Annotated in this window: 52 protein-coding genes (2 of these 52 cut by a window edge); 34 read left to right on the top strand and 18 right to left on the bottom strand. The window is 68.1% G+C overall.

Features of this window, described 5'->3' with window-relative positions; all coding sequences use genetic code 11:
• The 9 genes from ACWHYA_RS04460 to ACWHYA_RS04420 all read left to right on the top strand — a co-directional run.
• Positions 1 to 2,211, top strand: the 3' portion of a protein-coding gene (locus ACWHYA_RS04460; protein WP_425942900.1) for a hydantoinase/oxoprolinase family protein. It extends 24 nt beyond the left edge of the window; the window shows 2,211 of its 2,235 coding nt (coding positions 25–2,235); its start codon lies beyond the left edge, outside the window; the stop codon is at positions 2,209 to 2,211.
• Positions 2,208 to 4,136, top strand: coding sequence for a hydantoinase B/oxoprolinase family protein (locus ACWHYA_RS04455; protein WP_425942901.1), 1,929 nt, complete (start codon positions 2,208 to 2,210; stop codon positions 4,134 to 4,136). The genes ACWHYA_RS04460 and ACWHYA_RS04455 overlap by 4 nt, the downstream gene beginning before the upstream one ends.
• A gap of 8 nt (positions 4,137 to 4,144) precedes the next feature.
• Entirely contained in the window at positions 4,145 to 5,032 is an 888-nt protein-coding gene (locus tag ACWHYA_RS04450; protein ID WP_425942902.1) for an SDR family oxidoreductase, read from the top strand.
• A 40-nt stretch (positions 5,033 to 5,072) separates the two neighbouring features.
• Entirely contained in the window at positions 5,073 to 6,011 is a 939-nt protein-coding gene (locus ACWHYA_RS04445; protein WP_425942903.1) for a carbamate kinase, read from the top strand.
• Positions 6,012 to 6,038: 27 nt separating this feature from the next.
• Positions 6,039 to 6,779, top strand: coding sequence for a maleylpyruvate isomerase family mycothiol-dependent enzyme (locus ACWHYA_RS04440; RefSeq protein WP_425942904.1), 741 nt, complete (start codon positions 6,039 to 6,041; stop codon positions 6,777 to 6,779).
• A gap of 123 nt (positions 6,780 to 6,902) precedes the next feature.
• Positions 6,903 to 7,262: a hypothetical protein gene (locus tag ACWHYA_RS04435; protein WP_425942905.1), complete on the top strand. Its 360-nt coding sequence runs from the start codon at positions 6,903 to 6,905 to the stop codon at positions 7,260 to 7,262.
• Positions 7,263 to 7,308: 46 nt separating this feature from the next.
• The gene (locus ACWHYA_RS04430) at positions 7,309 to 8,820 is read left to right on the top strand and encodes a long-chain-fatty-acid--CoA ligase (protein ID WP_425942906.1); all 1,512 of its coding nucleotides are present in this window, start codon (positions 7,309 to 7,311) and stop codon (positions 8,818 to 8,820) included.
• Complete coding sequence (locus ACWHYA_RS04425; protein ID WP_425942907.1) at positions 8,817 to 9,314, top strand: hypothetical protein; 498 nt, start codon at positions 8,817 to 8,819, stop codon at positions 9,312 to 9,314. Before ACWHYA_RS04430 ends, ACWHYA_RS04425 begins: the two co-directional genes overlap by 4 nt.
• Before the next feature lie 145 nt (positions 9,315 to 9,459).
• Positions 9,460 to 10,917: a sodium/glutamate symporter gene (locus tag ACWHYA_RS04420; protein WP_425942908.1), complete on the top strand. Its 1,458-nt coding sequence runs from the start codon at positions 9,460 to 9,462 to the stop codon at positions 10,915 to 10,917.
• A gap of 29 nt (positions 10,918 to 10,946) precedes the next feature.
• Here ACWHYA_RS04420 and ACWHYA_RS04415 read toward each other — a convergent pair whose 3' ends face one another.
• From ACWHYA_RS04415 to ACWHYA_RS04390, 6 genes are all read right to left on the bottom strand, one after another.
• Positions 10,947 to 11,372: a hypothetical protein gene (locus ACWHYA_RS04415; protein WP_425942909.1), complete on the bottom strand. Its 426-nt coding sequence runs from the start codon at positions 11,370 to 11,372 to the stop codon at positions 10,947 to 10,949.
• A gap of 52 nt (positions 11,373 to 11,424) precedes the next feature.
• Complete coding sequence (locus ACWHYA_RS04410) at positions 11,425 to 12,324, bottom strand: carbohydrate ABC transporter permease (protein WP_425942910.1); 900 nt, start codon at positions 12,322 to 12,324, stop codon at positions 11,425 to 11,427.
• Positions 12,324 to 13,259: a carbohydrate ABC transporter permease gene (locus tag ACWHYA_RS04405; protein WP_425942911.1), complete on the bottom strand. Its 936-nt coding sequence runs from the start codon at positions 13,257 to 13,259 to the stop codon at positions 12,324 to 12,326. Before ACWHYA_RS04405 ends, ACWHYA_RS04410 begins: the two co-directional genes overlap by 1 nt.
• On the bottom strand, positions 13,256 to 14,554 hold the full coding sequence (locus ACWHYA_RS04400; RefSeq protein ID WP_425942912.1) for an ABC transporter substrate-binding protein: 1,299 nt from the start codon (positions 14,552 to 14,554) through the stop codon (positions 13,256 to 13,258). Before ACWHYA_RS04400 ends, ACWHYA_RS04405 begins: the two co-directional genes overlap by 4 nt.
• A gap of 91 nt (positions 14,555 to 14,645) precedes the next feature.
• A complete protein-coding gene (locus tag ACWHYA_RS04395) occupies positions 14,646 to 15,605 on the bottom strand; it encodes an L-lactate dehydrogenase (RefSeq protein WP_425942913.1) in 960 nt (319 codons plus the stop codon).
• A 74-nt stretch (positions 15,606 to 15,679) separates the two neighbouring features.
• A complete protein-coding gene (locus ACWHYA_RS04390) occupies positions 15,680 to 16,057 on the bottom strand; it encodes a phosphomannose isomerase type II C-terminal cupin domain (RefSeq protein ID WP_425942914.1) in 378 nt (125 codons plus the stop codon).
• Between the two features lie 90 nt (positions 16,058 to 16,147).
• Here ACWHYA_RS04390 and ACWHYA_RS04385 point away from each other — a divergent pair, with 90 nt between their 5' ends.
• Entirely contained in the window at positions 16,148 to 17,350 is a 1,203-nt protein-coding gene (locus ACWHYA_RS04385; protein ID WP_425942915.1) for a dicarboxylate/amino acid:cation symporter, read from the top strand.
• 6 nt (positions 17,351 to 17,356) lie between these two features.
• Here the strand turns inward: ACWHYA_RS04385 and ACWHYA_RS04380 are convergent, their stop codons facing one another.
• On the bottom strand, positions 17,357 to 18,616 hold the full coding sequence (locus tag ACWHYA_RS04380; RefSeq protein ID WP_425942916.1) for an NAD(P)/FAD-dependent oxidoreductase: 1,260 nt from the start codon (positions 18,614 to 18,616) through the stop codon (positions 17,357 to 17,359).
• A 75-nt stretch (positions 18,617 to 18,691) separates the two neighbouring features.
• On the opposite strand from ACWHYA_RS04380, the gene ACWHYA_RS04375 reads away from it, so the two are divergent.
• A complete protein-coding gene (locus ACWHYA_RS04375) occupies positions 18,692 to 19,555 on the top strand; it encodes a nucleotidyltransferase family protein (protein ID WP_425942917.1) in 864 nt (287 codons plus the stop codon).
• Positions 19,556 to 19,596: 41 nt separating this feature from the next.
• On the top strand, positions 19,597 to 19,854 hold the full coding sequence (locus tag ACWHYA_RS04370; RefSeq protein ID WP_425942918.1) for a hypothetical protein: 258 nt from the start codon (positions 19,597 to 19,599) through the stop codon (positions 19,852 to 19,854).
• Here the strand turns inward: ACWHYA_RS04370 and ACWHYA_RS04365 are convergent.
• Both ACWHYA_RS04365 and ACWHYA_RS04360 read right to left on the bottom strand, forming a co-directional pair.
• Entirely contained in the window at positions 19,851 to 21,377 is a 1,527-nt protein-coding gene (locus tag ACWHYA_RS04365) for a polysaccharide biosynthesis tyrosine autokinase (RefSeq protein ID WP_425942919.1), read from the bottom strand. The two genes, ACWHYA_RS04370 and ACWHYA_RS04365, sit on opposite strands and share 4 nt — an antisense overlap.
• Positions 21,378 to 21,632: 255 nt before the next feature.
• Complete coding sequence (locus tag ACWHYA_RS04360; protein ID WP_425942920.1) at positions 21,633 to 22,112, bottom strand: hypothetical protein; 480 nt, start codon at positions 22,110 to 22,112, stop codon at positions 21,633 to 21,635.
• Between the two features lie 68 nt (positions 22,113 to 22,180).
• On the opposite strand from ACWHYA_RS04360, the gene ACWHYA_RS04355 reads away from it, so the two are divergent.
• Together ACWHYA_RS04355 and ACWHYA_RS04350 are read left to right on the top strand one after the other, a co-directional pair.
• Positions 22,181 to 22,522 carry a glycosyltransferase gene (locus tag ACWHYA_RS04355; protein ID WP_425942921.1) on the top strand — a complete coding sequence of 114 codons (342 nt, stop codon included), beginning with the start codon at positions 22,181 to 22,183 and terminating at the stop codon, positions 22,520 to 22,522.
• A gap of 59 nt (positions 22,523 to 22,581) precedes the next feature.
• Positions 22,582 to 22,716: a hypothetical protein gene (locus tag ACWHYA_RS04350; RefSeq protein WP_425942922.1), complete on the top strand. Its 135-nt coding sequence runs from the start codon at positions 22,582 to 22,584 to the stop codon at positions 22,714 to 22,716.
• Positions 22,717 to 22,748: 32 nt separating this feature from the next.
• On the opposite strand, the gene ACWHYA_RS04345 is transcribed toward ACWHYA_RS04350, so the two are convergent.
• Positions 22,749 to 23,465, bottom strand: coding sequence for a hypothetical protein (locus ACWHYA_RS04345; RefSeq protein ID WP_425942923.1), 717 nt, complete (start codon positions 23,463 to 23,465; stop codon positions 22,749 to 22,751).
• Positions 23,466 to 23,662: 197 nt separating this feature from the next.
• Between ACWHYA_RS04345 and ACWHYA_RS04340 the strand changes: the two genes are divergently transcribed.
• The 3 genes from ACWHYA_RS04340 to ACWHYA_RS04330 all read left to right on the top strand — a co-directional run bounded on the left by ACWHYA_RS04340 (position 23,663) and on the right by ACWHYA_RS04330 (position 28,774).
• Positions 23,663 to 25,297 carry an IS1634 family transposase gene (locus ACWHYA_RS04340; RefSeq protein ID WP_425942924.1) on the top strand — a complete coding sequence of 545 codons (1,635 nt, stop codon included), beginning with the start codon at positions 23,663 to 23,665 and terminating at the stop codon, positions 25,295 to 25,297.
• A 136-nt stretch (positions 25,298 to 25,433) separates the two neighbouring features.
• The gene (locus ACWHYA_RS04335) at positions 25,434 to 27,440 is read left to right on the top strand and encodes a glycosyltransferase (RefSeq protein ID WP_425942925.1); all 2,007 of its coding nucleotides are present in this window, start codon (positions 25,434 to 25,436) and stop codon (positions 27,438 to 27,440) included.
• Positions 27,437 to 28,774: an O-antigen ligase family protein gene (locus tag ACWHYA_RS04330; protein ID WP_448095540.1), complete on the top strand. Its 1,338-nt coding sequence runs from the start codon at positions 27,437 to 27,439 to the stop codon at positions 28,772 to 28,774. The genes ACWHYA_RS04335 and ACWHYA_RS04330 overlap by 4 nt, the downstream gene beginning before the upstream one ends.
• Before the next feature lie 760 nt (positions 28,775 to 29,534).
• Here the strand turns inward: ACWHYA_RS04330 and ACWHYA_RS04325 are convergent.
• Positions 29,535 to 29,777 (bottom strand): hypothetical protein, encoded by a 243-nt coding sequence (locus tag ACWHYA_RS04325; RefSeq protein ID WP_448095539.1) that lies wholly within the window; start codon positions 29,775 to 29,777, stop codon positions 29,535 to 29,537.
• A gap of 489 nt (positions 29,778 to 30,266) precedes the next feature.
• On the opposite strand from ACWHYA_RS04325, the gene ACWHYA_RS04320 reads away from it, so the two are divergent.
• Entirely contained in the window at positions 30,267 to 31,226 is a 960-nt protein-coding gene (locus ACWHYA_RS04320; protein ID WP_448095538.1) for a glycosyltransferase, read from the top strand.
• Complete coding sequence (locus ACWHYA_RS04315; protein ID WP_425942928.1) at positions 31,223 to 32,260, top strand: glycosyltransferase; 1,038 nt, start codon at positions 31,223 to 31,225, stop codon at positions 32,258 to 32,260. The genes ACWHYA_RS04320 and ACWHYA_RS04315 overlap by 4 nt, the downstream gene beginning before the upstream one ends.
• A 101-nt stretch (positions 32,261 to 32,361) precedes the next feature.
• Here the strand turns inward: ACWHYA_RS04315 and ACWHYA_RS04310 are convergent, their stop codons facing one another.
• Positions 32,362 to 32,802: a hypothetical protein gene (locus ACWHYA_RS04310; RefSeq protein WP_425942929.1), complete on the bottom strand. Its 441-nt coding sequence runs from the start codon at positions 32,800 to 32,802 to the stop codon at positions 32,362 to 32,364.
• A gap of 1,184 nt (positions 32,803 to 33,986) precedes the next feature.
• On the opposite strand from ACWHYA_RS04310, the gene ACWHYA_RS04305 reads away from it, so the two are divergent.
• The 3 genes from ACWHYA_RS04305 to ACWHYA_RS04295 all read left to right on the top strand — a co-directional run bounded on the left by ACWHYA_RS04305 (position 33,987) and on the right by ACWHYA_RS04295 (position 38,367).
• On the top strand, positions 33,987 to 34,634 hold the full coding sequence (locus tag ACWHYA_RS04305; RefSeq protein ID WP_448095537.1) for a glycosyltransferase family 2 protein: 648 nt from the start codon (positions 33,987 to 33,989) through the stop codon (positions 34,632 to 34,634).
• Positions 34,635 to 34,749: 115 nt separating this feature from the next.
• Complete coding sequence (locus ACWHYA_RS04300) at positions 34,750 to 36,351, top strand: oligosaccharide flippase family protein (protein WP_448095536.1); 1,602 nt, start codon at positions 34,750 to 34,752, stop codon at positions 36,349 to 36,351.
• Positions 36,352 to 37,254: 903 nt separating this feature from the next.
• Positions 37,255 to 38,367: an acyltransferase family protein gene (locus ACWHYA_RS04295; protein ID WP_425942931.1), complete on the top strand. Its 1,113-nt coding sequence runs from the start codon at positions 37,255 to 37,257 to the stop codon at positions 38,365 to 38,367.
• Here ACWHYA_RS04295 and ACWHYA_RS04290 read toward each other — a convergent pair.
• Positions 38,274 to 39,497 (bottom strand): glycosyltransferase family 4 protein, encoded by a 1,224-nt coding sequence (locus ACWHYA_RS04290; protein WP_425942932.1) that lies wholly within the window; start codon positions 39,495 to 39,497, stop codon positions 38,274 to 38,276. The two genes, ACWHYA_RS04295 and ACWHYA_RS04290, sit on opposite strands and share 94 nt — an antisense overlap.
• A gap of 123 nt (positions 39,498 to 39,620) precedes the next feature.
• On the opposite strand from ACWHYA_RS04290, the gene ACWHYA_RS04285 reads away from it, so the two are divergent.
• Positions 39,621 to 40,511, top strand: a complete 891-nt coding sequence (locus ACWHYA_RS04285; protein WP_448095535.1) for a hypothetical protein — start codon at positions 39,621 to 39,623, stop codon at positions 40,509 to 40,511.
• Here the strand turns inward: ACWHYA_RS04285 and ACWHYA_RS04280 are convergent.
• Complete coding sequence (locus ACWHYA_RS04280) at positions 40,443 to 41,672, bottom strand: glycosyltransferase family 4 protein (protein ID WP_425942934.1); 1,230 nt, start codon at positions 41,670 to 41,672, stop codon at positions 40,443 to 40,445. The genes ACWHYA_RS04285 and ACWHYA_RS04280 overlap by 69 nt on opposite strands.
• 343 nt (positions 41,673 to 42,015) lie before the next feature.
• On the opposite strand from ACWHYA_RS04280, the gene ACWHYA_RS04275 reads away from it, so the two are divergent.
• Positions 42,016 to 42,807 carry a glycosyltransferase family 4 protein gene (locus ACWHYA_RS04275; protein ID WP_425942935.1) on the top strand — a complete coding sequence of 264 codons (792 nt, stop codon included), beginning with the start codon at positions 42,016 to 42,018 and terminating at the stop codon, positions 42,805 to 42,807.
• A 95-nt stretch (positions 42,808 to 42,902) separates the two neighbouring features.
• Positions 42,903 to 43,808: a glycosyltransferase family A protein gene (locus tag ACWHYA_RS04270; protein ID WP_425942936.1), complete on the top strand. Its 906-nt coding sequence runs from the start codon at positions 42,903 to 42,905 to the stop codon at positions 43,806 to 43,808.
• Positions 43,809 to 43,999: 191 nt separating this feature from the next.
• Here the strand turns inward: ACWHYA_RS04270 and ACWHYA_RS04265 are convergent, their stop codons facing one another.
• Positions 44,000 to 45,037, bottom strand: coding sequence for a glycosyltransferase (locus ACWHYA_RS04265; RefSeq protein ID WP_448095639.1), 1,038 nt, complete (start codon positions 45,035 to 45,037; stop codon positions 44,000 to 44,002).
• Positions 45,038 to 45,298: 261 nt separating this feature from the next.
• Here ACWHYA_RS04265 and rfbB point away from each other — a divergent pair, with 261 nt between their 5' ends.
• The 6 genes from rfbB to ACWHYA_RS04235 all read left to right on the top strand — a co-directional run bounded on the left by rfbB (position 45,299) and on the right by ACWHYA_RS04235 (position 51,398).
• The gene (rfbB, locus tag ACWHYA_RS04260; RefSeq protein ID WP_425942938.1) at positions 45,299 to 46,309 is read left to right on the top strand and encodes a dTDP-glucose 4,6-dehydratase; all 1,011 of its coding nucleotides are present in this window, start codon (positions 45,299 to 45,301) and stop codon (positions 46,307 to 46,309) included.
• Positions 46,306 to 47,757: a sugar nucleotide-binding protein gene (locus ACWHYA_RS04255; RefSeq protein ID WP_425942939.1), complete on the top strand. Its 1,452-nt coding sequence runs from the start codon at positions 46,306 to 46,308 to the stop codon at positions 47,755 to 47,757. The genes rfbB and ACWHYA_RS04255 overlap by 4 nt, the downstream gene beginning before the upstream one ends.
• Entirely contained in the window at positions 47,754 to 48,626 is an 873-nt protein-coding gene (gene rfbA / locus ACWHYA_RS04250) for a glucose-1-phosphate thymidylyltransferase RfbA (protein ID WP_425942940.1), read from the top strand. The genes ACWHYA_RS04255 and rfbA overlap by 4 nt, the downstream gene beginning before the upstream one ends.
• Before the next feature lie 142 nt (positions 48,627 to 48,768).
• On the top strand, positions 48,769 to 49,869 hold the full coding sequence (locus ACWHYA_RS04245; protein WP_425942941.1) for a glycosyltransferase: 1,101 nt from the start codon (positions 48,769 to 48,771) through the stop codon (positions 49,867 to 49,869).
• Between the two features lie 105 nt (positions 49,870 to 49,974).
• A complete protein-coding gene (locus ACWHYA_RS04240) occupies positions 49,975 to 50,811 on the top strand; it encodes a YveK family protein (protein ID WP_425942942.1) in 837 nt (278 codons plus the stop codon).
• Positions 50,808 to 51,398, top strand: coding sequence for a CpsD/CapB family tyrosine-protein kinase (locus ACWHYA_RS04235; RefSeq protein WP_425942943.1), 591 nt, complete (start codon positions 50,808 to 50,810; stop codon positions 51,396 to 51,398). Before ACWHYA_RS04240 ends, ACWHYA_RS04235 begins: the two co-directional genes overlap by 4 nt.
• A gap of 83 nt (positions 51,399 to 51,481) precedes the next feature.
• On the opposite strand, the gene ACWHYA_RS04230 is transcribed toward ACWHYA_RS04235, so the two are convergent.
• The 3 genes from ACWHYA_RS04230 to ACWHYA_RS04220 form a co-directional block, all read right to left on the bottom strand.
• Positions 51,482 to 51,667 carry a hypothetical protein gene (locus ACWHYA_RS04230; RefSeq protein WP_425942944.1) on the bottom strand — a complete coding sequence of 62 codons (186 nt, stop codon included), beginning with the start codon at positions 51,665 to 51,667 and terminating at the stop codon, positions 51,482 to 51,484.
• A 312-nt stretch (positions 51,668 to 51,979) separates the two neighbouring features.
• Positions 51,980 to 53,410 (bottom strand): amidase, encoded by a 1,431-nt coding sequence (locus tag ACWHYA_RS04225; RefSeq protein ID WP_425942945.1) that lies wholly within the window; start codon positions 53,408 to 53,410, stop codon positions 51,980 to 51,982.
• Positions 53,407 to 54,081 carry a response regulator transcription factor gene (locus tag ACWHYA_RS04220; protein ID WP_425942946.1) on the bottom strand — a complete coding sequence of 225 codons (675 nt, stop codon included), beginning with the start codon at positions 54,079 to 54,081 and terminating at the stop codon, positions 53,407 to 53,409. Before ACWHYA_RS04220 ends, ACWHYA_RS04225 begins: the two co-directional genes overlap by 4 nt.
• Before the next feature lie 50 nt (positions 54,082 to 54,131).
• Between ACWHYA_RS04220 and ACWHYA_RS04215 the strand changes: the two genes are divergently transcribed.
• The 3 genes from ACWHYA_RS04215 to ACWHYA_RS04205 all read left to right on the top strand — a co-directional run.
• A complete protein-coding gene (locus ACWHYA_RS04215; RefSeq protein WP_425942947.1) occupies positions 54,132 to 54,971 on the top strand; it encodes a glycosyltransferase family 2 protein in 840 nt (279 codons plus the stop codon).
• A gap of 340 nt (positions 54,972 to 55,311) precedes the next feature.
• Complete coding sequence (locus ACWHYA_RS04210) at positions 55,312 to 56,691, top strand: SLC13 family permease (RefSeq protein WP_425942948.1); 1,380 nt, start codon at positions 55,312 to 55,314, stop codon at positions 56,689 to 56,691.
• Between the two features lie 4 nt (positions 56,692 to 56,695).
• Positions 56,696 to 57,305 carry the start of a sensor histidine kinase gene (locus tag ACWHYA_RS04205; protein ID WP_425942949.1) on the top strand. The gene runs 1,322 nt beyond the window's last position, so only the first 610 of its 1,932 coding nucleotides appear in the window; its start codon is at positions 56,696 to 56,698; its stop codon lies off the right edge, out of view.

The raw sequence follows: 57,305 nt of genomic DNA, 5'->3' as shown, positions 1-57,305 counted from the left end.
ATCAGGATCGGCATCGACACCGGAGGGACGTTCACCGACGTCGTCGCCTTCGACGAGGACGCCGGCACGATCACCTCGACGAAGACCCCGTCCACGCCGAGCAACCCGGCCGACGGCTTCATCAACGGCGTCGACAAGGTGCTCGAGATGCTCGGGGCGAGCGGTGCGGACGTCACGGCCGTCTCCCACGGCACCACCGTGGCCACCAACCAGCTGCTCGAGGGCAAGCTCGACCGGCTGGGCTTCATCACCACCGAGGGCTACGAGTTCGTCCTGGAGATCGCCCGTCAGGCGGTGCCGGACGGCTACGGCAACTCCTACTTCTGGGTCAAGCCGGAGCGCATCGTCCCGGCGGACCTGGTCAAGACCGTCGGCGGCCGGATGGACTTCGAGGGCAACGAGGTGCGCCCCTTCGACGAGGACGGCGCCCGCGCGGTCGCCCGGTGGTTCAAGGAGCAGGGCGTCAACACCCTCGGCGTGAACTTCCTGCACGCCTACGCCAACTCCTCGCACGAGGAGCGCATGCGCGAGATCCTGCTCGAGGAGCACCCCGACGTCGTCGTCTCCATCTCCAGCGAGGTGCTGCGCGAGTACCGCGAGTACGAACGCTCGATGACCACCCTCGTCGACGCCGCCGTCAAGCCCAAGGTCAGCGCCTACGTCTCTAACATCTCCGAACGGCTGCGCGCCTACACCGGGGCGCCCGCTGAGGGTTCCGGGGAATCCGCGGGGGGCGGAGCTCCCCGGGCGATGCCCTTCTACATCATGAAGTCCAACGGCGGGGTGCTGTCGGCCGAGGAGGTCGTCCACCAGCCGATCACGACCGTGCTCTCCGGTCCCGCGGCCGGCGCCCTGGGCGCGGCCATGGTCTCCGGGCTGGCCGGCTTCGACAAGGTCCTCACCTGCGACGGTGGCGGCACCTCCACCGACGTCTCGGTGGTGCTCTCCGGCGAGCCGACCCTCACCACCGAGGGGTCCGTGGGCGCCTACCCCTCCAAGATCCCGATGATCGACGTCGTCACCGTCGGCGCCGGCGGTGGCTCCATCGCCTGGATCTCCCCGGAGGGGTCGTTGAAGGTCGGCCCGCAGTCGGCCGGTGCCGACCCGGGTCCGCTCTGCTACGGCAACGGCGGCGCCGACGGTGCACCCACGATCACGGACGCGCACCTGCTGCTCGGCCGCATACCCCCGCACCTCCTCGGCGGTGAGATCCCCCTGGACGCCGACGCGGCGCGCACCGGCCTGGAGGAGATCGCCGGCACGCTCGGCCTGGACGTCGAGCACGCGGCCAGCGGGATCCTGGAGATCAGCGCCTGGAACCAGGCCAACGCCCTGCGCCAGATCTCGGTCAAGCGCGGTCTGGACGTGCGCGACTTCATGCTCGCCACCTTCGGCGGGTCCGGGTCGCTGCTGGCCTGCCGGCTCGTGGACATCCTCGACCTGGCCGGCGTCATCGTCCCGCTCAACCCGGGCAACGTCTCGGCGTTCGGCCTGCTCACCGTGGACGTCAAGAACGACTACGTGCAGACGATGGTCGCCAAGCACGACCACCTCGACCTGGGCCAGCTGAACCGGACCTACGGAGAGCTTACCGACCGCGCGACCCGCGCCCTGGACGCCGAGGGCTTCGAGCGCGCGGACCACCAGTTCCAGCGGACGGCCGACCTGCGCTACGTGGGCCAGGCGTTCGAGGTGCGGGTGCCGGTGCCGGTCGAGGACCTCGACGCGGCGACGGCGGACCAGGTCGCGGCCGCGTTCCACGACGCCCACCGGGCGCTGTACGGCTACGACTTCCGGGGCGACGCCCGCCAGGAGGTCGAGTGGGTCAACCTGCGCGTCACCGGCGTCGGCCCGATCACGCGGCCGTCCATCCCGGAGATCGGCACCGGTGAGGGCACCGACGCCGAGCGCGCCCGCACCTCGACCCGGCCGGTCTGCTTCGAGGCGGCCGACGGCTACGTCGACACCCCCGTCTACTGGCGACCCGACCTGCGCGACGGCGACGAGGTCCAGGGGCCGGCCATCATCGAGGAGTTCGGCTCCACCGTCCCCGTCCACCCGGGCTTCGTCGTCCGGGTCGACGCCTGGGGCAACCTCGTCATCACCAAGCCGGGCGGCGACGACGCCGGCACCCGCGCGGCCGCGCAGCCGGCGGTGGCCAGCGCCACCGCCTACGTGACCGCCGTGCAGAGCAAGGAGGAGCAGGCATGAGCACCCCCACCACCACGACCCCCGCCACCGCGGCCACCGGCGCGGCCGGGACCGCCCCGGCCGTCGACCCCATCGTCGTCGAGATCGTCCAGGGCACCCTGGCCTCGGTCGAGATGGAGGTCGAGACCGCGATCGCCCGCACCTCGCGCAGCCCGATGATCCGGGACGCGCACGACTTCCGCGCCGGGATCCACGACCGTCAGCTGCGCAAGCTGACCGGACGCTCCTACAGCGCGCTCGTGCACCCCGTCGCCCGCGACTTCCCGCTGGAGACGATGAGGCCCGGCGACGTCTTCTTCCACAACGACGTCTACGAGTCCGAGGGCGGCATCGGCCACCTGCCCGACCTGTGCGTCACCGTGCCGGTCTTCCACGAGGGCGAGGTCGTCTGCTTCGTCCAGGCGTTCGGCCACCACGACGACATCGGCGGAGCCACCCCGGGCTCCATGCCCTCGGCCGCGACCAGCGTCTTCGAGGAGGGCCTCATGGTCCCCCCGATCAAGCTGTGGGACCAGGGGGTGCCCAACGAGGCCGCGCTGCGGATCATGACCCGCAACTCACGGATGCCCGAGTCGCTGGCCGCCGACCTGGACGCCGAGTGCTCGGCCTGCCTCATGGGTGCGGCCCGGCTCACCGAGCTGTTCGAGCGCTACGGCCGCGAGACGGTGGAGGGCGCCTTCCAGGCGATCCTCGACAAGACGACCGACACCTACCGGCGCGAGATCCTCTCCAAGATCCCCGACGGGGAGTACGTCTGGGAGGACTACGCCGAGCACGACGGCGTCGACGAGCCCAGGCTGCACACCCAGCGGATCACGCTGACCAAGTCCAGCACCGGCGGTCCCGGCACGGAGCCGGGCGGCGGGCCGAAGATCACCATCGACTTCACCGGCACCGCCCCGCAGGCCAAGGGCCCGATCAACCACTGCGGCGACTACGCCGACGGCAACTTCCTCAAGAAGTGGCTGGCCCCGATCCTGCGCAACCTGGCCGACACCCCCGAGCGGATGGGCGAGCTGGACGTCAACGAGGGCGTGGTGCCGCTCATCGAGATGAAGTTCCCGGAGAAGGGCACCCTGCTCACGCCGATCTTCCCGGCGCCGACCAACGCCCGGACGTTCGTCATCCTGCGTCTGCTCGGCGTGCTCGCCGGCGTGCTGGCCAAGGCGGTCGACGGCCGGATGCCGGCCGACCAGGAGACGATCCGCTACACCGGCGTCTACGGCAAGGACCGCGACGGCAAGGACTACCTCATGCGCGAGGTGCTCGGCGGCGGCGCCGGCGGGCGCTACTACGCCGACGGCGAGGACACCATCCACGTCGTGCCGGACTCGCGCAACCTGCCGACGGAGTTCACCGAGTCGCGCTTCCCGTTCCTCGTCGAGCGCCTCGGCCTGGCCGTCGACTCCGGCGGCGCCGGCCGCTACCGCGGTGGTCTGGGCTACGAGAAACACATCCGGATGCTCAAGGACGCGCACTTCATGTCCATCGCCGACCGTTCGATCCTGGCCTGCTGGGGCGTCAAGGGCGGCAAGGCGGGCAACCCCTTCGAGGTGTGCATCGACCCCGGCGGCCCCGACGAGCGGTATGTGGACGCCCTCGCCGACGCGGAGCCCGTCAAGGCCGGCCAGGTGATCCGGATCCGGACCACGGGCGGCGGCGGCTGGGGCGACCCGCTGGAGCGCCCGGTCGAGGAGGTCGAGCGCGACCTGCGCTGGGGCAAGGTCTCCTTCGAGGGCGCCCGCGAGGACTACGGCGTGGTCGCCTCCGGCACCAAGGAGGAGCCCGTCGTCGACGTGGAGGCCACCGAGGAGCTGCGGGAGCGGCTGCGGTCCGGGCGCGGCGAGGAGCCGTTCTTCGACCGCGGCCCGGGTTACGCCCAGCTGGCCGGCGGCGCCACCTCGGCGGACGTCGACTGGCTCTGAGGCCGGCCGTGGGTGCAGCGACCGTCACGGTGCTCGGCGCGACCGGCAAGACCGGCCGCGCCGTGGCCCTGGCGGCGCTGCGCCGCGGGCTGGTCGTCCGGGGGGTCTCGCGGCACGGGCCGCCGTCGCCCCGCGGTGACGACGGTCCCGCGGCCGGGAGCGACCGCGGGACCGACGACCTTCCCGCCGGCGTCGACCGGTTCCTCGCCGACCCCCTGACCGGCGAGGGACTGGTCGACGCGCTCACCGGCGCGGACGCGGCATACCTCGTGGCGCCCAACGTGCACCCCGCGGAGGTGGACCTGGTCGCCCGGGCCGCGCGGGTGGCCACCGAGGTGGGCGTGGCACGGGTGGTCCACCACTCCGTCGCCGACCCCGACGACGCGCGGATGCCGCACCACGTGCGCAAGGGACGGGCCGAGCGCCTGCTCCGTGAGCTGCGACCGGACGCCGTCGTGCTGCGGCCGTGCGCCTACCAGCAGAACCTCCTGCCGGCGGCGCTCGCGGGGCGGATCGAGGTGCCGTACCGCCTCGACGCGCCGTTCAGCCTCGTCGACCTGGACGACGTCGCCGAGGTGGCCGCGAGCGCGCTCGCCGGCGGTCTTGAGCCGGGGTCGACGCACGTGCTCGCCGGGCCGGAGGAGCTCACGGTCGCCGACCTGGCCGAGACCGCCGCCCGTGTCCTGGGCCGGCCGGTCGCCGCCACCGCGACGACCGTCGAGCGGTGGCGGGCGGGGCCGGGGTCCGGGCTCGGCCCGGGCGCGGCGGAGGAGCTGGCAGCGATGTTCCGGGCCTACGACGAGAGCGGCTTCCCCGCCGACCCCGGGCCGCTGGCCCGGCTGCTCGGCCGCCCGCCCATCTCCTGGGCCGAGCTGCTGCGCAGGCACACCCGATGACACTCCGGCACCGTCGCCGGACCGACCGAAGGACACCCGCATGAGGATCGTCGTCGCCCTCGGGGGCAACGCCATGACCGCCACGGACGGCAGCTCCACGCCGGACGACCAGCGCGCCGCCATCGAGGAGGCCGCCGGGCACATCGCCACGCTCGTCGCCGCCGGGCACGAGGTCGTGGTCACGCACGGCAACGGCCCGCAGGTGGGCAACATCCTGCTCAAGAACGAGCTGTCCGCCCATCAGCTGACGCCGGTGAGCCTGGACTGGTGCGGAGCGCAGACGCAGGGGACGATCGGCTTCACGCTGATGAACGCCCTGGAGCGCCAGCTCGCCGCGGCCGGCTCGCCCCGGCCGGTGGCCGCCCTCGTCTCGCGCACGCTCGTGGACCCCGACGACCCGGCGTTCGCGGAGCCGACGAAGGCGGTGGGCCCCTACCGCGACGCCGAGCACGCCGCCGCGATGTCGGAGCAGGGCCAGTCGTGGCGCGACGAGGGGGACAAGGGGTGGCGCCGGACCGTGCCCTCGCCCGAGCCGCGGGAGATCGTCGACGCCCCGGCGGTCGAGGCGCTGGTGGCGCGAGGGTTCCTCGTCGTGTCCTCCGGGGGCGGAGGGATCCCGGTCGTGGCGTCGCCGGCGGGGGGCTACGAGGGGATCGAGGCCGTCATCGACAAGGACCTCACCGCCACCCTGCTCAGCCGCCAGGTGGACGCCGACCTGCTGGTCATCGCCACCGACGTGGAGAACGCGGTGCTGCGGTGGGGCACGCCGCAGGCCCGGCCGATCGGGGAGGTCGACGTGGTCACCATGCGCCGCCACATCGAGGAGGGCGAGTTCGGCGTCGGCTCGATGCTGCCGAAGGTGGACGCGGTGACCCGGTTCGTCGAGGGTGGCGGGCCGCGCGCGGTGGTGACCTCGCTGCCCTCGATCGCCGAGGCGGTCGCGGGCAGGACGGGGACGATCGTCGTACCGTCGGACTGAGACCCGTCCTTCCCCGAGGAGCCAGCGATGACCAACCGCGCCGCCGAGAACCTCGCGCTGCTCGACGTCGAGACCGGGAGGCTGCTGACCACCTGCCGCGGCCTGGTCGCGGCCGGGGCCGGGGCCGCCGCCCGGCCGACGCTCTGCGAGGGCTGGGACGCGGCCCGCCTGCTCACCCACCTGGCCCGCAACGCCGACGCGCTGGGCAACCTCGTGCGCTGGGCCGGCGACGGCGTCGAACGGCAGGCCTACGCCTCGGTCGCCCAGCGGGACCGGGACATCGAGACCGGTGCGCGCCGGCCCCTGGCGGAGATCGCCGCCGACGTGGAGGTGACGGCCTCCCGGTTCCGAGAGCTGGCCGGGACGCTCACGGGCCCGGCCGGGGAGGCGCAGGTGCGCACCCGCACCGGGACCCCGGTCCAGGGCCACCAGGTGGTCGCGATGCGGGTGCTCGAGGTGGTCTTCCACCACGTCGACCTGCAGGCCGGCTACACCTTCGACGACGCCGACCCCGCCTGGGTCGCGCGCACGCTCCGCCGCGGCGTGGCCCGGTGGGACGCGACCGGCGGGGCGCCGGGGCTCACCCTCATGCCGGTCGCCCCGGCGGGGGAGGGGATCGACACCTCCGGTATGCCGCCGCTCCAGCTCTCCGGCGGCGGCACCGAGGTCTCGGGGACCCCGGGGCAGCTGCTGCTCTGGCTGGCGCGCGGCCGCACGGACGGGTTGTCGACCGACGTCGGCCTCCCGACCCCGCCGCCCTGGGCCTAAGACCGGTCCCGACGCGCAGTCGTGACACGACGGTCGCCGTCGCAACCGGTGTTGCACGGCTGCGCAGCGTCTGAGGACCCGCTCGACCTGCCAGGACGGCTGAACGGTGCCACGATCGGGGCCATGACCCATCCGCGCCCCGGTCCTAGCGACGACGTTCCCGACGGGTCCTTCCCCGGGCCTCCCAGCCCCGGAACCGGCTCCGGGCCAGGCCCCGGCCCCGGCCAGCCCTTCCCCGACCAGCCGCCCGGCGACGAGCCCGCCGACCCCTGGGCCGAGGACGAGGCGCGGCGCCGTGCCCAGCAGCCCGAGGGCTGGACCTCCGAGCCGGGTGGCCTCGGCCCGATCCCCGGCCGCACCTGGCGTCGCGGCAACACGCGGGTCACCGTCGGCGGCTGCTGCCTGCCGCTGCCCATCGGCTGCCTGACCACCCTCGTGGCCGCCGGTGTCGTGGCCGCCACGGTCGTCCGTCGCGGTCTCTGACCCACCCTCCCGCCCCGGCCCTCCCTCGAGCACCCAGGAGTCGCGCATGAGCAGCAACCTCGCCGCCAACCTCACCCGCACCGCCGAGCAGCACGGCGACCGTCCGGCGGTCGTCCTGGACGACCTCCGCCTCACCTACACCGAGCTGGAGCACTCCGCCCGCCAGCTCGCCGGGTGGTTGCGCAGCCAGGGCATCGGGGTCGGCGACCGGGTCGCGCTCATGCTCCCCAACGTGCCGGCCTTCCCCGTCCTCTACTACGCCACGCTGCGCCTCGGCGGGATCGTCGTGCCGATGAACCCGCTGTTCAAGCGGCGCGAGATCCAGTACTACCTGCAGGACTCCGGCGCGAGCCTCCTCGTCGCGATGCCGGGCGAGGAGGTCACCGCCGCCGCGGAGGCCGCCGGCGTCCCCGTGCTGGCGGTCGGCCCGCAGGGCCTGAGCTCCTACGTGCACGGCGAGGAGGCCACCGACCCGGTCGAGGAGATCGTCGAGCGTGCCGGCGACGACACCTCCGTCATCCTCTACACCTCCGGCACCACCGGCCGACCCAAGGGCGCCGAGCTGACGCACGACAACCTGCAGACCAACCAGGCCACCACGACCGAGACCCTGCTGCACCTCGGCCCGGAGGACGTGGTCATGGGCTGCCTGCCGCTGTTCCACGTCTTCGGGATGACCTGCGCGCTCAACACCGCGGTCGGGGCCGGCGCCGCGCTGACGATGATCCCGCGGTTCGAGCCGGGCAAGGCCCTGGAGGTGATGGAGCGCGACCGGGTCACCGTCTTCGAGGGCGTCCCCACGATGTACGGCGCCATGCTCGCCCACGCCACCGGTGTCGCCGGCCAGGTCCCCGACCTGTCCACCCTGCGCACGGCCGTCTCCGGCGGTGCCAGCCTCCCGGTCGAGCTGATGCGCCGGTTCGAGGAGACCTTCGGCTGCTCGATCCTCGAGGGCTACGGCCTGTCCGAGACCAGCCCGGTCGCCTCCTTCAACCACCCCGACCGGGAGCGCAAGGCGGGCTCGATCGGCATACCCGTGCGGGGGGTGGAGATGAAGCTGGCCGCCGCCGCGGGCGGGGACGCGGAGGACCCCGAGGGCGGGATCGGCGAGATCTGCATCCGCGGCGAGAACATCATGAAGGGGTACTGGAACAACCCCGACGCGACCGCCGAGGCCGTCGACGCCGACGGCTGGTTCCACTCCGGCGACCTGGCCCGCGTCGACGAGGACGGCTACTACTTCATCGTCGACCGCAAGAAGGACATGATCAACCGCGGAGGGCTCAACGTCTACCCGCGCGAGATCGAGGAGCTGCTCTACGAGCACCCGGCCGTCGCCGAGGCCGCGGTCGTCGGCGTGCCCCACCCCGAGCTGGGCGAGGAGATCAGCGCGTACGTCGTGCTCGCCCCGGGTGCGCAGGCGACCGCGGAGGAGCTGGTCGAGCACGTGCGCTCGCAGGTGGCCCCGTACAAGTACCCGCGGACGGTGCACCTCATCGAGGAGCTGCCGAAGGGTGCGACCGGGAAGATCCTCAAGCGGGAGCTGCGGTCCCGGTGACCGGTCGGCGACCGCTCGTCGCGGGCCTCCTGGTGGTCGCCGGGCTGGGAGCGGCAGGATGCGCCGCCCAGGAGACCGAGGAGGCCGTGCCGTCACCGGTCGTGGACACCGTGCCCGACGGGGCGGGTGCGACCACGGAGGGGCCGACGGTCCAGGTCCGGTCGGTCGAGGACGGAGGCATCGTGCTGGTCACCACCGCGACGGTCCTGGAGGACGGTTCAGCCCCGGTCGACGGACAGCTCATCACGGGCCCCGGCGGGTGCCTCGCCCTCGACCGCCAGGGGCCGCCGGTGCTGCTGGTGCTGCCGGACGGCAGCGAGCTGAGGACCGGGGAGAGACCCTCGGTCACCTGGGGGGAGGTGACGGTCGAGGTGGGCGGTCCGCTGCGGCTGGACGCCGTGAGCGTCCCGGTCGAGCGTCTCGACGGCCTGCCGGACGGCTGCGGGGAGGGGACGGCGCAGCAGGCCCTAGTCGTCGGGGTGGGCGACGGCTGACCCTCGGGTGCCCTGCCGAACGCACCCTCGTCAGGGCGGCGACGGCTGACCGAGAGGCCCCCTGACCGACGCTCTCCGCCGACGGGCGTGGAGGCCGCTCCTGTGTCAGACTCCCCGGACAGACCTCCGGACAAAGGTGATCGGCATGTCTCCCAACCAGATCGGTTTCGCGCTCCTCATCCTCGGGCTCTTCCTGCTCATCGGGAAGGTCATCAGGGTCAAGGTCGGCTGGGTGCAGAAGCTGTTCCTGCCCAGCTCGATCATCGGCGGCTTCCTCCTGCTGATCCTCGGCCCCCAGGTGCTCGGCCAGCTGGTCCCGGGGATGTCCGAGGGGGGTGTGTTCACCGAGGAGATGCTCGCGGTCTGGCGCACCCTGCCGAGCCTGCTCATCAGCGTCGTCTTCGCCACGATGTTCCTCGGCCAGGACCTGCCCAGCCCGAAGCGGGCCGCCCGGCTGGTCGGCCCGCAGCTCTCCCTCGGCGTCGCGCTCGGCTCGAGCCAGTACGTCGTGGGCCTCCTGCTCGCCGCCCTCGTCCTCGTCCCCGTCTTCAGCGCCAGCCCGATGACCGGCGCCCTCATCGAGATCGGCTTCGAGGGCGGCCACGGCACCGCCGCCGGCATGCGCGGGGTGATGGAGGACCTCGGCTTCACCGAGGGCGCCGACCTGGCCGTCGGCCTGGCCACCGTCGGGATCGTCGGCGGCATCGTCATCGGCATCGCCCTCATCAACTGGGGCGTGCGCACCGGCCGCACCGAGCTGCTCAAGGGTGACGTCAAGGCGTCCGTCGAGGAGCAGAAGGGCCTGTTCAGCAAGGACGAGTACTACCCCGCCGCCACGATGACCTCCCGCCCCGCCTCGGTCGAGCCGCTGTCGCTGCACATGGCCCTGGTCGCCGTGGCCATCCTCATCGGCTGGGCCATCCTGGAGTCGCTGCGCTGGATCGAGGCGCAGACCTACTCCTCGGTCCTGCTCAACGACTCCACCCCGCTGGAGATCTTCGCCTACGTCCCGCTCTTCCCCCTCGCCCTCATCGGCGGCGTCATCCTCCAGGCGATCGCCGCCGCGCTCAAGGTCGACCACCTCATCGACCACCAGATGATGCTGCGCATCCAGGGCTGGGCGCTGGACTTCCTCATCATCGCCGCGATCGGCACGCTCTCGCTCATGGCGATCGGCGCCAACATCTGGGCGTTCAGCCTGCTGGCGGTCGCCGGCGTCGGCGTCAACGTCGCCCTCTTCCTGTGGCTGGCACCGCGCATCATCGGCCGCTTCTGGTTCGAGCGCGGCATCGGCGACTTCGGCCAGTCGATGGGCGTCACGGCCACCGGCCTGATCCTCATGCGGATCACCGACCCGGACGCCGAGAGCCCGGCCTTCGAGGCCTTCGGCTACAAGCAGCTCATCTTCGAGCCGTTCTTCGGCGGCGGGATGATCACCGCCCTGGCGGTGCCGATCATCTTCCTCACCGGCATCTGGCCGCTGTTCTTCGCGATGCTGCTCATCTTCGCGATCGCCGTCGGCGCGGGCCTGATCTACTACGCGCCCAAGGCGAAGGCGGAGCGGGCCGAGGCGCGCGAGGGGACCTCGGCGGTCACCACCTGAAGGGGGCCGCTCCGTCGGACGGGCGGGGGTCAGCTCTCGGGCACGTTGCGCATCCCGCTGAGGTCGGCCGTGCCGGCGTCCAGCGAGCGCTCGTGCTCCTCCCAGGGGGCCAGGAAGGCGAAGCCCGCCACGTCACCCGGCTCGAGACCGTGCCGCTGGAGCGCCTCGAGCACCGCCTCCCGGCACACGTCGTACCGGACCGGCTCCTCGGCGAGACCGTAGGCGCGGATGGCGGGCCCGGCGGTGGCCCAGCCGTCGTCGGTGGGCTGCAGGCGGTCACCCGTGACCGTGACCCGCACCCGGACCGTGCGCTCGTTGCCCGCCTCGGAGACGTGGTCGGTGTACACCGTGACCCGCGTCGCCCGGATAGGGGGGTGGTCGTTCACCGCCTCGAAGAGCACGTCCGTCTGGTAGACGTCGGTGTAGGCGGCCTCGAAGTGCTGGAGCGTGGTCACCACCCCATCCTGGCACCCGGCCGTCGTCGGGGGGTCCCAGGGGCGCTCCCCACTACTTGGCGCTGCCCCGCATGACCCCGGAGATGATCCACCGCTGGGCCACGATGTAGACGAGCACCATGGGCAGCAGCGCCATCAGGTAGGAGGCGAAGGCCACGCCGTAGTTGGTCGTGAACTGCCCCTGCAGCACGTACTGCACGAGCGGCAGGGTCTGGTGCTCGGGCTCGCTGAGGATGACCAGCGGCAGCATGAAGTCGTTCCAGGCCCACATGGCCGTGAGGATGGCCACGGTGGCGTTCATCGGCGCCAGGATCGGGAAGATGATCCGCCAGAAGGTCGTCCAGGTGCTGGCGCCGTCCGTCTTGGCGGCCTCCTCCAGCTCGATCGGGATCGAGCGGACGTAGGCGACGTAGATGAACACGTTGAGGCTGAGGGCATACACCGTGTAGAGCAGGATCAGCCCGATCGGGTTGTCCAGACCCAGGAGCGCGGTCTGCTTGACGACCGGCAGCATGATGATCGGGAACGGCACGAACAGCGCGGCGATGAAGTAGAAGTACAGGAAGGTGAAGGTGCGCGAACGGTCCATGTAGCGCGCGATCGCGTAGGCCACCATCGAGTTGGTGAGCACGGTGAGGACCACCGAGCCGACCGTCACCACGAGCGAGTTGCGCAGCGCCCGCGGGAAGTTCGTCAGCTCCCAGGCCGTGGAGAAGTTCTCCCACGCCAGTCCCTGGGGCAGCTCGAAACCGGTGCCCCCCAGCTGGTCGGGCGTCTTGAACGCCGTGACCACCGTGAAGTAGAGCGGGATCAGCACCGACAGCGAGCAGATCGCGATGAAGATGGTCGCCGGCCAGTTGGTGCCGTCGCGTCGTGACGTCCGTCGCCGCCGCGGCTCGGCACGCGTCGAGGTGTCCTGGGTGTCGGGGGTCTCCCGGGTCTCGGTGCTCATCAGAAATCAGCCTCCCTGCGCTGCAGGAAGCGGAACTGCAGCAGCGACAGCACGACGATGACGACGAGGTAGACCACGGCGTTGGCGGTCTGGTAGGCGTACTCCCCGCCCTGCAGGCCGCCTCGGTAGATGAGCAGGGAGATGGACTCGGTCGCCGTGCCGGGTCCGCCGTTGGTCAGCGCGATGATGTGGTCGAAGACCTGGAGGAAGTTCTTCAGCGACAGCACCATGTTGATGGTGAAGAACGCCCCGATGAGGGGGAAGGTGATCCGGAAGAACTGCTGGGTCGGGGTGGCCCCGTCCAGGTCGGACGCCTCGTAGACCTCGGTCGGGATCGTCTGCAGCCCGGCGAGGTAGAGGATGATGTTGAACGCCGCGGCCTGCCACACCGCCAGGATCACCACGCCGACCCAGGCCAGGTCCTCGTTGGCCAGGATCGAGGTCGACAGCGCCGTGATCCCCATCCGGTCGGCGATGAAGGGGAGGGAGTTGGCGAACATGTAGTTGAAGACGTATCCGATGATGAGGATCGCCAGCACGTGGGGCATGAAGAAGATCGCCCGGAACGTCGTCTTCAACTTGATCCGGGCGTTCAGCCCCACGGCGATGACCAGGGCGATGACGTTGACCAGGACCGTGGACACCAGCGCGAACAGGAACGTGAACCGGTAGGCGCCGAACACCCGCTCGTCCCGGAAGAGGTTGACGTAGTTGTCCAGCCCGACGAAGCCCCACTCCCCGTAGCCGGCGTAGTCGGTGAAGGAGTAGAAGATCCCCGTCAGCACCGGGATGGTGTGGAAGACGAAGAACAGGACGAACGCCGGCACGACCATCCACCAGATCGTGCGGGGCACGCCGATCCCCTGGCGGGCCTTCCTCTCCGTCGGTTCGGGCATGGTGCCCCGCGGCTCGTGGGCCGCCTTCTGGACGGTCATCGCCCCTCCTCGAACCCGGTGGTGCGCCGGGCGTACTTGCGCCACTCGTTGTCCATCGCCTCCAGGAAGGCGTCGGGATCCTTGTTCAGCACCAGGGTCTGCACGTGAGCCTCCAGGTTCATCGCGGCGGGGATCTGGTGGTCGGCGTAGCCGGCCAGGCGGCCCTCCTCGTAGAGCGGCACCACCAGCTCCAGGGCCGGGTCGTCGTTCTGGGGGGCGTCCACCAGGGGCGAGAGGGCGCTCTGCTCGCTGGCGTAGGAGCTGACGATCTCCTCGGAGAACATGAACTCCACGAAGCGCCGGGCCTCCTCGGGGTATGCCGTGTCCTTGCCGATCGCGACCGCCACGTCGACGCCGGAGACGAGGACGTTCTCCGACTCGTCCTCGCCGACCGGCATGACGAACATCGCGACCGGGGCCTCCTCGTCGATGGCCCGGATGGCGGGCAGGGTGAACGACCCCTGGGCGACCATGGCCGCCTCACCCTCCGCCATCGCCCGGTTGCCGTCGTCGTAGCCCCGGCCCGCGGCGTTGTCCTGGGCGTAGCCGAAGAACTCCACGAACCGCTCCGCGACGGGGGCGTAGCCTTCGGTGAAGGACGCCGGCCCGTCCGGTCCGGCGTCGGCGCCCGCGGCGCGCATCTCCTGCCAGAACTCGCGCGGCACGAGGGCCCCGGAGAGGTTGTTGAAGGTCGGCAGCAGGGTCCAGCGGTCGGCGTAGGTGGCGTAGAGGGGGACCACGTCGGTGTCCTGCAGGTCCTCGACCACCTGCTGGAACTCCGGCCAGGTGGTCGGGACCTCCAGGCCGTGCTCCTCGAAGACCTCGGTGTTGTAGATGACCCCGCTGGCGTTGGAGGCGAACGGGAGCCCGTTGACCTGGTCCTCGCAGGTGCCGAGGTCGTCGAGGACCTGCTGCACCTCGGGGTTGACCGTCTCGGTCACCGACGTCAGGTCGGACAGGTCGGCGAAGACGCAGGCCCGGGCGAGCTGGCCGAAGTTGCCGCTGCCGTTCAGGGTGATGACGTCCGGCGTCTTGTTCTTCACCAGCAGCGTGCGCAGCGCGGTGTCCGCGTCGGGGACGTGGTTCTGGGTGACCCGGACGTCGGGGTTCTCGGCCTCGAAGGCCTCGATGATGTCGTCGAACGCCTGCACCGCCTCGGGCTTGAACTGGAAGAACTCCAGCTCCACCCGCTCGTCCCCGCCGGCCGCGCTGCAGGCGCCCAGCCCGAGCGTCGCCAGGGCGATGGCCCCGGCCGACGTCCGTCGTCCTGTCCTCCCCACCGATCTGCCCGCCATGGTCTCTCCTTCGAGTGCCCGTGTGGTCCTCGGGCAGCGTAGGGCGGGCCGTCGTGAGGTGTCCTGCTGAAGCGACTCCTTACCGGGACGGTCAGAACCCGAAGCACCGGGCCGTCGCCCTGATCGAGTCCGCGCTGCGTCGCAGCAGCGCGATCTCCTCGTCGGTCATCGGCACGAGCAGGCGCTCTCCCGCGCCACGGTGGTCGACGATCGTGGGGACGGAGAGGCTCACGTCGCTGATGCCCCGGTAGTCATCCAGCCAGGTCGAGACCGGCAGGACGGCGTGCTCGTCCCGCAGGACCGACTCGACGATCCGGCAGACGGCCAGGCCGACGGCGTAGTTGGTGGCGCCCTTGCCGGCGATGATCCGGTAGGCCGAGCGCATGACGTCCTCGGCGATCTCCTCGCGGGTGGCCTCGTCCAGGCCGCCGTGCAGGGCGTCCCACTCGAGCAGCGGGACGCCCCCGACGCTGGCCGAGCTCCACAGCGGGAACTCGGTGTCCCCGTGCTCGCCGACGACGTTGGCGTGCACGCTCGTCACCGCGACCCCGAGCCGGGTGGCGATCGCGTGCCGCAGGCGGGAGGAGTCGAGCACGGTGCCGGAGCCGAAGAGCTGGTTGGCCGGCAGCCCGGTGACCTTGAGCGCGGCGGTGGTGACCACGTCGACCGGGTTTGTCACCATGACGTAGGTCGCGTCCGGGGCGACCTCGACGAGGCGGGGCATGAGCGTGCGGGTCAGGTTGAGGGTGGATTCGGCCAGCTCCATCCGGCTCTGACCGGGCTGCTGCTTGGCGCCGGCGGTGACCACGACGACCCGGGCCCCACGGCATACCTCGACGTCGTCGCTGCCCTCGACCTGCCCCATGGGGGTGAACGCCAGCCCGTGGTTGAGGTCCAGGACCTCGGCCTCGACCTTGGCGGCGTTGACGTCGTGCAGCACGACGTGGCGGGCGGTGCCGCGGACGAGCGCCGCGTAGGCGATGGTCGCCCCGACCGATCCCGCGCCGATGACCGCGAGCGTGCTGGCCGAGGAGCGGCTGGTGTCCGTCATGCGCCCAGTCTTCCGCACCCCTGAGGTGACCCGCCGGTAGGCGAGGCGGCCCGGCGTCCTCGCGTCTCTGGGAGTCAGTCCCGGGTGTAGTCGTCCTCGAGCCGCTCGATGTCGGCCTCGTCGAAGTCGCCGAACGCCACCTCCAGCACCCGGGCCGGCATGCGGCCGGGGTTGCCCAGGCGGTGGGTCGACCCGCGGGGGACCCACACGTCCTGCCCCGTCTCGGCGGTCCAACGGTCACCGTCCACCCAGACCTCGACCGGGCCGTCGACCACGTGCCACAGCTCGGAGCGACGACGGTGCCGCTGCAACGAGAGACGGTGGCCCGGCTCGACCGTGATGATCTTCACCGTGACCGTCTCGTTGCCGACGAACTGGCGGAACTGCCCCCACGGCCGCTCCACCGCGAAGACGTCCTCGGTCAGGTCCCCCATGACTGGTCCCTCCTGCATCCACCCTGTCCTTTCGTGCCCCCAGATGATGCCAGCCCCGGTGAGGTATCCCATAGTTGCTCTCCCCTGGCGCGGTGGGACCATCGCAGTATGAGGAAGCTCGGGCTGCTGCCCCGGATCGGGATCGCCATCGTGCTGGGGATCGTCTTCGGCCTGTTCCTGCCGGAGGCGGTGGTGCGGGTCTTCGTCACCTTCAACGGGTTGTTCTCCAGCTTCCTGGGGTTCATCATCCCGCTGATCATCGTGGGGCTGATCACCCCGGCGATCGGTGAGCTGGGGCGCGGTGCCGGGAAGTGGCTGGGGGTGACCGCCGGGATCGCCTACGGGTCGACGGTTTTCGCCGGGCTGATGGCCTTCCTGATCAGCTGGGCGCTGCTGCCGCAGTTGCTGCAGGCAGGGGACTTCACCGAGCTGACCAACCCGGAGGAGGCGCTGCTCGGCCCTTACTTCACCGTCGAGATGGCACCGGTGTTCGGCGTGATGACCGCGCTCGTGCTGTCGTTCGTCGTGGGCCTGGGCCTGACGGTGCTGCCGACCGACGGGCTTCAGCGGGGGTTCAACGAGCTGCGGACGATCATCGAGACGGTCATCGCCAAGATCATCATCCCGCTGCTGCCGGTCTACATCTTCGGCATCTTCCTCAACATGACGGTCGTCGGGCAGGTCGCCGAGGTGATCGCGACCTTCCTGGGTGTCATCGTGCTCGTTTTCGCGATGACGGCCATGCTGCTGCTCCTGCAGTTCGTCGTCGCCGGGTCGCTGACCGGCCGCAACCCGCTCAAGGCGCTGAAGACGATGTCACCGGCCTACCTGACCGCGCTCGGCACCTCGTCCTCGGCGGCGACGATCCCGGTGACGCTGCGCCAGGCGATCGAGATCGGGGTGCGGCCGCAGGTGGCGTCGTTCACCGTGCCGCTGTGCGCGACCATCCACTTGGCCGGGTCGACGCTGAAGATCGTGTCGTTCTCCCTGGCCGTCATGGTGCTGGCCGGCATCGAGATCAACGCGCCGATCTTCATCGGCTTCATCCTCATGCTGGGCATCACGATGGTGGCCGCCCCGGGCGTGCCGGGTGGCGCGATCTTCGCCGCGTCGGGGTTGCTGTCTTCGATGCTGGGCTTCACCGAGCCGCAGGTGGGCCTGATGATCGCGACCTACATCGCCATCGACAGCTTCGGCACCGCGACGAACGTCACCGGTGACGGTGCGATCGCGATGGTGGTCGACAAGCTCAGTGGCGGCCGGGTCGACGAGCCGGCGCCGGAGGAGATGCCGAAGCCGCTGGTCGGCTGACCTCCGTCAGCCGGCCTGGTCGAGCAGGCCCCGTCGGTGCAGGTAGCCCTCGGCCGCCCGCTTCCCGCTCGTCATCGCCCCGTCGATCGAGGCCATGTCCATGTGGTCGCCGGCCACGATGAGGCCCTCGGCCACCTCCATTGCCGCGCGCTCCTCGAACGGTGCCGGCTCGGCCGGGAGGGCGTAGGGGATGTCGTCGCGGCGCAGCAGCTGCCAGTCGGTGGTGTCCACGCCGTAGAGCTCGCCAACGTGCCGCAGCACGTCCGCGTCCGAGGCAGGGTCCTCGCCGGCCCGCCAGAGGCTGCTTGCCTGGACCAGGGCACGGCCGTCGGGCGCGTACTCAGGGGCCACGTTGCTCACCACGGACGTGACGACCACCGGCCCGTGGTTCTCCCGCTGGTCGATGACGACGGCCTTGAGGTCGGTGGGCGCGTGGGTGACGGCATACCAGTGGGTGGTGTAGCCCTTGCCGGGCTTGACGGGCCGGTCGGTGAGACGGCCCGCGGTGGTCGGGTCGGTGGCGACGACGACGAGGTCGGCGGTGATCTCCTCGCCGTCGACCGTGCGGACCCTGCCGGACGAGACCTCGGCGACCTCCTTGCCCAGCTCCACCGGGGTGGTCAGCCTCGCGGCCAGCTGCTCGGGCAGCGCCTGCATGCCTGCCGCCGGCAGTCCGGGGGTGCCGAGGGCGAAGGTGCGGACGAGCAGCTGGGTGAAGACGGTCGAGGTGCTGCCGTCGTCCTCGAGCAGGACTCCGGCGAGGAAGCCGTCGACGATCTTGCGCAGCGGGCCGATGAACCCGGCGTCGTCCATCGACTGGCGGCGGGGCACGTCGTCCTCGGCGGTGGCCAGCAGGTTGCTGGTGCTCAGGGCCGGTGCCGCCCAGCGGGCGAGCGAGGCCATGCTGGCGGGGTGCAGCTTGCCCGAGCGAAGGGTCTGCGCCAGCAGCTGCGGCTCCCGGCGCGGGTCGGCGACGACGAGCAGCTCGGCCGTGCGGGCCGAGCGGATCGCGACCCCGGCGGTCATCTTCTGCAGGTCGAGCGCCTTGAGGTCGGCCAGCTCCTTGACCATCGGGTAGGCCGGGTTGAGCACCTGGAAGCCCCGGTCGAGGCGGAACCCGTCGACGACGTCGGTGCGCACGCGGCCACCGACCCCGTCGGAGGCCTCGAGGACGCGCACGGAGACCCCGTGCTCCTGGAGGGTGAGGGCGCAGGTGAGACCGGCGAGACCGGCCCCGACGACGACTACTTCGGTCTGGGCGGGCATGTTCGCCAGGGTATGCGGCCGGCGTCGTCCTCGCCTGTCGAGATCGAGCGCCGGGTCGGGTGGCACGATGGGGGCGTGCAGGACGTCCCGACCGCCGAGGTGCCGATGGAGGTGCGCATCGAGTTCGCGCACGCTGCGCTGCAGCACCTGGCCGACCGGGAGGGTGTCGACCTGCTGCACATCAAGGGGATCGCGTTCGAGCCGCGGTGGCGCTCGCGGGCGTCGGGTGGCAGCGACGCGGACGTGCTGGTCCGGCCCAGTCAGGTGGGCCGTTTCGTCGGGGCGGTCGAGGCCGCCGGGTGGCGTCGTCGCTCGCGCTTCCGGACCGGGTCGCCCTTCGGGCACGCCCAGACCTACTGGCACGACCACCTGGGGTATGCCGACGTGCACCGGTTCTTCCCCGGCACCAGGCCGGACGAGACCGCGTTCGACGTCCTCTGGGCCCGGCGCCAGAGGCGGGAGCTGGCGGCGGTCGCGTGCCCCGTGCCGGACGAGGCCGGGCAGGCCTTGATCTTCGCGCTCAACGAGGCCCGCAACGGGGCCACGGTTCGCACCCAGCCCAGGCTCGCCGAGCTGGTCGACGACCCTCGGCTGGGCGGCGAGGTCGTGGCGCTCGTCCCGCAGGTGGGTGCAGAGGTGGGCTGGGCCGCCGCCCTGGACGAGCTGGACCGGGTCCGGGGCCACCGAGAGCACGACCTGTGGCACGCGGTATCGCGGGACGGGAGCCGGTTGGCCGAGTGGCGGGCCCGGGTCAAGGCCGAGCCCACGGTCCTGGGCAAGGTCGGCCTCGTCGTGCGGGCACCGCTGGTCAACACCGAGCATTTGGCCAACACCCGTGGGCACGAGCCCACCGCATGGGAGGTCGCGGTGGAGTTCGTCGACCGTGGTCGGCGTGCCGCCGTCGAGCTGTGGCGAGCCCGGCCGGGCGGAGCACGGTGAGTCCCGGGCGGGCCCGGTGGGTCCTGTCTGACGGATGGGGGATGGTGGACCGCCCCGAGGACGGGGAGCACGGGGGAACGCTCTACCTGGCACCCGTGCGCACCGGTGAGATCCACGTCGTGACCGGGGCGGCAGCGGTCGTCGCCCGGGCGACGCTGGTGAGCACCGATCTGCCGGAGCTCCGCGACCGGACGGCCGACGCCCTGCAGGTCACCCCGGAGGAGGTCGACGACGAGGTCCTGGTCGAGGTGCTCGACGGCCTCCAGCGTCTGGGCGCCGTCGTCGGACGGCCGGCCTAGCTCTGGTCGGCCCGCTCGTCGATCCGCCGCCGGCTGCGGGCACGGAACTCCAGCCCCTCGCTGCTCTCCGTGAGCCGGGCCCGGTCGGCCCGGGCCCGTGCCGCCGCCTCAGCGTGCGGACGGGACGCCTGCATCCGCCGGTCGCGCCGGCTCGGCCGGCGGCGCCGGTTCCGGGCACCCTCGGGGCGGGTGGGGGCGTCGTCCCCGTTGTAGTAGTTGTAGTAGGCGCTCGGCTGCGGCGGCGACTTGGTCAGCACGAACCCGGCGATGTGGGTCTCGGTCGTCTCGAGGGTGCGCAGCGCCTCGGAGAGGTGCCGCTTGCGGGTCTCGCCCGAGGCGACGACCAGCAGCATGCCGCCGGTCAGCTTCTCGATGACCATCGCGTCGGTCACCGGCAGGACGGGCGGGGTGTCGACGAGGATGAAGTCGTAGTCCTCGCTGAGCCGGTCGAAAAGGTCCTGCATCTTCGTCGACCCGAGCAGCTCGCTGGGGTTGGGCGGGGTCTCGCCGGAGGCCAGCACGTGCAGGTTCGTGCCGCCCCACCGCTGGACGACGTCCTCCAGCTCGGCGTCGCCCAGGAGCACGGTGGTCAGGCCCACGGCCCCCTCCAGGCCCATGTTGGTCGCGACCGAGGGGTGGCGCAGGTCTGCGTCGATGAGCAGCACCCTGGTGCCGGCGTCGGACATCGCCAGGGCCAGGTTGATCGCCGTCGTCGTCTTGCCCTCCCCGGGCAGCGTCGAGCTGACGACGAAGGAGTGCTTGCCCGTCGTGACGTCGACGAACATCATGTTGGTCCGCAGGCGACGGACGGCCTCGGCCTGCGGCCCGAACGGGTCGATGTCGAGGTAGAGCGCGTGGGGGTCGTCGTCCTTGCGGTAGGGCACGCTGCTGAGGACCGGGCGCTCGGACAGCGCGTCGATGTCACGCACCTCCCGGACCCGCTGGTCGAGGGCCTGGCGGGCCACGGCGAAGGCGACCCCGAGGAGGAGGCCGGCGAGCGCGCCGAGGGCGAGGTTGCGCAGCGGGTCGGGCTCGATCGGGCGGTTCGGCACCGACGCCGGGACGATCGTCTCGGCGCTGACCGACTGTCCGCTGGTGGCGAGCATGGGCGAGAAGTTGCGCGCGACCGCCGCGAGCTGCTGCGGCACGGCGGTCGCGGCATCGGCGGCGACCTGCGCGTCGTGCGCGCGGACACGGACGTCGAGCAACGGGGTGTCGCCGGAGCGCTCGGCCGAGACGTTGAGCATCGTGCCGGGCGCGACCCCGAGCTGCTCGCGCACCGGATCCAGCACGATCGGGGATGTGGCCACCTGGATGACGGTGGCCAGCTCGGCCGCCGGCATGTTGTAGACGTTGGCCGAGTCGCTCTGGTTGTTCGCCAGCAGATAGACGCGGGTGGAGGACTCGTAGATCGGACGGGTCTGCAGGGTCGCCAGGGCCGTGGCCGCGACCACCACCAGCATCGTCGCCAGCACCAACCTCCACCGCTGGCGCAGCGTGGTGAGGAAGTCACGGACGGTCACGGGGCCCTCCTCCCGTCGACGAAATCACCCGTATCCTACCCGTATGCGCGTCCTCCGCCTCTTCCACAGCGGGGTGATGACAGCCTGGAGAGCCAGGGAGCGCGAGTTGCGTCGGCTGGGGCACGACGTCCGTTTGCTCTCCGCCCGTCGGTGGGACGAGGGGGGCGCCGTCGTCACCCTCCGAGCCGACCCCCGGGAGGCGGACGGGGACGTGGTCCCGGTCGCCACGGTCTGCCAGCATCCAGCAGGGTACGGTCAGGCACATGGAGCAGGCGGGGAGCCACCGCCTGCCCGGGGAAAGGGCTGGCTCGTTGCTGTTGGGGTCGGCCACCTCGTTGGCCACGACGGGCCCGACTCGTGGGCGACGCGAGAGACCGCGCGCGGCTCGACCCGGCAGGCGCTGATCATCTGCTCGACCAGCCTCGTCGTCACCCGGGCCCGGGCCGGCAGCTGCTCGGTCTCCTCGGTGAACGACCGCCGCGGGCACAGCGCCTCGGTGCAGGCGTAGCGGCGCGTGCGCACGAGAACGTCGAGCCGCTCACCCCCGCAGGACACGTTCTTGACGTGCTGGACCGGGCGGGCCTGGACCCGCGAGGACAGCATCCCGCAGGACGGACACGCGCCCTCGCACGCGAGGGTCTCGATCACCACCGGTCGCTGCTGCTCCTCGCCGACGGCAGGGCTGGCCGAGACGACTCGGGAGCCGGACAGGTTGAACAAGATCGACGCCTGCACCGACGTCGAACGTACGCTCGCTCGTGCACGCTCGCGGTCCTCGCTCATGAGATGCCTAGACAACACCCATGCTGGCGCAGGGCCGCGAGCCCTACGCCAGGGCCCCACCACGCTCAAAGTTGAAGAGTCACGTTGACGTCGTGATCGAGGCCTTCCGCGGCACCGACCAGCGGCTCGTGGTGGTCGGCAACGGCCCGGAGCGGGAGAGCCTTCTCGCGGCGGCCCCGCCGATCGTGCGCATCGTCTCCGACGTGCCCGACGGCGAGCTGCGCTGGATCTACTCCCACGCCAAGGGCCCGCTCGCCCCGAGCCACGAGAACTTCGGGGCCCCGCTGGAGGCCAACGCCCGCGGGTTGCCGGTGGTGGCGCTACGGCGGGTGGCTACCTCGACACGGTCGACGACGGCCTGAGCGGCATTTTCTTCAGGGAGGTCACTGCCGATGCAATCCGCGAGGCGGTGGGGAAGGCGGTGTCGTGCACCTGGGACGCCGAGGTGATCCAGGCGCACGCCGCGACCTTCGACGAGCCGAGCTTCATCGACAAGATCCGCTCCGAGGTGGACGGCCTGCTCGACAGCGGCAAGCCGCTGGGGTCCGCCCGCTGACGCCGGAGGGTGCGGTCGGGTGCTTCAGCCCTTCACAGTTCGGCCTTGGGTGCAACCGGTGACGAATTGCTTAATGAAAAGTGCAATAGCAGAGTTCGTATGACAAGGAACGTTCCGACCATCTCCAACGACTCTTCTGCAATTGTAGTCAACCGGTACGTCGATCCTGTGCCGATGGTGGTCACCACTTGGCCGCCGACGAGCTCCATGCCAGCCGCGCCTGTGACGAAAACGGCACCAGCGACGATGAGACGCACTGCAGTTACCCTCGGAAGCTGTCGCAGAAATGGAATCATAGCGAAAGCAAAAATTGCAGCAGCGATGACCCCCGGTATTACCCAGGCGAAGAAGAGTGGCCCGCTATTGATGTCGAAGGCGTTTTGTAGCGGCCCAATAAGCTCCTCGTGAAGCGAAATGAGTTCGTCTAAGGACATGACGATGAGGAGAGCTGCTAGGACACTCCAACCCCAGCGGAGTCCGGCTGCGTCGGACTTCCGCCAAGCCCATGATAGGAAGCCGGCGAAGGCTAGCTGCATACCCTGGAACCATGTCGGGAAGGAGTCCTCCACGTCAGCGTCGAAGAGGCTCAGAAGTTTCCCCCGCCGCACCATCCCGTCTGTGCTTAAGAGTGCGCGTGTAGCCTCCGCGGCTAGGGCACAGGCGATGAGCAAGAGGATCGCGGTGAGGAGGAACCGGAGGACCCTCTGCCGACTGCCCAGGTGAATCGCTCGCACCGTGTCTGCACCCACTGCCCCGTGCTCCTTACGTTCGTCAACCAGAGATTACTCCGCCCCGGACGCCTAGGCCCCACCAGACGAGTGCCGCGACTTGTCCTGACTTTGGACAGGTAGTACTCGATCTGGAGATGGCGGTCCGTTGACCTGCGGTGATCGGTCGCTGAGTGGGTGGTTTCACGCACTGACGGGGTGCGTCTAGCCTCCTTGTCGTGGCGTTCATCAGGCGGGTGCGGACGAAGTCGGGAGCGACGGCCGTGCAGATCGCCGAGTACGCCGCGGGGCGTCAGCGGATCCTCAAGCACGTCGGCTCTGCGCACACCGAGGCCGAGCTGGGGGTGCTGCTGGCCCGGGCTCGGGAGCTGCTGGAGGACCCGGGCCAGGGCGTCCTGGAGCTCGGTGTGGACCCCCAGCCGATGGCCACGGGGCTGGCCCGACCAGCACGGGAGGCGTCCTTGCTGGACCCGGTGCCCGTAGCGCCGCCGGCGGTGCGCAGCAGCCCAGGGCGGGTGGTCGGCAGGGACAGCCGGGTGCTGTTCGAGGCGCTGGCCGCGGTGTACGCCCAGCTGGGGTTCGACGCCCTCGAGGACGAGGTCTTCGCCTCCTTGGTGCTGGCCCGGGTCGTGGAGCCGACCTCGCTGCTGGATGCCGCCCGGGTGCTGGCCGACCTGGGCCAGGAGGCAGCCAGCTACAAGACGATGGGCCGGGTCCTGGCCCGTGCCAAGGAGCGCGGGTACCGGGACCAGATCGCCACGGCCTGCTTTGAGCACGCGGTGGCCAGCGGGGACGTCTCGCTGGTCATGTACGACGTCACCACCTTGTACTTCGAGGCCGAGAAGGAGGACGACCTGCGCAAGGTCGGCTACTCCAAGGAACGCCGCGTCGACCCCCAGATCGTCGTCGGGCTGCTGGTCGACCGCAACGGGTTCCCGTTGGAGATCGGCTGCTTCGAGGGCAACAAGGCCGAGACCTCCACGATCGTGCCGATCATCAAGGCCTTCCAGGCCCGGCACGAGGTGGCCGACATGGTCGTCGTGGCCGACGCCGGGATGCTCTCGGCGACCAACCTGCGCCAGCTGGACGAGGCCAACCTGCGGTTCATCGTCGGCTCCCGGGTGACCAAGGCCCCGATCGACCTGGCCTCCCACTTCCGCTGGCACGGGGAGGCGTTCACCGACGGGCAGGTCATCGACACGACCACCCCACGGACCGGCCGCAACAGCGACAACGACGTCCTGGTCCGCGCCGAACCGACCTGGGACCGGACCGAGCACCCCGGCTCGTGGCGGGCGGTGTGGGCCTACTCGGCCAAGCGCGCTGCGCGTGACCACAAGACCCTCACCCTGCAGGAGAACCGGGCCAAGGCCGTCGTCGCCGGGGAGAAGGCCGCCCGCACGCCCCGGTTCGTGAAGAAGAACGGCGGGGACACCGTGCTCGACGAGGCCTCCCTGGCCAGGGCCCGCCGGCTGGTCGGGCTCAAGGGTTACGTCACCAACATCCCCGCGACCGTGATGCCTGCTGGCGAGGTCATCTCCTCCTACCACGACCTGTGGCAGGTCGAGGCCTCTTTCCGCATGTCCAAGACCGACCTCAAGGCCCGGCCGCTGTTCGCCCGGAAGCGTGACGCGATCGAGGCTCACCTGACCATCGTCTTCACCGCACTGGCCATCTCCCGCGAGATCCAGAACCGCACCGGCCTGGCCATCCGCAACGTCGTCCGCCAGCTACGCCCGCTGCGCTCGGCCACCGTCGCGATCAACGCCACCAGCCAGACCTTCCCGCCCCAGATCCCCGCCGACAAGCAGGCCATCCTCGAAGCCATCCACCACGGCCGGCTCACGCACTAACGAAATGACCAAACTCAGGCCTTACGTTCGTCAACCAGAGATTACTCCGCCCCGGACGCCTAGGCCCCACCAAACGACTGCCGCGACTTGTGACCGAGCGCTATGCGGACTCAATCCGCGAAGTAGGCTGGTCGGTATGCGCGTCCTGCGGGTCTTCCACAGCGGGGTCGTGACCGCGTGGCGGGCTCGCGAGGGGGAGCTTCGCCGACAGGGGCACGACGTCACGCTGCTGTCCGCCGCGCGCTGGAACGAGGGCGGCTCGGTCGCCACCCTCACTCCCGACCCGTCCGAGCCCGGCGGTTCGGTCAAGCCGGTGGCGACCGTCGGCACCCACCCCGCCCTCTTCGCCTACGACCCGCGGCCGCTGTGGCGGGCGCTGGGTCGGCGCTGGGACGTGATCGATCTGCACGAGGAGCCCTTCGCGGTCGCGACCCTCGAAGCGCTGGTCCTGCGTGCCCTGCGCCGCAATCCCGCTCCCTACGCACTCTACTCCGCGCAGAACATCGACAAGCGCTACCCCGTCCCCTTCCGCTGGTGGGAGCGTTGGGCGCTGCGGCACGCGCGCGCCGTTATCGTCTGCAACACCGAGGCGGGGGAGATCTGCCGACGCAAGGGCTTCCCCGGCGTGCCCGACATCGTCCCCCTGGGGGTCGACGCCGAGCGGTTCTCCCCGGCCGACCGGCAGCCCCCGGCTGCAGACGCTCCGGTGCAGGTCGGGTATGTCGGGCGTCTCGCCTCCCACAAGGGGGTCGACGTGCTTCTCGATGCCGTGGCCGCCCACCCCGGGCTGGAGCTGACCGTGGTGGGCGCCGGTCCGCAGGAGCATGAGCTGCGGCAGTTCGCCGACGAGCCCGGGCTGCGTGAGCGGGTGCGCTTCGCCGGCACCGCGACCCAGGAGGAGCTCCCTCGGTTGCTGCAGGAGATGGATGTGCTGGCGGTGCCGTCGCTGACCACGCCGGGGTGGGTCGAGCAGTTCGGCCGGGTCGTCGTCGAGGCGATGGCCGCCGGGGTGCCGGTCGTGGCGAGCGACAGCGGGGCGTTGCCGGATGTCGTCGGGGAGGCCGGACTGCTGGTGCCCGAGGGTGATTCGGTCGCACTGGGAGAGGCGCTGCTGCGCGCAGCCCGTGAGCCCGGACTGTGGCAGCGCTTGCGTCAGGCGGGTCTGGAGCTGGCCCAGGAGTGCTCATGGGAGCAGGTGGCCCAGTGCTACGACGAGGTCTACCACCGGATGACGCACTCGGCCCGCAGCGAGGTCGCGGACACGACCGAGCCTGAGGTTGTCGTGGTCGCCTACGGCTCGCCCGCGCTGCTGCGCTCCGCGCTGGAGCCCGTCCGTGACCTGACGGTCACCGTCGTCGACAACTCCTCCCTGCCAGAGATCCGCGAACTGTCGGCCGAGCTGGGCGTGCGCTACCTCGCCCCAGGGTGGAACGGCGGCTTCGCCGCAGGAGTGAACCACGCCCTTGCCCACCGCCAGACACCCGGCGCCGACGTGCTCCTGCTCAACCCCGACGCGATCGTCGACGCCGACGGCGTTCGCCAGCTCCACCGAGCCCTGCGCGCGGACCCGGATATTGCCAGCGTCGCGCCTTCCCAGGTCGACGCTGACGGGCGACCGGCCCGCGTTGCCTGGCCCTTCCCCACCCCGGTGCGGTCCTGGATCGAGGCCAAGGGCCTGGGCCGACTCAACGACCGGCACGAGGACTACGTCATCGGGTCAGTGCTGCTGCTTCGGGCCGAGGCACTGGAGCAGGTCGGCGGATTCGACGACGACTTCTTCCTCTACGCCGAAGAGACCGACTGGGCCAAGCGCGCCTCCCTCATGGGCTGGCACCACCGACTCGTGCCCGAGGTGACCGCGGTGCATGTCGGCGCTGCCACCTCGACTGACCTGCAACGTCGGGAAGTTCACTTCCACGCCGGGCAGGAGCGGTACTTCCGAAAGCACTTCGGTGCCGCAGGCTGGCACTACGCGAGGGTGGGTCAGTTGATCGGGGCGGTGGCCCGTTCGGTGGTGCTGCGAGGAGTTCGTGGACAGCGCGCCCGATGGCGGGCAGAGTTGCTGATCCGCGGCCCGCGCACTGCCGAGTCCGCCCGTTTCTTGCGACCTCGAAACACCGACGCTGTGGAAGTGGCGGCATGACCCCGGAACGTTGGGATCGGTTCCGGGGGCCAGCACTGGTGCTGCTCGCCGGTGCAGCGACCGCGCTCGCTGTCCTGGTGGGGTACGCCATTCCGGACATGCCCCTCCTCGTCGTCGGCGGAGTGGTGCTCCTGCTCGTCGCAGTCGTGGCGCTCACCCAGCCCGTTCTGCTGCCCCTTCTGGCCATGCCCCTCATCGTGGTCGTTCTCCGCTTCGGTGCGGGACCTGTGGACATGACCATCGCCGACTGGATTTTGGCACTCGCCTTCTGGCCTGCGGTCTTCTTCGCGCCTCGTCCCTTCAGTCCTGAGCTGCGCAAGCTCCTCTGGCTCAACGCGATCTACCAGGCCGCCACTCTCTTCACAGTGATCGCCAACCCCTTCGTCGCCAATGGCGTGGAGTGGTTCCACGCGTGGCTGCTCGTCTCTGGCGCGCTAGTCGTCGGGTGGGCTGTGGGAGCGACGGGGCAGGCTCGTCTGGGAGTATCGCTCTTCCTTCTGGCGTGCGTGGCCCTCGCCCTTCCGACCATCGCCGAAGGGCTGCTGCGATACGCGCAAGGCAACTTCAGCGAGGTGTATCCAAGCTGGCCTTGGAGCATGCACAAGAACTTCATGGGCAACCTGATGGGGATCGCCGCGCTGATCCTCTACGCCCGCCCGACCTGGCTGGGGTGGACGAAGCGCTGGGCCGTGCCCGCTCTGGTCGTCGTGGTCACCGCGCTGGCCGTCACGCAGTCTCGTCAGGCACTCGTCGGATTGGCCGTCGGACTACTCGTGGTGTCTTTTCGTCGGCACTCTGAACGGCGCCGTGGCGTCGTCGCCCTCATCGTGGTGGCGCCGATCCTTTATCTGGTGCTCACCATGGCACGAGACCAGATCGCCTCGGGGAACGAGCACAACTCTTGGTTCCAGCGACTGGAGTGGTATGCCGAGTCCGTCCGCATCTGGCTCGAGGCACCATGGTTCGGGCATGGGCTGCGTTACTGGACTCAGGCGGACGCTCCTGGGTTCTTCCAGCCACCTAACGCCTTTCTTGAGGTGCTGGCCTCAGCCGGTCTGGTCGGTCTGTTTGGCTTCCTGGTGCTCTGGGTCGGTGCAATCACTGTCCTGTATAGAGCCGACCCCGCGTTTGGCACGTTGGCCCTGGCCCTCGGACTCTCGGGGCAGGCACAGGGGCAGTGGATCATTGGGTGTCCTTCTTCCGTCTCTGCGCCCTTTCTTGCTCTTCGGTGTGCTGCTGGGGTCTTCGCCGCTCCACAAAGCCAGGAGCCTATGCCCGAGGCCACTAGAGGAGCCTTTGGGACACACGGTGATAGTCGGTCCTTGCACTGCTGACCTAGCCTCGGCGGTGTATCGTACTTACACTTCCCGCTTCCTCGCCCATCAGCCAAGCTCGATCCTGGTACACCCATTACTATTAGCAGTGCGCGCACGTTTCTGGACCAATGGGTTGATTTCTCCTGTGGGGTGTCACATCCCTCCTCTCCCCCTTCCACACCTCCCCCTCTTCCCATTTACCCCACACTCCCACCCCCTCCTCTCCCTACCCAAGCGTCCAATAGCGTTATTGCATCCACTCTTATAACCCCTTCTCCCCACCCTTTCTTCCTCAATCCCCCCTTTCCCCTTCAACTATCTCCCCCCCCTACTATTCACCACTTACCCCATCCCCACACATTTCCATCATTCTCTTCTCCTCCTTCTCCATCCTCCCCCTCTTTCCCACCCTCCCCTTTCCTCCTATTAAATCCCCCCCTCCCAAACTCCTTCTCTCTTTCACATTCCAATCATTTACCTTTTATTACCTACCCCTCATCATTTTAACCCCTTTATTCCTCCTCACTAACACCTCATCATCATACTCCCTTCTCTCATTCTCCCCCTTTCTTTTTCCCCCTTTTTCATTATCCACCCCCCCCATAATAACCCTTTTACTCTATTATATTCCCCCCCTGCCTTCTCATACTCCACCCTATTAAAATACCCCTATCCCTCTTCACCTCCTTCTCCTCTTCCTCTTCCCCACTCCCATCTTTCAAATTCCCTCTTATACTTACCTTAATTATCCCACCTCTTATTATATATTTCCTTTCCTCTAATCCTTCCCTCCAATCCCTCTCCTCTCTCCTCCATTTTCAATCTCCCTTCTCCCCCAACCACCTTCAAAAACTATATCCCCTAACTCCATTACAATTATACTTCCCCATATACATTCCCCATCCCTCCACTCTTTCCATTTTCCCATCTTCCTTTTACTCCTCCTCCCATTTCCTTTAATGAATTCCCCTATTCTCCCTTCTCCCCTCTCCCCCTTCTTTCCCTCTCCCCATTCCTTCACCCCCTAACCCTTTTTTAATTTCTTATCCTCTTCTTTTTCTCATTTTATTCATATCTCTTTTCCTATTCATCCTTTCCCTTACATTTTTTCCCTCCCCTTTCTCTCCTCTTCTTCCCAACCTTCCCTTCTTTTCTTTTCTTCTCTTTACACCCTTCTACATTTCATTTCCTCCATTAATATCACACCATTCTCCATTTTTCTTATATTCTTCGCCCTCAATACAACACCCCCCAACAAAAACAACCCCCCTCCCCCCCCCCCCCCCCCCCACCCCCCCCCCCCCCACCCCCCCCCCATTCCTCCCCACCCCCCCCCCCCCACCACCCCCCCCCCCCCCCCACCCCCCCCCCCCCCCCCCCCCCCCCCCCCCCCCCCCCCCAACTGGCCGGGCTGCTCCGGGAGGGACAGGTCCGGCGTGCCCTCTTCGTCGAGCCCCCGGTCGACGTCCTGCATGATCTGCGGAGCCGGAGACGACCCACGTCCACGGGGATGCGCAGCGTCGATCTCGAGGGCGCCGAGGGCAGGCTGTGGGCACTCCGACCTCAGAAGACGCTCCCTCGCCGGGTCGATCCTGCGGGGGACCGCCGGCGTGCCCGCACCGTGGTGCGGACCGCGCAGCGCCTCGACCTGAGGGACCCCGTGCTCTGGGTGAACGACCCCGGTGGCTGGGAGGTGCTGGCGGCGTCCGGTTGGCCCGCCCTCTACGACATCACCGACGACTGGCTGGTCGCGGACCGCCCCGAGCCCGAGTTGGCCCGTCTCCGGCGGCAGGAGACCTCACTCTTCGCCGACTGCCGAGAGGTCGTGGTCTGCTCCGAGGGTTTGGTGCGGACGAAGTCCCAGCATCGGGACGTGGTGCTGATCCCCAACGCCGTCGACGTCGAGCCCTACCGATCACGGCAGCCTCGACCGGCAGACGTGGGTGAGGGGCCTGTCGCGCTCTATCTCGGCACGGCACACCGTGACCGCGTCGATGTAGGCCTGCTCGTCAGGACAGCTCTCCACCTGGGTCGGGCCGTCGATGGCACTGTGGTGCTCGTCGGCCCTGCCCCTCTTCCGCGTGACGACCTCGCGCGCCTGCAGGCCGCCGGTGTGCGCGTCCTCGGCCATCGCCCCAGCAGCACGGTGCCGGCATACCTGCAGCACGCCGACGTCCTCATCGTGCCGCACGTCCTGACCGACTTCACCGCGTCCCTCGACCCCATCAAGGCGTACGAGTACCGGGCGGCGCGACGCCCGGTGGTGTCCACGCGGGTGCCAGGGTTCGAGGACAGCACCGACCCTCTCGTCACCACCGTCGAAACCGACAACTTTCCGGAGGCCGTCGCTGCGGCCATGGTGCGACCGGCACCCTGGTCGCCCGAGATCCCCCAGGACATACCGACCTGGTCACAGAGGGTCGTGGAGATGGCGGACGTCATAGCGCGAGTGCGGGCGGGGCACCCGTGAACGGGCAGCAGCACGTCACCTTCGTCTCCCACACGAACAAGCCGGGCGGCGGCGAGCTCGCCCTGCGGCGATACCTGGAGGCGACGACCCTTCCGGTGCGGCTGGTGACGCTGGAGGGTCAGGGTGTCTGGGCAGGGCTCAGTGCCGACGTGGTGGAGGTCAGCGGTCTCCGCGGTCTGGCCAGAGCCATCCGGGGTGAGAAGCTGGTTGTCGCCAACTCCATGCGTGCGGCATTCCTCTGCGCAACCGTGCTCCCGCGCGGGACTCGGCTAGTGTACTGGGTGCGAGATGGCCTTGCGGACGGTGCGATGTCGGAGTTAGCCCGCACGCTCACAAAACATGTAACGCGGCAGAAGATCACTCACTACCTAGCCAATTCACACTATACCTCCGCTTCGATTCGGCAAGCGTTAGGAGTGAACGAGAACGCGATCACCGTGGTACACAGCATGTCCGGAATAACTGTGCATGACCCACCTCGTCCACGCACGCCTCCCGAAGCACCAATTCGCCTATTGTATTTGGGGCGGATCGCTCCTTGGAAAGCTCCTGACGTAGCTATTCATGCACTCGGCGAACTTCACGGGATGGGGATCGACGCCTTGCTCACTATAGCCGGCGGCGCTCTCTTTGGGGAGCGTCGGTATCTGCGCCATCTACAGACCTTGGCCAAGAATAGCCCGGGCGTGAGTCTGCTTGGACATGTGCCTGACGTGACAGACCTGCTGAATAATCACGATATTTTGATACATAGCTCCATCCTTCCCGAGCCGTTTGGTCAGGTCGTTATACAGGGCTTAGCTGCTGGGTTACCGGTCGTCGCTACAAACCTAGGCGGGCCGAAAGAGATTCTGGCGTCATCCTACAGACTTCTTTACAGACCTGGCGATCCTCTGGACTTGGCAGAATGCGTAAGAACTGCACTGGCGGACTATTCCGAAGTCAGTACGTGGTCGCTGAATCGTGCGCGTGCTTACGCTGACGAGGTGATGTTGAAAAGGACGGATGAGGTCCTCCAGGCATTGAGCCAATAACCTGAAATGGGCCGGTCGGTGGTGGCGACAATGCAATCCGCCCAATTAGGAACACCCAAGAACGAAAGCATGCAGAGCCTCCTACGTCTCACATCCGTCGTTTATTGGAACGGCGGCCTGGCCGTCGCCGCCCTCGTGGCCTGGCCTTGCAGGTCCTTGGCGATCGCCGAGAAAGCTCGGGAGTTCGCGCGGACGAGTTCATCCTCGATCCGCCGAGCGCGGTCGTCGCCGTAGAGTGCGTCCCAAACGTCCTCGTAGGATTGAACGGTCCTCCTTACTGTCGCGGCCAATTCTCCGAGGGCACTTGTCAGTACGACATCTCCATACACGAGCTCATGCTGCAGAGGGAACTCCTCCGACACAACGACAACCTCACGCAAGATGGCTGGCAATACCCGTAGTTCTTCGAGAGAATGGTGATGAGGTGTCTGGTGCACATTTAAGAGAACGGCGATCTGATCAAAATGCTCTTCATAGTCTGCCCAGACGTTGCTAATGTTTATCACGTCAATGCCCATGGCCCGCAACTGCTCCTTGACCATCCCTCGCCGGCCGCTATCAGGACTCCCGTGCATCGTAGCTACCACTACGTGCGACCGCTTGCCCAATGCGCCGCGAGCAGTGGTGAGAAGTGGAGCAACGTAATGCGCGCGACCTGCATAGGACGCTGCGAGAGAGGACCTCAAGATATTCTGGATATTGGGTGCAGAGTAATCAATGACGCTACTGGCGCGCGCGTAGGAAGCGTCGCCTCCAACGAGGCGCGCTAGATACTTTTCATGCCCGCCAGGGGCGTCCACACTGCCTTCCACGGCTCCTTCTGCGTCTCTCCCTCCCGGCAACACTAAAGTGTGCTCCAGCTGTAGCAACACGACCGGTGCTTGTCTGGGTGGCGCGCTTAGATGCTCCAGTAACACAAGCCATGGCCTTCCGCCCCCGAGACTCGTTTGGTGCTGCGACAAGGCGTCTAGAATTCCGCGCTGGCAATACCTGTAGTAGGCCTCGACAAAAGCGGGGGGACTGGCTAGGACCATCAAGCTGGCCCCCGCCCGGCGTGTCTGGCGAAAACCAAGGCGGGGGCAGGCAGCGCCGAGCCTACTGACGAGCCCGCGCAGGAGCGAGCGCAGCGACGGCTTCACCCGTCACAGGTTACAGTGCGGCGGATCCGACATCGCTGGTAGCGAGTGGCGGCCGCAGAAGCGAGACGGAGTTGAGCTGACACCAACTATCCCACGCAAGTCGTGCCGAGGACGCCAGTGGCGGTCGAACGGAGCGAGCATGCGGGGTAGACGTACCCCAAGGCGTCGGTCACGGGCTTCACTGAAGCGTCAGCCGAGCCCTTGCAACGAAGGGGCGGCAGGGCCTGCGTGATGTCCGCAGCACAACGTGGCGCCGCCGCCGTGTTCGCGTGGATGCACGTCGCTATCGGCAGTTTGGATCCGGGCCGCTGGGGGTGATAGGCGGGTAGATCCCACGCCACCACGCCCGGGAACTTCAGCTTTCGACACCCGCTGAAGCGGTACGCAGTGCCTGAAGGGACTAGCTAGGGTGTGCTGGGCGGGAGTTGTGCCGTACAGAGAACCTAAGGACTCCTCCCCGGCTCGAAAGAACATGCCTGCAAGGAGGTTTGGCTGTGTTTCAACTTCACAACCCGGGTTCCGGGTCGAGTAATCGAAAGTTCTCCGTCGTCATCCCCACGTTACAGCGGTCTCCGCAACTTAGGCCGTTGGTCGAGAAGTACTGCGGGAGCAATCTCGTTGGAGACGTGATCATTATCAATAATGCGCCACAAAGCCTGGTGTTCCAGTCGCCCAAGGTGCGAGTGCTGCAGCAAGACGACAACATCTATGTGAACCCGGCCTGGAATCTCGGCGTTGAGTCAGCCCACCACGATCTTCTCCTGCTTAGTAATGACGATATCGATTTCTCCGAAGGTATGCTCGAGTGGGCTCACCACGTCCTAACGTTGCCATTCGTCGGTATCGTCGGGCCCGCAGAAAAGGCTTTGAATAGCGGCCGCACGGGCATGCTCTGGTTCACCCCTGCGCGCGTGCGCACGACTGGGTACGGCGTGTGGATGGCCATGCGTAAGGCATCGTATGTTCACGTTCCAGACGACTTGTTAATCTGGGGAGGGGACGACTGGTTGTTCTATCGCCAAGACTGGCGCCTCAATCTTCACCTGCATGGCGGTAGAATCACAACGAAAATGTCCGAGACGGTGAACTCAGAGGAACGTTTCATGGGCCTGGCTGCCGAAGACCACCGTCGGTACTTGGAAAATCACAGCCAGATTGAAAGAAACTATCGGCGATACCATCCCATCTACTGGCTTCTCAATCGGACGACAAAGATCCATAGACCCTCTGGGTGACCGATATGTGAATAGTACTAGCTTAAGCGCGGGGTGTGCAGCACCCGTAGGCCAGACCAACGCGGAACCCTAGAATCGAGTCGACTCGCCCGAGTGTGGGTATAGTCTTCCCTCGATGATGACCGCAGCAAGCCCTCTGAGCCCACGAGACCTCCAGCAACGGGCGGTGTCGGGGGCGGCTTGGACTCTGCTGCATACCCTTGTCTCCCTTCCTTTGGCATTCGCAGTTAACGTCGCTCTGGCGCGGGTCCTCGGTGTCGCTGATTACGGGCGATTGGCTCTCTTGACTGCCGTCATAGCTATCGCATCAAGTATTGTTTCCTCGGGGGTTGGGTCCGCGCTAACCCAATTCGGTGCCAAGGCGCACGCAGCGGGACGACGCCGAGAAGTGCAGGATCTTCTGGCGAGAAACCAGGGTTTCCGTCTAATGATAGTCGCACCGTTCTTGACCGCCACGGTAATCCTGTTTGTCGACCTGCCGCTGACCCTTATGGTGGTAGCCCTGTTTTTCGGTGTTTGGCTTCCCGCGTTTTCAGCTGGGGGTCCCGCTGGTTTGACGCTAGAGAATAGAACTGCTGCGGGGGCGCGCTTGGCGATGTTGACGGCCCTGCTCATGCAACTTTCCGCTATTCTGGTCCTGGTTGTTGCCCCTAGCGCAGAGAGGGTATGGGCGGCACGTACCGTCGTCGGGGGTGTGCTCGCCTTTGTTGCTTTATGGCTGATAAGTAGGGACTACCGGAAGGCGGCGATCTCACCGCGGTGGCCCTTTGCCCTGCCCCGTCGATTCTGGTCGTTTGCACTACCCGCCTCAGCGTCGGGGATAATCGCTGCCCTTGCAGCCTCTCGATCCGAAACCGTTCTGCTGGAGATCCTGTCCGACTCTACTCAGCTTGGCCTATACGCACTGGCGTTCGGCTTGGCGGGACATCTCTTCGCACCCGCGCAGGCACTCTTGAACCCCTTGATCCCAGCCGTGTCTGGCTTGCGGGAAGTGGAGCCGGTTGCCGTCGGTCCGGCTTTTGGTCGCACACTGCGTACGACGAGCACCATTGGGGGACTTGTTCTCGCCGGGGGGGCGCCCGTGTTAGCTCTTCTCGTCCCGGCCATCTACGGTGAGGCTTATGCGGGCGCCCGCGCCTTGGTTCTTGCGCTAGCGGTAGTGGCCGGAATAAATTTGCTGACTGCTCCAATGGAGGCCTTCACCTCTGCGCGATTGCGGGGCAAGAGTTTGCTGGCAATGAATGCGTCCACACTACTTTTCGGGGTGGCCATCGGCATACTCCTGATCCCGTCGTTCGGCGCCTGGGGTGCGGTTTGGGCAAAATTGGCCATCACAGTGGGGCGTCTTGTGTTCTTCGTGATTTTCGAGCGAATGAGTTTCGGGGTTGGCTTTGTCCAGTTAATCCTGGCCGCGACGCCGGTTCTTCTTTCATCCGTTGCGGGGATCGCGGGGTACGCGCTAGCGCGTACCCTCATGATGGCATGGAACGTGGAGTCACTACTGGGCGTCTTGGGACTTGCGGCCGGGGTGGGGGCTATCGCGTCCGCGTTGTTCGTGGCAAGTCTATGGGTGTTCCGCAGCGGCCTGACGTCCGGTGATGCTCAAGTCATCTCGAGGCAAGGGGGCAGCCGTCTGGGACGGCCTCTTGCCATGTCGCTTCGCTTGGTCTCGCACGCTCAGGACCTACGCGAGGCCGGTCCTCAGCGATCTAGGTAAGGGTCGTCGAGGACCGCGGGTGAGGATTAAAGCGGGGATCCGATGGCGCTAGCCGGCATGTGGCCTGAAGAAGCCGGCGCTGGATGCGACTCTTGGTCCTGACCGTGAGGGGCCAGCTCTGGGGGTAGTTGTCCCCCTCGCTAGCCCGGTGCTCGACACGAGCATGTAGATATGTTGCCCGCATCTGCCTGTTACGCCTCATCCACGAGTCGACGCGTTGTTCAAAGACTGGGGTCACGGGCGCGAGCGGATACCGGTAGGAGGCGGGGACGCTGGGCTTGGTCCAATTCTGTCCAATGAATGTCTCGCGATGGCAAAGAAAGGCCAAGTCACTGAAGCCGTATCCGATCGCGAAATCGGACGTCACTCTGGTGGCCTCTTGTTGAGGGAGCTCAGGGTGCCAAGCAGGACTGGCTACCGCCACAGCGGGGTCGTGCTGCAGCAAGTGGAGCGCGGGCGTGATCCAGTTGCCCCCGGCAACTTGAACCAGATCGGCGTCCCAATACAGTAACCAGGGGCTGCCCGAAACGGTCAGGGCGACGAAGGCGCAATCAGAGAAATGGGGAACGGCGCCCAGGTGTTTCTGGCGTAGCCCAAGTGTTTGCAGCGAGGCATCTATCTGATCTGAGACGAAGTGGGCCTCGTCGATCTCACCCGAGCTCAGCAAAGCTTCAGATCTTCGTCGAGCGTCGTTCGGGTCATCGGTGTTGTTGATAAGAACGACGGTTCGTGCGAAGGGGAAACGTAGGGGGGCTTGCGTTGTCTTAAACCACCCTGGCGCAAGCACTTTCCGGTATGTGCGCTCGTAGACGTTGACAACGAAATCGACCAACTCGTTCATCGGACCTCCCTGCCGTGTCGCGCTTGGCTCTAGGCGTTGTGCGCACAGGGTAACCTTCCGGAGTGACGGGCGCGACGACTGCGAGTGACGGTGGTGGGGTGTCTCAGTCTCAGGTGGCTCCGCACTGGGCCGCCCTCGATGGTCTCCGAGGGCTGGCGGTCGTTGCGGTGCTCATCTTTCACGCGCTTCCGACGGTCTCCCCGAACGGCTTCGCGGGCGTAGACATCTTCTTCGTCCTCAGCGGCTTCCTGATCACCTCGCTGCTTCTGCGGGAGCGAGCCACGACGGGGCGTGTCTCGCTCCGGCACTTCTACATGCGTCGGATCCTTCGGCTCGACCCAGCCTTAATCATGGCAGCCATGGGCGTCCTCCTCCTGGCGTGGTTGGACGGGGAGCTCAGGGAGGCGCTGCCAGGAGTTGCCTCCGCACTCGTCTACATGTCGCACGTGACGATCGCGCTCGGCGTGGACTCAGGCCTTCTCTCCCACACCTGGACCTTGTCGTTGGAGGAGCACTACTACCTCTATTGGCCGGTCGTGCTGCTGGGTCTCCTGCGTGGCGGCTGGTGGCGCTGGGTTGCCATTGCGGGGTTGGTGGCCTTGGCCCTGATGGTGATCCCGGGACTTCTGCCGGGCACCCTGTCCGGTATGTACTGGCGGGGGTTGACGATGATGATCGGCAGCGTCGTCGGCGTCCTGCTGCACTGGCGGCGCACGCTCGTCAAGGGCGACAGATGGGGCGCGCTCGGGTCTTGGGGCCTCCTGCTGCTCGCCGTCGTCGTGCTAGCCCCCATCCATCTGCCAACGGCGCTCTCACGCGGGCCACTGGGGCTACCTGCGCTCCTGTCGGTGGTCGTCATCCTCGGCTTCGTCGGTACGCCCGACTCCATGGGCGCGCGGGCGCTCAGCCTGCCCGTCTTCACATGGGTGGGCAAGCGAGCCTATGGGCTGTACCTCTACCACTTTCCGATCATCCTCTCGCCGCTGGTCCCTGGGACCTTCGAGCGACTCGGGGTGGATGCGCCCCTGGTCGTCGATCTCATCGTTGCCCTAGGGCTGACCATCCTTGTGGCATGGGGCTCCTATCGATGGGTCGAGGTCCCCTTCCTGCGCATGAAAGGCCGCTTCCGGGGTGGGATCGCCGAGGCCGAAACCCCGACCAGAGCGGCCTCGTAGAGCTTGCGCAATCGCGGTGCCTGTGTGACGGCCGAGAACTTCTGATGGAATCGCTGTGCCGCAGCTGCCGAGGCGGTGGCGTAGGTCGCGGGGGCGAGCAACTTCTCGATCGCAGTCGAGACGGATGCTGCGTCTGGCCGGCTCACGAGGCCGGCACCGTCTCCAACGAGGTCTGGTAGGGAGCGGTAGTCGGACACCACCGCAGGTATGCCCTGCGAGATTGCCTCCATCGCGCTGTAGGGCACACCGGTGTCAAAGCCCGAGGGATAGGCCAGCAGGTCGATAGACGGCAGGATCTCTTCTAACAGTTGTGAGCGGGCCACCTGCGAGAACCAGCGGATGCCGGTCCGGTGCTGCTCGGATTCGGAGAGCCGGGCCGGGGAGCCCACAATGATCAGACGGAGCGTGGGATGGCGCTGCCGAAGGGCCGCAAAGGCCTCGAGCACGATCATTCCGCCCTTCGCCGCGAAGTCCCGAGCGACGAAACCGATCGTGCGTGGCGCCTCATCCCGTGCCTCACTGGCCCGTCCCAGGGAGAGGTAGTTGGGTTGGACGGCGATGCGAGCGCTCGGCCAACCCCGCTCCTGCAGCCAGGTCCGCAGGTACTCGCTGGGGCTGATGAAGAGGTCTGCGCGACCGAGCCGAGCCGCGCACATCGTCGCACCCCATAGCCAGCCCAGGGCGTGGTCAATTCCTTCCGCCATGGCCACGCGAGTTCGCCCCCACCCCCACGCGTCGGCGTAGACCCACCTCAGCGGTCCGCCTGCGCTCGCCACGACAGGTGGGTGTGCGCCCAGGAACCGGTGGTGGAAGACGTGCACGTGAACGAGATCGAATCGCTGCGGATTGACACGAAAGATGCGGATCGGTTCTCGGTATGCCAGACCCGACCTGCGCACGAGACGCTCAAGTTTGCGAGCCAGCGCGACGCCGGCCTGCAGGACGAGGTCGGGGCCAGATGCCGCCCTCAACGACTCCCGCGTCCCTAGTTCCGTCAGGTCTCCCTGTGCGATGGCCTCGTCGTAGGTGGTGTACGCCACGCCGGGCGGGGGGGTGCGCACCAGCTGCTCGGTATACGTCACGTCGCCGGACGGAGGATCCAGGGCGGCCACGGGAGAGATCAGCAGCACCCGCAGATGGGGCTGAGTCTGCTCGGACGTACACACGACGGCGGCGCTCCTGGTGGTAGGGGCAATGACAGCCAGGTGTCGAGTGTAGTTTTGCAGCCACGAGCGTCGGACGGAGGGTGAGCGGTGTCTGTGGGGTTTGTCACCAACGTGTACGAACGTACCTACCGGGACGTGCTCTCGCCCGGCTACGTCGCTGGCATCGTCTCCTCACAGCGGCATCAGATGGATGAGGTTGTCGTGCTCATCAACAACGTCGACTCCCGGGGGGACGCCGCGGAACGTGCGGAGAACCTCGTGCGACGCGGGGAGATCACGTCCTTCGCGTTCGTCGCGGACCACATCGACAGCGCCCTCGCGACAGCGGGGATTGGGCGGCGCCAGTTGGGGAAGCGGCCATATCTCGTCGACTTCGGGTTGGTCATGCCGCACGTTCTGTCCACACGATGGTTGCTGGGGTGGGACGCAGAGTCACGTCTCGTCGACCCGCAGAACTGGATCGAGCCTGCCATCGACCTGATGCAGGCCGATCCGAGGGTGTTCCACGTGTCACTGCACCGACCGGCACGCACTGAATGGGAGCCCGTACTGGAGCGGGAGGCCGCTGAGCGGAGAGGTCGATACATCTACAACTGGGGGTTTAGCGATCACGTCTTCCTCGTCGAGCGACAGCGACTGATTGGTGCGCAGTTCCGCACCTTCGCGCCGGCGGCAGTTGTCCGTCACGCGCCGCATCCTTACACCTTCGAGTTTCGTATGGAGAGTTACCAGCGCGCTGCCGGTCTGTTCCGTGCAACAGCAGCAGATGTCCACTACGACACCAACACCAGCCCCCAGGGGTGCTGGCCCGGACGGGGGGTTCTCGATGGGACGATATGCGCATCAGGGCGCTTTGGCAGTTTGGCTGGACCGTGCTCGATCGTCTTCCCTCCGCTTTCGGCCCGCGCTTCAAGCGCTATCCTCCGGATCTCCCGCGTTCGTCCCGAACGGCGCGTTGACGGTCAAAGGATCAGATGACGGGCTGGCCCCGTTGGGGTGCAGGACTGTGCGGTAGACCCAGCAATAGAGATCGGTCACCCGCTCCCACGTATATGCGGAGACGGTCGAGAGTCCCTCAGTTCGGAGGCGCTCCGCCAGGGCAGGGTCAGCCAGGACCTGATCGATCCGATGCGCCGTGGCTGTCACATCCTCGGGATCGATCAGCAGTCCGTCCCCCCCGTCCGTCACGAACCCGGCCGGTCCGCCACGGCATGTGGCGAGCACAGGCGTGCCAGCCGCCCAGGCCTCCAGGACGACGATCCCGAAGGGCTCGACCCGGCTCGGGACGACGACCGCGTCGGCTCTGGCCATAAGGCCCTGCACTTCTGAGGCCGTCCGACGACCGAGGAAGTGGACGCGGTGCGAGATGAAGAGCGACTCGGCCAGTTGCTCAAGACCGCTCCGCGCGCTTCCCTCCCCGACGATCCAGACTGTGGGTTCGAACCGCGACTGCGCGGCCGCACGAAGGAGGACATCAAAGCCTTTCTGCGCGACGAGCCTACCCGCCCCCATCAGCACGGGTTGCTGTCCGCTCTCACCGCTTGGGGAGCATGTGTCTGGGATTGCGCGACGAGGAGTGACACCGTTCGGGACGACTCCCACATCGCGAGCGCCAAATCGGTTTCGCAGGTCGTCCGCAACGAAATCCGAACAGGCCGTGACGACTCCCGAACGGATAGCGCGGCGCAGTGAGACGCGAAGGAGTGCTGATCGATCGTAGATCGAGTGTTCGTCCATGATGGTTTCCCCATGCGATGACACCACCAAGGGACTGCGAGTCATCGTGGCCAGCGCCAGACCATAGGGGCCGTTCGGGCCGAAGCACTGCACGTTGATCACGTCGGGACGGAAAGTTACGTAGGCGCTGATCCACCTCGCCAGAGCTCTGGGAGCCCGCAGGGCCAACGAGCCCAAGGCCCGCACCGATCGCGCCGGCAACGGTGTGGGGAGGTAGCGCACCCGGCATCCGTCCACCACCTCGTCCCGCAGCCCATCTCCCCGGTCGACTGTCCACACCTCGACAGCGTGCCCACGCGCCAGCAGTTCCTTGGAGACGTGGCGCACGTGCTCCTCGACGCCGCCGAAATGCGGGTGATAGGAACTCGAGACGAGCGCGATCCTCATCCTGCTCGGGTCCATCGGCCCTCCTCTGGTCGGTGTGGGTCAAGCCCACCCCGCACGCTAGCCTCTCAGGAAGTTGCCGAGGAGGAGAGTCTTGCCCGAGCTGGCCATCGCGACCACCGCGACCTCGACCCCCATGGGTGCCCAGGCATACCAGGCGGCCATCATTGACCGCGCCCAGCAGGCTCTTGCAGCGGAGAGCCCCCAGCCGTGGACGGTCCGCTCGCTCGTAGCCCGGTCACTGCGGTCTGATCTCCCTGGCAACCGGCGCCTGCCAATGGGGCGCCTATTCACCGCTTCCGAGCGGGAGCGTCGGCTGCTGGGCCAGATGGTGTGGCCCCGGTCCGCCGTCGTGCACCGGATGGATCTGATCCTGCCGCCGCCGGCGGGTCCAGACGTCATCACGCTGCATGACGTGGTGGCGTGGGAGTTCGAGGACGAGTCCGACCCCGTAGCGGCGGCAGCGGCCGAGTTGCGAGCCGCCGACGCAGTCATCTGTGTCTCGGACTTCACCGCCGGGGAGGCCGAGCGGCTGTTCGGGCTCAAGGACGCTGTGGTCATCCCCAACGGCGTCGGCGAAGAGTACTTCGCAGCCGTTCCGCTCAGTGCAAAACAGCTCACCAAGGTCGGATTGCAGCAGCCCTACCTGCTGTACGCCGGCGGGTCGGCCGCCCGGAAGAACCTCCCGGGTCTGGCAGAGGCTTGGCGGTTGGTCCACGATCGTCTACCGGAACACTCACTGGCCCTCGCCGGTCCCCGAAACCCGGTACGCGCCGCTCTCTTCGCGGGCCTGCCCAGGGTCGTCCACCTCGGTCGGCTGCCGGACCCGCTCATGCCGGGGCTCGTTGCCGGCGCTGCCGCCGTCGTGGTCCCCTCCCTCTACGAAGGCTTTGGACTGCCAGCTTTGGAGGCGATGGCGGCCCGGGTGCCTTTGCTCTCCAGCAACCGCAGCTCGCTTCCAGACGTCGTTGGCGACGCTGGCACGCTCGTCGACCCAACCGGCCCGGCTTTGGCCGAGGGGATGGAGCACGTAGCGGTTGGAGGAGCTGTGATCTCGGCTCTGGTCGCCAAGGGACGGAGACGTGCGGCGGAGTTCACTTGGGAGCGCAGTGCGCGCCGCCATGCTCAAGTATGGGACTCAGTGGCGCGATGACCTGAGGCCTGGCAAGAGCATCGATGTTGAAGGCCCGCTGGTGTGGGCGCTGCACGCGTGAGGCAGCCAAGTGATCTGGCGCTAGGGTGCCGCGCATGGGGAAGGTCACCGCAATCATCCCGGCGTTCAATCCGGGTGCCCATCTGACGCGGTCGCTCGGCAGCGTCCTCGCGCAGAGGGATGTAGATCTCGACGTGGTCGTAGTCGACGATGGGTCGGCTCAGGACATCACCGATACGCCGGGCCTCGATGACCCAAGAGTGACGTTGGTTAGGACGCCCAACAGAGGTGTCTCGGCCGCCCGAAACCTTGGCGTGGCTATGACTGATGCTGAGTACATCGCCTTTCTCGATCAGGACGACGAGTGGGCCGCCCCGGACAAGCTCGCCCGCCAGATAGTCGCTCAGACTGAGCATCCCGACGCCGGGTTCGTGCACACGGGCTTCACGTGGGTCTTGGCGGACCGTGAGCAAGACGCGTCCACCCCAGCTCCGGTCAGCTACGAGGACAATCTGGCGGGACGATGCTACGTCTGTTTGTCTTCCATCTTGGTGCGCCGCGATCGCTACGTGACCGTCGGTGGCCACGACCTCACGATGGCACAACAGCAGGACTGGGACCTAGTGCTCAAACTTCTGCGACTATATGGACCCGCGGTTGCTGTCAACGGTCCCCTGGTGCGCTACCACGTTCACGGGGGGAACGCGTCCGGCGACTATGTGCGGGCCGAGGCGGAGTCGGACAGGGTCTTCCGTCGAAACACCTCTCAGGCCACCGCCTCCCTAGTCAGACGGGGACGCCGAAAGGCGGATAGATTGTATGCGTCTAAGGGCGTCGACGCCTCCCGCGAAGCGCTGCACCGTCGTGACTTTGCGGGTAGTGTCAGGCACCTCGCGAACGCTGGGCGAATGGATCCAACGTCGGTCCCTAGGGCGATTTGGGGAACTGTGCGGCGTAGAATTGGGAACGACGGTGGCGCGTGGCGACAGCGGCAAGACTAGCTTGGGTAAGGCATGGGGCACGAGAAGGGGTCACGGACGGGCTAGTCGCGGTACAAGGGTGCTGCACGCATAGGTGATACCTGATCTGCCTAGTCCCTTGCGCTGGGCGGGAGGGGTGTTGACTGGCTCCCCCAACAACCACCCCGTTCGTAGTTTCACACGTCCACCTCCACCGCAACTTGGAAAGGCGCCTACGCTACCCTGCCAGTGTGCAGCCGCAGACTTGTCGGCCGTCGGAACGCCCGAAGCAAATCCAGTATAAAGGTGCGTGCACTATTTGCGAAGCGCCGGTAGTCGCCCTTGGCGAAGTGATGGAACACTGATGCAAACGTGGGGCGCCGCCGCATGACGAGAAAATTTCTTAGACTCTGGAGGTGCTCAACTCTGTCGGCCCGGAAGCTTTGCGAGTCAGTTGCAGCCACCGCATTCAGGACGAGGTCGAGGCGGGCCGTCTCGGCCCTGATCGTGGTGTCGCGGTCGGCGCGTTCCCTTGGACGGTGCCCCTCACGACTCCCTACGACGAGGGACATCGCGGTGAACTGTCGCTCATGCTGGCGGTACTCGGTCAGGTGGCGAGGTTCCATAACGATATCACCAGTGAGCGCGGCAAACACGGCTAGCCAACCGTCGTGAAGGAAGGCCTCATGCAGGTTTGGGGGAAACGGTAGGGCTGCAGAGACGACATCGGAGCGGATGGCCATGGCTGCCCCCGTGACAGTCTGGCCGAGGACCAGCCTGCGTAGACCCAGTTCGTGGAGTAGGCCATCCTCGCCCAGGAGGTCGCTGCTGACGAGGTGGACTCCCGACCACAGACTCACTGATGGGTAGCGCTTGCCCTTCTCGTCAATGAGGTGCGCGTTACCGACCCACAACGTCGTGGACCCTTTCTGGAATGCCCGAACCACCGCGGCCAATTTCTGCGGGTCCCACCTGTCGTCCTGGTCGCACAGTACTACGATTTCTCCAGAGGCCGCCGCTCTAGGCAGGAGTTTCTCCATGTTTGCAACCACGCCCATGTTCCGGGAGTTGCGATGTAGGTGAACTGGAAAAGATTGTCTACCTGCCGAGCGCTGTAGCAAATCCCAAGTTCCATCCTTGGAACGATCATCAGAAACATGGACCACGTCGGGCGGGAGAATTTGACTAGCGATCGACTGTAACTGCTCGGCCAGATGCGGGCGGCCACTGTACGTTGTTAGGGCTACGGCAACTCGGGGCCGGCCGCGCATGGATGCGCGGGGGACCCGCCCGATTTCGTCCATAAGAACAGGATTGATGATCGGGCGCTCGGCGGTCAAGTTCACAGAGGCCTTGCTACTGGCCTCTACTAGCCAGACGCGAGCCTCGGGGAGCGCTCCCCTGGGCGGGGAGATGTGCTTCAGCGGGACTGCGGCGCCTCGTAAAATGGCCCTCCAAACGGGCCGCCTCCCGCGGACGCAGTCGCAGGGTGGCCGTCGCCTAGCAGTCTGGCGGTAGCTAGTGTGGGGAGTATGGGTGATCTTCTCGTCACTGGTGGAGCTGGGTTCATCGGGTCGAACTTCGTGCACCATGTGGTGGAGCACACGGACGCCCGAGTGGTGGTGCTCGATGCCTTGACGTATGCGGCGTCCCGGGAGGCGCTGGCGGGCCTGCCGCAGGACCGGGTGGAGTTGGTGGTGGGGGACATCACCGACGCGGCCCTGGTCGACCGACTGGTGGGGGGCCTGACCGGCGAGGACGACGCGGTGGTGCATTTCGCGGCGGAGTCGCACAACGACAACTCGTTGAACGACCCCTCCCCGTTCATCCGCACGAACATCACCGGCACGTTCACCTTGTTGGAGGCGGTCCGCCGGCACGGGGTGCGGTTCCACCACGTGAGTACGGACGAGGTGTACGGGGACCTTGCGCTGGACGACCCGGCCCGGTTCACGGAGACCACCGCGTACCGGCCCTCCTCGCCGTACTCGGCGTCGAAGGCGTCGGCGGACCACCTGGTGCGAGCGTGGGTGCGCTCGTTCGGGGTGGCGGCCACGTTGTCCAACTGTTCGAACAACTACGGGCCGTGGCAGCATGTGGAGAAGTTCATCCCCCGGCAGGTGACGAACCTGCTGGCCGGGGGTCGGGTGAAGCTGTACGGGTCGGGGGCCAACGTGCGGGACTGGATCCACGCCGACGACCACTCCAGCGCGGTCCTGACGATCCTGGAGAAGGGCACGGTGGGGGAGACGTACCTGGTCGGTGCGGACGGGGAGAAGTCCAACCTGGAGGTGGTGCGGCTGGTGCTGGAGCTGATGGGGCGGGACCCGGAGGACTTCGACCACGTGGCCGACCGGCCGGGGCACGACCTGCGGTATGCGATCGACCCGACCAAGCTGCGCACGCAGCTGGGGTGGGTCCCGCGGTTCACGTCCTTCGAGGAGGGGTTGGCGCGCACGATCGACTGGTACGCCGCCCACGAGGACTGGTGGGGTCCGAAGAAGGCCGCGGTCGAGGCCGCCTACGCCACCCAGGGCCAATGACCCAGGTGCCGAACAGCCGGACCGCGCCGTCTGGTCCGGGGGTGCGGGTCACGCCCATCCCCGGCTTGTTGGTGGTGGACCTGGTCGTGCACGCCGATGCTCGGGGGTGGTTCAAGGAGAACTGGCAGCGGGCCAAGATGGTCGCCGCCGGCCTGCCCGACTTCGCGCCCGTGCAGCACTCGGTCGCCGCCAACGGGCCGGCGGGGGTGACCCGGGGGGTGCACGCCGAACCCTGGGACAAGCTGGTCTCCGTGGTCGCGGGGCGGGTGTTCGGCGCGTGGGTGGACCTGCGCGAAGGGCCGACGTTCGGGACCTCGTTCACGTGCGAGCTGGACGAGGGTGTGGCGGTGTTCGTGCCGGAGGGGGTGGGCAACTCCTACCAGACCCTGACCGAGGGGGCGGTGTACTCCTACCTGGTCAACGACCACTGGTCCCCCGAGGCGACCTACACGATGCTCAACCTGGCCGACCCCACCGTGGCCATCGACTGGCCCATCCCCTTGGCGAACGCCGTCGTCTCGGACAAGGACCGGGCCCACCCTCCGCTGGAGCAGGTCACCCCCATCCCCCAGCAGCAGCCACGGGGCAGGACGTCAGGGCGGGTGGTGGTGCTGGGCGCCGGCGGTCAGCTGGGCCGTGCCCTGCTCGCCGCCCTGCCCGACGCCGACGGACTGGGCCGGGAGGACCTGGACCTGGCCGAACCGGGGGCGGTGGAGGCGTTCGACTTCACCGGCGTCGACGTGGTCGTCAACGCCGCCGCGTACACGGCCGTCGACCAGGCCGAGACACCAGACGGCCGCAGGTCGGCGTGGGCGGCCAACGCCACCGGGGTCGCGGCCCTGGCCCGCGCCGCGATCGTCCACGGGTTCAGGTTGGTGCACTACTCGTCCGACTACGTCTTCGACGGCACCAAAGACGTCTACGCCGAGGACGACCCGCTGTGCCCCACCAGCGTGTACGGCGCGTCCAAGGCCGCCGGCGACCTGGCCGTGTCCGTGGCCCCACGGCACTACCTGGTCCGCACCTCCTGGGTGGTCGGCGAGGGTAAGAATTTCGTGTCCACGATGGCCGACCTCGCCGAGCGGGGGATCGACCCGCGCGTGGTGGACGATCAGGTCGGGCGGCTCACGTTCACCACCGACCTGGCCGCCGCGACCACCCACCTGCTCGACACCGGGGCCCCGTACGGGACGTATGACGTGACCAGTACCGGTGACCCGGCCTCGTGGGCGGACCTCGCGAAGGGCGTGTTCGAGCTGACCGGGCACGACCCGGACCGGGTCACCCCGGTCACCACCGACCAGTACACCGCCGGTGCGACCGGTCCGGTCGCGCCCCGCCCGGCCCGGTCGGTGATGGACCTGACCAGGATCCAGCAGACAGGGTTTCAGCCCACGGACCAGCTGGCCGGTCTGGCGGCATACCTGCACGGAAGGACGAAGCCATGAAGGGGATCATCCTGGCCGGGGGGACGGGGTCGCGGTTGCACCCGATCACCCTGGGGGTGTCCAAGCAGCTGGTGCCGGTCTATGACAAGCCGATGATCTACTACCCGCTGTCCACGCTCATGCTCGCGGGGATCCGGGACGTGCTGGTCATCACCACCCCGCACGAGGCCGACCAGTTCACCCGGCTCCTGGGTGACGGGTCCCGGTTCGGGATCAACCTCACCTACGCGGTGCAGGCCTCCCCGGACGGGCTGGCGCAGGCGTTCCTCATCGGCGCCGACCACGTCACCGGTGGCCCCAGCGCCCTGGTGCTGGGTGACAACATCTTCTACGGGCCCGGCCTGGGCACCCGGTTGCGCAGGTTCGCGGACCTGTCCGGGGCGGGGGTGTTCGCCTACCAGGTCGCCGACCCCACCGCCTACGGCGTCGTCGAGTTCGACAAGGACGGGGTGGCGGTCTCCCTTGAGGAGAAACCCGCCGAACCAAGATCGAGGTATGCCGTGCCGGGCCTGTACTTCTACGACGAGACCGTCGTCGACCACGCACGGCAGCTGACCCCCTCGGCACGGGGGGAGCTGGAGATCACCGACCTCAACCGTACCTACCTGGACGCCGGGCAGCTGCACGTGGAGGTCCTGCCCCGGGGCACCGCCTGGTTGGACACCGGCACCTTCGACTCCCTCAACGACGCCGCCAACTACGTCCGCACCCTCGAAGCCCGCCAGGGCATGAAGATCGGCTGCCCCGAAGAGGTCGGCTGGCGCCAAGGATGGCTCACCGACACCGAACTCCTGCAACGCGCCGAACCCCTCCGGAAGTCCGGCTACGGCATCTATCTCGAGGGGCTCGTCGGCCAGGAGCAGGCCTGACGGAGGGGCCCCCGCCCCTGACCGGCGCGGGTCGACGACGGGCAGCGGCACGGCATACCTGGTGGGGCATCGGCTACGGTGGGGTGGGTCGGGGTCTGCAGGCAGGGGCGAGAGCGGGATGGTGAAGAGGCGGCGGGTTCCCGTGGCGATCGCCCACGACTACCTCACCCAGCAGGGCGGGGCGGAACGGGTCGTGCTGGCCCTGAGCCGGGAGTTTCCGGAGGCGCCGGTCTACACCACCCTCTCCTACCCTGAGGGCACCTATCCCGAGTTCGCCCAGCGGAACGTCCTGGCCAGCCCGCTGAACCGCATACCCGGTCTGGCCGCCGACCACCGGCGGGCGCTCCCGGCACTGGCGCCGGCGGTCAGCGCCACCCGCATCGACGCCGACGTGACCATCGCCTCCAGCAGCGGGTGGGCGCACGGGTTCCGGGCTACGGGAAAGCTCCTCGTCTACTGCCACAACCCGGCACGGTGGCTCTACCAGCGCGACGAGTACCTCGGTGACGACGCGAGCCGGTTGGTCAGGACCGGTCTGTCCGCCCTGACGCCCGCCCTGACCCGCTGGGACAGGGCGGCCGCCTCCCGGGCTGACCGCTACCTGGCCAACTCCCGGGTGGTCAAGGAACGGATCGCCGAGGCCTACTCCATCGATGCCGAGGTGCTGCCGCCACCGCCGGGTCTGCAGACCGACGGGGAGCAGGTGCCCCACCCAGAGCTCGCAGACCTGGCCGACGAGGGCTACTGGCTCGTGGTGTCCCGGCTGCTGCCCTACAAGAACGTCCACCAGGCCGTCGAGGCGTTCCGCGGGAGACCGGAGCACCTCGTCGTCGTGGGTGCCGGTCCGCAGCGCGAGACCCTGCTCGCGAACCTGCCCGACAACGTGCGGCTGGTCTCCGGTCTGACGGATGCGGAGTTGCGGTGGACCTATCGCCACGCCATCGGCCTCGTCGCCCCGAGCCGGGAGGACTTCGGGCTGACCCCGCTGGAGGCAAACTCCTGGGGGTTGCCCGTCGTAGCGCTCCGGGCGGGGGGCTACCTCGACACGGTGGTGGACGGCCTCAACGGCGTCTTCTTCGAGCGGAGCACGCCGGTGGAGATCAGCGGGGCCGTGGACGCCGCCTCGCGGGAGCAGTGGTCGAGGGAGGCGCTGCTGGCGCATGTGCACAGCTTCGGCGAGGAGTCGTTCCGTCGACGGATCCGCGAGATCGTCGACGAGATGGTCGGGGCGGCTCCTCGCTGAGCTCATCTCACCCGTGGGGGTGAGCCAGATCGGACGACGCGTGTCACCATGCGCGATAGGGTGTCGTGTCCCATATTTACTCAAGGCCAGGGGTCGGTCCCGCACGTGACAGTCAAAGATCTGTGGATCGCCGTGCTGCGCCGGTGGCGCGGCGCTGTGTTGCTCCTGCTGATCGTCGTCGGGACAACCGCTGTCGTCACTGCTCAGGCTCCGCGGGTCTACGAGTCGCGGACGACGATCTACTTCGCGGCCGCGGGCGAGGACGGCGAGAGCACGGGCAACCTGTTCGAGATGCCCTCGGGGGAGCGAGCCACGCTGTCCCGGATCGCCCGATCGCCGCTCACTCTAGACCCGGTCCGCGAGGAGCTCGGCTTGGACCAGTCTGTCCCCTTGCATGTGGAGGCGATATCCGCCGGTAGCGACACCGCGCTCTTCGACTTCGTCGTCCGCAGCGACAGCCCCGACCGGGCCGCCCAGGTGGCCGCGGTGGTGCCGCGCCAGCTCGCCGAAGACGCACGAAGCTACGCCCCCACCCTCGCGCAGAGCGGGACGCAGGTGCGGGCCCAGGTCGTCGACGCACCCACCCGCTCGTCGGTGCCCGTCGAGCCGGACCCGATCCGCAACCTGCTGCTCGCCGGCCTGGCCGGGGTCATGCTCGGCCTGGCGTATGCACTCGCAGGGCATGCGCTCGACACCCGCCTGCGAACTGCCGAGGACGTCGAGCGAATTTCGGACCGACCGGTGCTGAGCGCCATACCCATGCTCGAGGGCAAGGGGGACGGGCGGGCCCTCTATGTCTACGACGACCCGTTCGGGTCTCACGCCGAGGCGGTGCGCAAGCTGCGCACCAACCTGACCTTCGTCGACGTCGCCCGCAACGAGGGCACTCATTCGTCGTCACCTCCGCACTTCCAGGGGAGGGGAAGACGACCACGGTCGTGAACCTCGCCCTCGCGATGGCCGAGGGTGGCCGGCGGGTGCTGGTCATCGACGCCGACCTGCGACGCCCGACCGTGGCGGAGAAGCTGGGCCTCGAGGGGGCTGCCGGTCTGACGTCGGTGCTCTCGGGTGAGGCGCAGTTGGACGACGTGCTGCAGCGGTGGGGCGATTCGCAGATGTACGTCCTCTCCGGAGGTGAGGTCCCACCCAACCCGAGCGAACTGCTGGGGTCCAAGGCGATGGAGAACCTCTTCTACCGGCTGCTCCGCGACTTCGACTTCGTCCTTGTCGACTCGCCGCCCGTGCTGCCCGTCACTGACGCGCTCGTCATGAGCCGGCTCACCGGCGGTGTGCTCGTGGTCGTCTCGACGGCGACGCGGCGACGGCACCTGCAAGAGGCGCTCAAGACGCTGCGAACGAGTGACGTCCGGCTCGACGGCTTCGTCCTGACCAAGACCGCGCACGACAAGAGCGGGTCCTACTACCAGTACTACGGCTCCCGCCGTCAGTCAGTTCAGGCTGAGTCCGAGCATCCCCCGAGGTCTCGTCAGCAGGCTCGCTCTCGTCGGAGGGCGGGAGCCAGGACGTGACGTGGTGGTGTCTCCAGTTGAGTCCCAGATCAGACCGTGCTACCCATGACCACGCATCTCTCTGAGCAGCCTAAACACTTTAGTCACCACATGAACGGGGTTCCATTGCCTTCCTCCACCCAGCCCAGCCGCCGCACGCTCGTTAAGGGTGCGGCCTGGTCCGTCCCTGTCATTGCAGCCAGCCAGCCGGCACGCGCGTCCACCGCCAGTTGCATTCTGAGGGTTTCGGCTTCCTGCGCGAGCACTGGACCGGGGAACGGCACGCTCACCGTCTCCTACACCTTCACAGACAACGTGGACGCGCAAACCCCGACAACTCTGTCCTTCAGCGTCGTGCGGACAGGCAGCACGGCCCCGGCACTCACCCTTGGCGCTGGGGTCACCTCCACTCCTACCGCAAATGGCTTCACCCTCACCGTGTCCAGCACGGGGGCGTCAACGACCGGGGTGCTTTTCACGACGCGTGCGGGAACGGCGGGAGAGGACGCGACCTTCATTGTTACTCCGACGACGCCTAGCACGTGCGCTGCAGGTGGGGTCAATGCGCGTGTATGGCGTGAAAGCACCGGGTCGTCGCTCTGTCAGGTGGCCCCCTGACCGCAATCTACCGCTGACGGGACTGTGCGCGGCACGACCAGCTCGGCGGAGCGTAGCAACCCCAGGTCGTCGAACTTCCGTCCGACGATTTGTACGCCGATGGGCCGCCCATCCCCCGTCCGACCGACGTCCACGGTCCCGGCCGGCTGACCGGTCATGTTCCACGGCAGCGTGAAGTTGATGTGCCACATGCCCCGCCCCTCGTCCGGGTAGGGCATCGGCAGTTCGGCCGGGTAGGCCGGGCACGGGGCCACCGGGCTGACGAGCAGGTCGAGGTCCCCTGCCCGGGACCACGCGGCCACCGTCCTTGCCTGCAGGTCGGCGAAGGCGTGGTAGGCGTCCATGACCTCCACCCCGCCCAGACCCGCTCCCTGTCGCGCCCACTCCGCGACGAACGGGTGCACCAGCGCCTGCCGCTCGGGCCTGAGCCGGGACAGGTCGGCCCACGACCGCGCCTGCCAGAACCGGTTGATCCCGTCCAGCACCCCCTGGTCGAGCCACGGCTCCAGCTCGACGACCTCCGCGCCCTCGTCCGCGAACCGGTCCGCGACCGCCCGGGTGGCGGCGACCACCTCGGGCTCGGGCTCCACGCCATACCCGGCGCGGGTCCACACTCCTATCCGCAGTCCGTGCGGCGACCACGGACCCCCGTCGTTCCCCGCTGCCAGGTCGGTCCACGACACGTCCTGCGCCGGCAGGCTGGTCCAGTCCAGCGGGTCCGGGCCGGAGAGGACGTCCATCAGCACCGCCAGGTCCTCCACCCGGCGGGCCATCGGCCCGGCGACCCTGCCCAGGTACGGCGCGTGCAGCGGGATCCGTCCGGCGCTCGGCTTGAGCGAGGCCAGGCCGAGCCAGGTGGCCGGCAGCCGGATCGACCCGCCGATGTCTGTGCCCACGTGCAGCGGGCCGTATCCGGCCGCCGCCGCCACCCCGGCCCCCGAGCTCGAACCACCCGTCGTCCAGTCCGGGTTCAGGGGCGACACCGTCCGCCCGTGCAGGCTGGAGTGGCCGGAGGAGAGCATCCCCCAGTCGGGCATCGTCGTGGACCCCAGCACGACCAGCCCTGCCTCTTTGCACCGACGGGCGACCGGCGAGTCCATCTCCGGCGCGACCGGGTCGACCGCGGCGCACCCGGCGGGCATCGGCACGCCCGCCCGGGCGATGTTCTCCTTCAGCGTGACAGTGACGCCGTCCCACCGGCTCAGCGGGGTCCCGGAGGCCCACCTCCCCTGCGACGCCCGCGCCCGGGCGAGCACCTGCTCGAGCTCGTCCCGCACCCAGAAGGCGTGGAGCTCCGGCTCGCGCTCGTCGATCACCTGCAGCACGTCGGTGGCGACCTCGACCGGGCTCAGCCGCCCCGCGGCATACCCCTGCGACATCTCCACGGCACCCAGGTGGGCGGGCCGCACGCTCACCGCAGCTCGCGGCCCTTCGTCGGCAGCATCCCGTGCTCCATCCCCCAGCGGACCGCCTGAGGGCGGCGGGTCACGCCAACCTTGGCGTAGGCGCTGCGGATGTAGGACTTCACCGTGTTGATCGACAGGTAGGCGCGGCTGGCGATGTCGTCGTTGGTCAGGCCCTGGGTGATCAGCCCGAGGATCTCGGCCTCGCGCGCCGACAGGCCGTGCTCCTGCCCCGGCCAGCGGCCGTGGTCGTCGTCGGGCGCCTCGCCGGAGGCCACCGCCCTGAGGGTGGCGTCCATGTCCGCAGAACCGGGGGTGACGGTCTCCCCGTCGGCGACCCGCTCGATCGCCCGGACGAGCTCCTCCGCGCTGGCGGACTTGGCCACGTAGCCGGCACAGCCCCGCGCCAGCGCCTGGCGCACCAGGGCGGGCTGGGTGTTCCAGCTGTAGACGACGACCTTGCCGGTCATCGGGTTGGCGACCAGGGCGTCGATGTCGTCCGCGTCCGCCTGCGCCTGGGCGAAGGTGTCGTAGAGCGCCACGTCGACCGGGGTGCTGGGCTCGGTGCCGATGTCGAGCTCGACCACCTTGACCCGGTCCGCGTGCGGCCGGAGCATGGCGTCCACCCCGCGCACCACGACGTCGTAGTCGTTGACGATGGCGACGGTCACGGGGGAGCTCACCTGCGGGACACTACAGTGGGGCCGGATCTAAGGCACGTAGAGTAGGTTCCATGCAGCAAGGTCGTGTCAGCATCGTGATCCCGACCTACGACGACGACCCAAAGTTTCTGGCTGAAGCGGTTGCGTCAGCACGGGCGCAGACCCATCCGGACATCGAAATCGTAATTGTCGATGACGGGTCATCCCGTCGAGAGACGCTGGAGTGGCTTAGGCATCTAGGTGACGCCATCAAGGTGGTCCGACAGCAGAACGGCGGGCCAGGATCTGCACGGAATAGCGGGATTGCTATGTCGTCCGGCGAAGTAGTGATCTGCCTGGATGCCGACGATCGGCTATCAGCCAACTATGCGGCTGAGGCGCTGCAGGTGCTGAACGACACCGATGCCGTGGCAGCGGTCCCTTTGGTGCTTGAGTTTGGCGATAGTGACAACGTTTGGGGAGGGGCTGGTGCCGACCTGTCCGAGATCGCTGCACGCTCGATCTCAGTAGCTTCGGGCTTCCGAAAAGTTGACTGGGAGCGCGTCGGACGCATTGACGCTTCCCTGCGTGTGGGCCACGAGGACTGGGAGTTCTGGGTCAGGCTAATTGCACGCACTGGTGGGCGGGCTATAGCGATGCCGTCCGCAGTTCACCATTACCGGGTTCGGTATGGATCGCGGTCTAGGACCTGGTCCTACCGAGACACGATCAACAATACTCGTGCCCGGTACCTCGCCTGGGCGGACGAGGACACGTTGCGCGCCCTGCTGGTGGCGGCATGGCGGGAGCGAGACCGGTTAGCTGCAGAGATGACTCGATATCGAGACGACAAGTACAGCGCTCGTCACTGGTTGCAGCGCGCGAGGAAAGTCCCTCGGCGCATCCGGCGGGCCGTGCGGTCCAGGCGTTGATCAAATTCGGGGCGAACCCGTGCCCCGTAGTTGCACTCTGCGCCCGGGCCTGACCTTTACCATGACGCTGGGATAAGCCACCCCGACCAAGGCGGTCCATTCGTACGGCCAGAAGAGGGCGGGTGACTGTCACCGCCGTCAATCTTGCGGTCGTGCATCGGATCGCGCTGGCGGACGGTCCTACCGTGTGCCTCCTTCGGCTGGGTCAGTGACCCCGAGGTTTTTCGTGCAGTGGTGGGCGCCTCCTCCGTGGAGTGTCTCGGTAGATCACAGTCGGTCTCGGTGAGGACCCTCAACTCAAGGCAGCAGTCGGACGGAGGCGCCGGACTAGGCTGGCGGCATGCCCACCGCCTCGCTCGCGCGACGTCTCGGGCTGCCCCTCGCGGGGCTCGCGCTGGTCGTCCCCCTGCTGGTCGACGTGCCGGGGCTGGACGAGCCGGGCGAACGGATGCTCGGCATCTTCCTCATGGCGATCGTCCTGTTCGTCACCGAGGCGATCCCCCTGGTGGCCACGGCCGTGGTCATCATCCTGCTCGAGGTGCTCATGCTCAGCGAGCAGGCGCTCGTGCCGCTGGGCGAGCCGGCCACCTCCGCGCGGGACGTGTGGGCCAGCCTGGCCGACCCGGTCATCATCCTCTTCCTCGGCGGGTTCCTCATCGCCGACGGCGCGGCGAAGTACGCCCTCGACCGCAACCTGGCCGCCCTCATCCTCACCCCGTTCAAGGGCAGCGCGCGGTCGGCGCTGCTGGCGCTGATGCTCATGACCGCGGTGCTGTCGATGTTCATGTCCAACACCGCCACGACCGCGACGATGTTCGCCGTCCTGCTGCCGGTGCTCTCCAGCCTGCCGACCCTGGGGGCCCGCACCGGCTTCGCCCTCGCCGTGCCGCTGGCCGCCAACGTCGGCGGCATCGGCACCCCCGTCGGGTCCCCGCCCAACGCGCTGGCGCTCGCCGCCCTCATCCAGCGCGACGAGCGGGTCTCCTTCCTCGAGTGGATGGTCGCCGCCGTGCCCCTGGCGCTGCTGCTGCTCGTGGTCGGGTGGCTCTTCCTGTCCTGGCGCTACGTGCCCGGCCGCACCGCCCTCGACCTGGACCTGCAGGTCAAGTTCAAGAAGACCCCGCCGGCCCTCGTGTTCTACGCCACCGCCGCCCTCACGGTGCTGCTGTGGCTGAGCGAGCCGCTGCACGGCATCCCCTCCACCACGGTCGGGTTCCTGCCCGTCGTCGTGCTCCTGGCCACCCAGGTGATGACCGGCGACGACCTACGCGCCCTGCAGTGGCCGGTGCTGTGGCTGGTCGCGGGTGGCATCGCCCTGGGCAACGGCGTCGGCGCCAGCGGCCTGGACGAGTGGCTCGTCGGCCTCGTCGACTGGGGGGTGCTGCCGGGCGCGGTCCTGCTGCTCACCCTCGCCGGCCTGGCCTGGGGGCTGTCCAACGTCATCTCCAACTCGGCCACCGCCAACCTGCTCATCCCGATCGCGCTGCCGCTGGCCCTGACCGTCGACCAGGACCTGGTCACCGTCGCCCTCGTCGTCGCGCTCTCCTGCAGCCTGGCGATGATGCTGCCGATCTCCACCCCGCCCAACGCGATCGCCTACGCCACCGGCACCGTCCAGACCCCGCAGATGGTGGTCACCGGCCTGGTCGTCGGGGTGCTCGGCGTGCTGCTCGCGGTCCTCGTCATGCCGCTGTGGTGGCGCCTCCTCGGGATCGGCTGAGCCCGTGGACGCCCGCGCGCCGCGCACCGTCGTCGTCGGGACCGGCCCGGTCGCGGAGGCGGCCGTCGCCGAGCTGGACGCGCTGCGGGTGCCGGCGCCCGGTGCGCTCGCCGAGCCGGGCGTACGCTCCGCCGGGTCGGTCGGCCTGGCCGTGGTCGTCGTCGGCAGCGCGGACGCCGACGGCATCGTCACCCGGGTCCTGGGCGCCCTGGGCCACCCCCGCCCCCGCGTGCTCGTCGTCACCGAGCGCCTCGAGCTGCCCGACCTGGCCCGCAGCCTCGACGCCGGCCACCTCGGCGGGGTCGTCATGGCCCCGTGGACCCCGGGCAACCTGCGCCGGTATGCCGACGCGCAGCTCGCCCGGTGGGTGCGCCGGCGAGGGGGGCGGGCGGCGGAGGTCGCCGAGGAGCGTGCGGCTGAGCCCGAGCCGCGTGCGAGCGGGCTGCTGCGCCACCTGCACCAGGACCCGGAGACCGCGGCCGCCGAGCTGCTGGAGGCGGTCGAGTCGGTGCTCGGCCCCCGACCGCGCCTGCAGCTGCCGCCGCACGTGCGACTGACGATCGAGGACGACGACGTCGGACAGCTCTTCCTCGTCCTCAGCGGCCGGGTCGCGC

Source organism: Ornithinimicrobium carbonis (assembly GCF_977012275.1).
This window is presented reverse-complemented; position numbering and strand designations above follow the sequence as displayed.

Bases quoted from the DNA above. Each gene is read 5' to 3' on its own strand.
- ACWHYA_RS04400 (WP_425942912.1), bottom strand. From the start codon at position 14,554: ATGGCGGGCAGATCGGTGGGGAGGACAGGACGACGGACGTCGGCCGGG.
- ACWHYA_RS04270 (WP_425942936.1), top strand. From the start codon at position 42,903: ATGGGGAAGGTCACCGCAATCATCCCGGCGTTCAATCCGGGTGCCCAT.
- ACWHYA_RS04370 (WP_425942918.1), top strand. From the start codon at position 19,597: ATGGTGGACCGCCCCGAGGACGGGGAGCACGGGGGAACGCTCTACCTG.
- ACWHYA_RS04255 (WP_425942939.1), top strand. From the start codon at position 46,306: ATGACCCAGGTGCCGAACAGCCGGACCGCGCCGTCTGGTCCGGGGGTG.
- ACWHYA_RS04440 (WP_425942904.1), top strand. From the start codon at position 6,039: ATGACCAACCGCGCCGCCGAGAACCTCGCGCTGCTCGACGTCGAGACC.
- ACWHYA_RS04445 (WP_425942903.1), top strand. From the start codon at position 5,073: ATGAGGATCGTCGTCGCCCTCGGGGGCAACGCCATGACCGCCACGGAC.
- ACWHYA_RS04385 (WP_425942915.1), top strand. From the start codon at position 16,148: ATGAGGAAGCTCGGGCTGCTGCCCCGGATCGGGATCGCCATCGTGCTG.
- ACWHYA_RS04320 (WP_448095538.1), top strand. From the start codon at position 30,267: ATGCGCAGCGTCGATCTCGAGGGCGCCGAGGGCAGGCTGTGGGCACTC.
- ACWHYA_RS04335 (WP_425942925.1), top strand. From the start codon at position 25,434: ATGCGCGTCCTGCGGGTCTTCCACAGCGGGGTCGTGACCGCGTGGCGG.
- ACWHYA_RS04275 (WP_425942935.1), top strand. From the start codon at position 42,016: ATGGATCTGATCCTGCCGCCGCCGGCGGGTCCAGACGTCATCACGCTG.
- ACWHYA_RS04210 (WP_425942948.1), top strand. From the start codon at position 55,312: ATGCCCACCGCCTCGCTCGCGCGACGTCTCGGGCTGCCCCTCGCGGGG.
- rfbA (WP_425942940.1), top strand. From the start codon at position 47,754: ATGAAGGGGATCATCCTGGCCGGGGGGACGGGGTCGCGGTTGCACCCG.
- ACWHYA_RS04330 (WP_448095540.1), top strand. From the start codon at position 27,437: ATGACCCCGGAACGTTGGGATCGGTTCCGGGGGCCAGCACTGGTGCTG.
- ACWHYA_RS04215 (WP_425942947.1), top strand. From the start codon at position 54,132: ATGCAGCAAGGTCGTGTCAGCATCGTGATCCCGACCTACGACGACGAC.
- ACWHYA_RS04395 (WP_425942913.1), bottom strand. From the start codon at position 15,605: ATGACGGACACCAGCCGCTCCTCGGCCAGCACGCTCGCGGTCATCGGC.
- ACWHYA_RS04435 (WP_425942905.1), top strand. From the start codon at position 6,903: ATGACCCATCCGCGCCCCGGTCCTAGCGACGACGTTCCCGACGGGTCC.
- ACWHYA_RS04410 (WP_425942910.1), bottom strand. From the start codon at position 12,324: ATGAGCACCGAGACCCGGGAGACCCCCGACACCCAGGACACCTCGACG.
- ACWHYA_RS04380 (WP_425942916.1), bottom strand. From the start codon at position 18,616: ATGCCCGCCCAGACCGAAGTAGTCGTCGTCGGGGCCGGTCTCGCCGGT.
- ACWHYA_RS04300 (WP_448095536.1), top strand. From the start codon at position 34,750: ATGATGACCGCAGCAAGCCCTCTGAGCCCACGAGACCTCCAGCAACGG.
- ACWHYA_RS04280 (WP_425942934.1), bottom strand. From the start codon at position 41,672: ATGGACCCGAGCAGGATGAGGATCGCGCTCGTCTCGAGTTCCTATCAC.
- ACWHYA_RS04420 (WP_425942908.1), top strand. From the start codon at position 9,460: ATGTCTCCCAACCAGATCGGTTTCGCGCTCCTCATCCTCGGGCTCTTC.
- ACWHYA_RS04355 (WP_425942921.1), top strand. From the start codon at position 22,181: ATGCTGGCGCAGGGCCGCGAGCCCTACGCCAGGGCCCCACCACGCTCA.
- ACWHYA_RS04390 (WP_425942914.1), bottom strand. From the start codon at position 16,057: ATGCAGGAGGGACCAGTCATGGGGGACCTGACCGAGGACGTCTTCGCG.
- rfbB (WP_425942938.1), top strand. From the start codon at position 45,299: ATGGGTGATCTTCTCGTCACTGGTGGAGCTGGGTTCATCGGGTCGAAC.
- ACWHYA_RS04455 (WP_425942901.1), top strand. From the start codon at position 2,208: ATGAGCACCCCCACCACCACGACCCCCGCCACCGCGGCCACCGGCGCG.
- ACWHYA_RS04265 (WP_448095639.1), bottom strand. From the start codon at position 45,037: ATGCGCGGCCGGCCCCGAGTTGCCGTAGCCCTAACAACGTACAGTGGC.
- ACWHYA_RS04430 (WP_425942906.1), top strand. From the start codon at position 7,309: ATGAGCAGCAACCTCGCCGCCAACCTCACCCGCACCGCCGAGCAGCAC.
- ACWHYA_RS04310 (WP_425942929.1), bottom strand. From the start codon at position 32,802: ATGGTCAAGGAGCAGTTGCGGGCCATGGGCATTGACGTGATAAACATT.
- ACWHYA_RS04405 (WP_425942911.1), bottom strand. From the start codon at position 13,259: ATGACCGTCCAGAAGGCGGCCCACGAGCCGCGGGGCACCATGCCCGAA.